This window comes from Streptomyces sp. NPDC002574 (assembly GCF_042889545.1).
GTDB lineage: Bacteria > Actinomycetota > Actinomycetes > Streptomycetales > Streptomycetaceae > Actinacidiphila.
The window spans coordinates 1-57,671 of record NZ_JBIARB010000004.1; the positions used below are offsets into that span (position 1 = coordinate 1).

Sequence of the window (57,671 nt, forward strand, 5' to 3'; positions counted from 1 at the left end):
GCCCGGTTACATTTCGAACCCGGAAGCTAAGCCTTTCAGCGCCGATGGTACTGCAGGGGGGACCCTGTGGGAGAGTAGGACGCCGCCGAACAATTCTTCAGCCGTGCCCCCGGACTTCTGTCCGGGGGCACGGCTATTTGTTTGGGCAACACCCGCTGTTCATGTTCAGCTCAGCAGCTACTCACCGGTCACGGCGATCCTGACGATGACGGGCAAGTGGAGGTGGGCCTGATGCAGCAGTTCCTGGAACAGGGTGCTGAAGTCGCGGCGTTGGAGGACGAGTTCTCCTCGGCGGTGGACGATCGCCATGCTGTCGCGGTCGATTCCGCGACCTCCGCTCTTCACCTCGCGCTGTTGTCGCTGGGTATCGGTGCCGGCGAGGAAGTGATCCTGCCGTCGTTCGCCCCGGTGGAGACCGCGGACGCGGTCCGGCTGGTCGGCGCGGTGCCGGTCTTCGCGGACATCGACCCGCTGACGTTCTGCCTGGACCCGGAGGCCGTCGCGGCGGCGATCACGCCGCTGACGGTGGCGATACTGCCGGTGCACCTCTTCGGGCACCCCGCCGCGGTCGACCAGCTCGCCGACCTGGCGGCGCGGCACGGTCTGGCGATCGTCGAGGACGCCACCCAGGCGCAGGCCGCGACCCTGGCCGGCCGCCGTGTCGGCACGTACGGCGCGCTGAGCGTCTTCGCGCTGGCGGACGGCGCCATGGTGACCACCGAGCACCCCGAACTGGCCGCCTGCGTCAGGCGTCTGAGGGACGGCGCCCACACGGCGGCCCGGCTGGCCGACAACAGGGCCGCCGGCGGACGTGCGGAGCTGCGCAAGCTGGAGGGTTCGGTCGCGCGCCAGCGGGCCCACTGCCGGTACCTGGACTCGGCCCTGACGGGCGTGCTGGTGCCGTACGTCGAGCCGGGCGCGCGCCACGTCTACCACCGCTACACGGTGCGCATACCGGGCAACGGCCGCCCCGACCGGGACGCGTTCGCGATGGCGCTGGCCTCCCGCGGCGTGCGGGCGGACGTGAGCATCCCGACGCCGCTGCACCGGCTGCCGAAGTACCGGTCGCGTTCCTTCCTGCCGCGGACCGAGGCGGCGTCCGGTGAGACGCTGTCCCTGCCGGTGCACCCCGGGCTCACGGAGAAGGAGTTGAAGCGGATGGCCGAGGCGTGCAACACCCTCGGCGGACTGCTCTGAGCGTACGTCGAGCGGATTTCCGAACCCGGCGCTTCATGGGTTAAGATCCTTCACGTCGACGCGCCCCAATAGCTCAGTCGGTAGAGCGTCTCCATGGTAAGGAGAAGGTCTACGGTTCGATTCCGTATTGGGGCTCTGAGAAAAGGCCCCCGCCAGTCGGCGGGGGCCTTTTTTGTGTGCGGATCGGGCTCCCGCTACGCGGGCAGCTCCGGGACGCGCATGGCCAGGATCGCCATGTCGTCGGAGGGCGCGTCGGAGGCGAATCGCTCCACGGCGCGCTGGATGCGGGCGGCGACGGCGCCGGCGGTGAGACCGGTGCAGGTGGCCAGGACGTCGGCGAGGCCGTCGTCACCGAGCATGCGGGTGCCCTCGCGGCGTTCGGTGACGCCGTCGGTGACGCAGAGCAGGACGTCTCCCGGGGCGAGGGTGACGTTCTGCTCGACGAGTTCGAGGTCCTCGATGACACCGAGCAGGGGCTGCGGCTCGGCGGCGGGCTCCACGACCCCGGTCTGGCGCAGGCGCAGCGGCAGGGGGTGGCCGGCGCAGACGACCTTCAGCTCGGCGCTCCCGTCGGCCTGGGGCCACAACTCGCCGTAGAGCAGGGTCAGGAAGCGGCTGCGGGCGCCCTCGTCGAGGATGGCCGCGTTGAGGCGTTCCAGGACGGACGGGCCGCTGAAGCCCTCGCGGGCGAGCAGGCGCAGCGCGTGCCGGGCGAGGCCGGTGACGGCCGCGGCCTCCGGGCCGGTGCCGCAGACGTCGCCGATGGCGAAGCCCCAGCAGCCGTCGCGGATCGGGAAGACGTCGTAGAAGTCGCCGCCGACCTCGTTGCCCTCGCCGGCGGCGCGGTAGACCACCTCGACCTCGACGCCGGGGATGACGGGCAGGCCGGGCGGCAGCAGGCTGCGCTGGAGGGACTGGCTGATGGCCGTGCGCTCGCTGTAGAGGCGGGCGTTGTCCAGGGCGAGGGCGGCCCGGCGGGACAGGTCCTCGGCGAGCTCCAGGATCTCCTGGCGGAAGCGCTCGTCGGCGGCCTTGCCGAGGGTCAGCATCCCGATGACACGGTTGCGGGCGACCAGGGGCAGCACGACGGTCTCGCCGCCGACCGCCGCGGCGGTGGCCAGTGCCGTTCCGGGGCCGGTGGCGGGGCGTCCCGCCTCGCCGAGGCCGAGGCTGCGCAGGGAGGCGCGCAGGGCCGTGGAGTGGGCGGCGTCCGCCGGCGCGGTCCAGATGCGGGCGCCGGGGGTGGGATCGGGCTGGGGCGGCGCGACGCGGGAGAGCAGGGCCTTGATGCCGTCGATGCGGTCCTCGTCCTCGTGCAGGACGAAGGCGAGTTCGGGCTCGGAGGACTGGTCTCCGATGGTGTAGACGGCGCACCAACTGGCCAGCGTGGGCACGGTCATCTGGGCCATGAGCGCCAGGGTCTGGTCGCGTTCCAGGGTGCCCGCCAGCAGGTCGGAGGCCTCGACGAGGAAGGACAGCGAGCCCCGGCGCAGGCGTTCCAGCTCGGTGAGCCGGGCGCTCTCCACGGCGAGGGCGATGCGGTCGGCGGCGAACTGGAGCCGCAGCGCCTCCTCGTTGCTGTAGCGGCCGGGGGTCTCGGCGGCGACGCCGAGGGACCCGGTGAGGCGTCCCTCGACCTTGAGGGGCACGGTGACGACGGACCGCATGCCGGTGCCGGCGAGGAGCGGGACGGCGCCGGGAACGGCCGTCAGGTCCTCGTGGACGGCCGGCATGCGGGCGCTGCCGTAGCGGCCGGTGCCGGCCTCGACGGGGACGCGGGCGAAGCGCTGGCGGGCCGAGGGGAGGCCGGTGGAGGCGCGGACCTCGAGTTCGGTCTCGTCGTCCGTGGCGAGCAGCAGGTAGGCGGCGTCGCCGTCGAGCATGTCACGGGCGCGTTCCACGGTGCGCTGGAGCAGCCCGTCGAGGTCGTCGGGCGCGGGGGAGCCGATGAAGGACTCGAAGGGGTCGGTGGCCTTGCCGCGGTCCATGCCGCCGTCGGCGGAGACCACGTTGCGTCCGGGGTTCTGCAGCACGGCGCGGGCGTCCTCGCGCACCAGCAGGCAGACGGTGGAGGGTTCGCCGGAGGTGTCGCGGACGCGCAAGTGGGTGCCGTACACCGGCATGATGCGGCCGTCGGCGCCGCGGACGCCGTAACTTCCCTCCCAGCGCGAGAGCCGCAGGGCCTCGGCGATGCCGTGGCCGGTGCCGGGGGTCTGCGGCCAGGCGGCCAGGTCGCCGAGCGGCTTGCCCACGATCTGTTCGTCGGGGTGGCCGAAGAGTTCGGCGGCGTCCCGGTTCCAGCGTGTGATGATGCCGCTGCGGTCGACCTGGACGACGGCGACGCGGACCTGCTCGTCGGCCAGCGGCAGCGAGGAGACGGGCAGGGCGGGTCCGGCGGAGCGGGTGCCCGCGGGGCGCTGGGGCAGGTCCAGGTGGAACCAGACGTGCTTGTTGGCCGGCGTGTACTCCACGCCCCAGCGGGTGGCCAGGGCGGAGCACAGGAGCAGCCCGCGGCCCCCCTCGTGGTCGGGGTGGATCTGCTTCTTGGCGTCGTGCAGCGGCAGCTCGCGCTCGGGGTAGCGGTCGGCGACCTCGATGCGCACGGCGGACTCGTAGCGCAGGCACTGGACGTCGGCGGCGGTTCCCGCGTGGACGACGGCGTTGGTGACCAGTTCGCTGGTGAGCACGACGGCGTCGTCGACGACCTCGGCGAAGCCCCAGCCCTGGAGCGTGTCCCGGACGAAAGCGCGTGCGGTGGCGACCGAGCGTCCCACCGGTTCGAAGGTGGCCGCTGCGCGCGCCGTGATCACAGATCTCCTTGTTTGTCCGGGGACGTCACCATTCGTCGTCCGCTGTACTGTCACCACCGGCCCCCACTTCGAGGTGTACGCCCGGCCCAAGGTGGGCAACCGCATGCCAGGTTACTTACCCCCGGCGACCACGTGTGTGCCGGTTGGGGGTGTTCCTGCCCCGATCGTGGCGACGGTCATATGCGATGCTGCCGAACTGTTATGGCCGGGTGCGGGCATGGTGAAACACTGGGCATGCCTGAACCAGGCACATGCAGTTCGGTCGACCCTCCGGGAGGGACACGGTGGAGTCTGGCGCATCGGCGCGAGGCGGCGCGGCACCCGCGGCGAAGCGGGGTGGTTCCGCGCGGGTGAAGCATGCGCGCTCGCGCACCAATGGGACCGTCGAGGTGGACTCGGCCGCGCTGCACAGATTGCTGTCCGCACTGGAGTCGATGCGGGACGGCAACTTCCGCAAGCGGCTCACGGTCACCGGCGACGGCGTCATGGCGGAGATCGCCGCCGTCTTCAACGAGGTCGCCGACCGCAACCAGCACCTCACCGGTGAGCTCGCCCGGGTCCGCCGGGTGGTCGGCCGGGAGGGCAAGCTCGCGGAGCGCCTGGAGACGGGGGCGTGCGAGGGGTCGTGGGCGGCAGCCATCGACGCCTCCAACGCGCTCGTGGACGATCTCGTGCGCCCCATGTCCGAGGTGGGCCGCGTGCTGTCGGCGGTCGCCGAGGGCGACCTGGAGCAGCGCATGGAACTGCGCTCGCAGGGTCCGGACGGTTCCGCGCACCCGCTGCGCGGCGAGTTCCTCAAGGTCGGCCGCACGGTCAACGGGCTGGTGGACCAGCTGTCCACGTTCACCGACGAGGTGACCCGGGTGGCCAGCGAGGTCGGCACCGAGGGCAAGCTCGGCGGTCAGGCCCGGGTGCGCGGCATGGCCGGCTCCTGGAAGGACCTCACCGACTCGGTCAACACCATGGCCTCCCGGCTGACGGCGCAGGTGCGCGACATCGCGCTGGTGACCACGGCGGTCGCCAAGGGCGACCTGTCGCGCAAGGTCACCGTCCACGTGGCCGGCGAGATGCTGGAGCTGAAGAACACCGTCAACACGATGGTGGACCAGCTGTCGTCCTTCGCGTCCGAGGTGACCCGGGTGGCCCGCGAGGTGGGCACCGAGGGCCAGCTGGGCGGCCAGGCCAAGGTGGCCGGCGTCGACGGCGTGTGGAAGGACCTGACCGACTCCGTCAACCTGATGGCCGGCAATCTGACGGCCCAGGTGCGCGACATCGCCCAGGTCACGACGGCGGTCGCCAACGGCGACCTGTCGCAGAAGATCACCATCGGCGCGCGCGGCGAGGTCGCGCAGCTCGCCGAGACCGTGAACGCGATGACCGAGACGCTGCGTACCTTCGCCGACGAGGTGACCCGCGTCGCCGGCGAGGTCGGCGCCCAGGGCCGGCTCGGCGGGCAGGCGCAGGTGCCGGGCGCCGCCGGCATCTGGAAGGACCTCACCGACTCGGTGAACATGGCCTTCCGCAACCTGACCGGCCAGGTCCGCGACATCGCGCAGGTGACCACGGCGGTCGCCAACGGCGACCTGTCGCAGAAGGTCACCGTGGTCGTCTCCGGCGAGATGCTGGAGCTGAAGAACACCGTCAACACCATGGTCGACCAGCTGTCGGCCTTCGGCGCCGAGGTGACCCGGGTGGCCCGGGAGGTCGGTGTCGAGGGTGAGCTGGGCGGGCAGGCGCAGGTGCCGGGCGCGGCGGGTCTGTGGAAGGACCTGACGGATTCGGTGAACACCGCTTTCCGCAACCTGACCGGCCAGGTCCGCAACATCGCGCAGGTGACCACGGCGGTCGCCAACGGCGACCTGTCGCAGAAGGTCACGGTGGACGTCTCCGGCGAGATGCTGGAGCTGAAGAACACCGTGAACCGGATGGTCGACCAGCTGTCCTCCTTCGCCAACCAGGTCACGCGCATGGCGCGCGACGTGGGCACCGAGGGCCGGCTCGGCGGTCAGGCCCGCGTCGACGGCGTCAGCGGCGTGTGGAAGGAGCTGACGGACTCCGTCAACTTCATGGCGGGCAACCTGACCTCCCAGGTCCGCCAGATCGCCCAGGTGACGACGGCCGTGGCGCGCGGTGACCTGTCGCAGAAGGTCGACGTCGACGCGCGCGGCGAGATCCTGGAGCTGAAGAACACCATCAACACGATGGTGGACCAGCTGTCGGCGTTCGCCGAGCAGGTGACCCGGGTGGCCCGCGAGGTGGGCACCGAGGGCCGGCTCGGCGGTCAGGCGCAGGTGCCCGGTGTGGCCGGCGTGTGGCGCGACCTGACGGACTCGGTGAACGGCATGGCCGGCAACCTCACCGCCCAGGTGCGCAACATCGCCCAGGTCGCCACCGCGGTGGCCCGCGGTGACCTGTCGCAGAAGATCGACGTCGACGCGCGCGGCGAGATCCTGGAGCTCAAGAACGTCCTCAACACGATGGTCGACCAGCTGTCGGCGTTCGCCGAGCAGGTGACCCGGGTGGCCCGCGAGGTGGGCACCGACGGCATCCTGGGCGGCCAGGCCGAGGTCAAGGGCGTGTCGGGTACCTGGAAGGACCTGACCCAGTCCGTCAACTTCATGGCGAACAACCTGACCATGCAGGTCCGCAACATCGCCGAGGTCACCACGGCGGTCGCGCAGGGCGACCTGTCGAAGAAGATCACCGTCGACGCCAAGGGCGAGATCCTCGCCCTGGTGACGACCGTCAACACCATGGTCGACACGCTGTCCGCCTTCGCCGACGAGGTGACCCGAGTGGCCCGCGAGGTGGGCACCGACGGCATCCTCGGCGGCCAGGCCCGGGTGAGGGATGTCTCGGGCATCTGGAAGGACCTCACCGACAACGTCAACCTGATGGCCAACAACCTGACCGGCCAGGTGCGTTCGATCTCCTCCGTCGCCACGGCGGTCGCCAACGGCGATCTGACCAAGAAGATCACCGTCGAGGCGCGCGGCGAGGTCGCCCAGCTCGCCGAGACGATCAACACGATGGTCGACACGCTGTCGGCCTTCGGTGACGAGGTCACCCGCGTCGCCCGTGAGGTGGGCACCGACGGCATCCTCGGCGGTCAGGCCCGCGTGCCGGGAGTCTCCGGCTCGTGGAAGGACCTCACCGAGTCCGTGAACAACATGGCGTCCAACCTGACCGGTCAGGTCCGCAACATCGCGATGGTCACCACCGCGGTGGCCCGCGGTGACCTGTCCAAGAAGATCGACGTCGACGCGCACGGCGAGATCCTGGAGCTCAAGACCACCATCAACACGATGGTCGACCAGCTCTCCGCCTTCGGTGACGAGGTCACCCGGGTGGCCCGCGAGGTGGGCACCGAGGGCCGCCTCGGCGGCCAGGCGCGCGTGCCGGGCGTCTCGGGCATCTGGAAGGACCTCACCGAGTCCGTCAACCTGATGGCCAACAACCTGACCCGTCAGGTGCGCAACATCGCCCAGGTGGCCACCGCGGTGACCCGCGGCGACCTCAACATCCGCACGGACGTGGACGCGGCGGGCGAGATCCTGGAGCTCCAGGACTACATCAACACCATGATCGTCCGGCTCCGCGAGACCACGCTCGCCAACAAGGAGCAGGACTGGCTCAAGGGCAACCTCGCCCGCATCTCCGGTCTGATGCAGGGGCGCCGCGACCTCAACGACGTCGGCGGCCTCATCATGAGCGAGCTGACGCCGGTCGTCTCGGCCCAGCACGGCGCGTTCTTCCTCGCGGAGGAGCCGTCCAGCGAGGACATGGTCGAGGAGTACGAGCTGCGCCTGATCGGCAGCTACGGCTTCTCCCCGCGCACCATGCCCACCGTGTTCCTGCCCGGCGAGGGCCTGATCGGCACGGCGGCGGTGGAGAAGCGCAGCATCCTGGTGGAGAACGTGCCGCCGGGCTACCTGCGGATCTCCTCCGGGCTCGGCGAGGCACCGCCGGCGCACGTCATCGTGCTGCCGGTGCTGTTCGAGGACCGGGTGCTCGGGGTGATCGAGCTGGCCTCGTTCCAGCCGTTCACGCAGATCCAGAAGGACTTCCTCGGCCAGATCACCGACATGATCGCGGTGAGCGTCAACACCATCAGCGTCAACACCAAGACCGAGTACCTGCTCAAGCAGTCCCAGGAGCTGACCGAACAGCTGCGGGAGCGCTCGGCGGAGCTGGAGAACCGGCAGAAGCAGCTGCAGATCTCCAACACCGAGCTGGAGGAGAAGGCCGAGCTGCTGGCCCGCCAGAACCGCGACATCGAGGTGAAGAACACCGAGATCGAGGACGCCCGCCAGGTGCTGGAGGAGCGCGCGGAGCAGCTCGCGGTCTCCATGCGCTACAAGTCCGAGTTCCTGGCCAACATGTCGCACGAGCTGCGCACCCCGCTCAACTCGCTGCTGATCCTGGCCAAGTTGCTCGCGGACAACGCCGAGGGCAATCTGTCGCCCAAGCAGGTCGAGTTCGCCGAGACGATCCACGGAGCCGGTTCCGACCTGCTCCAGCTGATCAACGACATCCTCGACCTGTCCAAGGTCGAGGCGGGCAAGATGGACGTCAGCCCGACCCGGATCGCGCTCGTGCAGCTCGTGGACTACGTCGAGGCGACCTTCCGGCCGCTGACCGCCGAGAAGGGCCTGGACTTCTCCGTCCGGGTCTCCCCGGAACTGCCCGCGACGCTGCACACCGACGAGCAGCGACTGCTCCAGGTGCTGCGCAACCTGCTGTCCAACGCGGTGAAGTTCACCGACAGCGGCTCGGTGGAGCTGGTGATCCGCCCGGCGGGCCCGGAGGCGCCGCAGGCGATCCGGGAGCAGCTCCTGGAGTCCGGTTCGCTGCGGGCTCCGGACGAGCCGCTGATCGCGTTCTCGGTGACCGACACCGGCATCGGCATCGCGGCCAGCAAGATGCGGGTCATCTTCGAGGCGTTCAAGCAGGCGGACGGCACCACCAGCCGCAAGTACGGCGGTACGGGCCTGGGCCTGTCCATCAGCCGGGAGATCGCTCGGCTGCTCGGCGGCGAGATCCACGCCGACAGTCAGCCCGGCCGCGGTTCGACCTTCACCCTCTACCTGCCGCTCAACAGCGGTGAACTGCCGCCGCACGGCTACGCGCAACTCCCGCCCGGCGAGGCCTTCGCCGAGCCGGACGGGTACGCGGAGCCGCTGCGCGGCACCGCCCCCACGCACACCGGCGGGCGCCGCGGCGGCGCGGGCAGCAGCCTGGCGCGGCTGCGCCGCCGCTCGGCCCTCACCGAGCGGCCCATGGCGGCCACGGGTCAGCCGGACCGGCAGCCGCCGCCGGCCGAGTCGTGGGTGGACGGGGCGCACAGCGACGCGTACACCGGTTTCGCGGGCGGCTTCAGCGGTGAGAAGGTGCTCATCGTCGACGACGACATCCGCAATGTCTTCGCCCTCACCAGCGTGCTGGAGCAGCACGGGCTCACGGTGCTGTACGCCGAGAACGGCCGGGAGGGCATCGAGGTGCTGGAGCAGCACGACGACGTCGCGGTCGTCCTGATGGACATCATGATGCCGGAGATGGACGGGTACGCGACGACCGCGGCGATCCGCAGGATGCCGCAGTTCGCGGGGCTGCCGATCATCGCCCTCACGGCGAAGGCGATGAAGGGCGACCGGGAGAAGAGCATCGAGTCCGGTGCGTCCGACTACGTCGCCAAGCCGGTGGACACCGACCACCTCCTCGCGGTGATGGAGCAGTGGATGCAAGCGCGGTGACGGGGCGTCGGACGACGGACGCGGTGACCGCCCCCATGGCGGTCACCGCGGCGGGGCGACCGGCCGGGGTCATGACACGGAGTGGTCGCGGAGGTGTGAGGGTGCGGGAAACAGGGAACCTTCTGGTCCCCGCTTGCGTTTCTGCTACGTGCACAGTGACATGGCGGTGACAGGGTGTGGCGGACAGCGGGGTGCGGCTACCATGACCGGCACAAGGACGGACGGCGCTCAGGAGTCGTCCATGGGGGCGGCACCCGGTGCAGTGCCGGGACGAGGAGGGCGGGCCATGGTACAGAAGGCCAAGATCCTCCTGGTCGATGACCGGCCGGAGAATCTGCTGGCGCTGGAGGCCATCCTCTCCGCGCTCGATCAGACACTGGTGCGGGCATCGTCCGGGGAGGAAGCGCTCAAGGCGCTGCTCACCGACGACTTCGCGGTGATCCTGCTCGATGTCCAGATGCCGGGCATGGACGGGTTCGAGACCGCGGCGCACATCAAGCGCCGGGAGCGCACGCGGGACATCCCGATCATCTTCCTCACGGCGATCAACCACGGTCCGCACCACACCTTCCGCGGCTACGCGGCCGGCGCGGTCGACTACATCTCCAAGCCCTTCGACCCGTGGGTGCTGCGGGCCAAGGTCTCGGTCTTCGTCGAGCTCTACATGAAGAACTGCCAGCTGCGCGAGCAGGCCGCCCTGCTGCGCCTGCAGCTGGAGCAGGGCTCGCGGCAGGGCGCCAACGGCGCCAAGGAGCCGGTGGGCCTGCTCGCCGAGCTGTCCGCGCGGCTGGCGGCGGTGGAGGAGCAGGCGGAGGCGCTCTCCAAGCAGTTGGACGAGTCGGCGGACGCGGCTGCGGTGGCGACCGCCGCCCATCTGGAGCGCAAGCTGACCGGACTGCGCCGGGCGCTGGACGCGCTGGAGCCGGGCACGGGCTCCGGTGACAAGAAGATCCCCTCGCAAGAGTGACCACTGTTGGCACCTTGACGCCTCGTCACCCTTGGTGCGTCCGGGGCGCGACACGAACGGGCGTATCTGTGGCCACGGGTGTCGCGCACGGGACGGAACGGTAACCTCGCACCATGGCCCCACGTACGTCCGGCACCGCGAAGAAGGCTGCCGCCAAACCTGCGGCCAAGCCCGCGGCGAAGAAGGCCGCCACCAAGCAGCCGGCGGCGAAGAAGGCACCCGCCAAGAAGGCCCCGGCCAAGAAGGCGGCAGCACCCGCCAAGCCCGCGCCCAAGCCGGCGCCCTCGCCGACCGGGGGCGTCTACCGGCTCACCCGGGCGCTGTGGCTCGGCCTGGCGCACACCGTCGGCGCGCTCTTCCGGGGCGTGGGCCGGGGTGCGCGCGGTCTCGACCCGGCGCACCGCAAGGACGGGCTGGCGCTGCTGCTGTTCGGCCTCGCCCTGGTCGTCGCCACCGGCACCTGGTCCGATCTGCACGGTCCGGTGGGCGACCTGGTCGAGATACTGATCACCGGGCTGTTCGGCCGGCTGGACCTGCTGGTGCCCGTCCTCCTCGGGGCCGTCGTGTGGCGCCTGATGCGCCACCCCCAGCAGTCGGACGCCAACGGGCGGATCGTGATCGGCCTGTCCACGCTCGCCGTGGGTGTGCTCGGCCTGGTGCACATCGGCTGCGGCTCCCCGGGCCGGGGCCAGGGCGCCGACGCCATCCGCGACGCGGGAGGGCTCATCGGATGGGCGGCCTCCGCGCCGCTGCGCTACACCGTGGGGTCCCCGCTGGCGGTCGCCCTGCTGGCGCTGCTGACCTTCTTCGGGCTGCTGGTCACCACCGCGACCCCGGTCAACGCGATCCCGCGCCGCCTGCGGGAGGCCGGAATGCGGCTCGGCCTGGTCGAGGTGCAGCCGGAGGAGGAGGTCGACGAGGACGCGGTCCCGCTGGGCGACCTGTTCGACGACGAGCCCGCCGCCGGCCCCGGCGAGAGCTCGCTGCGGCGGCGCGGCCGGCGCCGCCCGGAGCAACCGCCGCTGCCCGACCTGACGCCCGGCGGCCTCGGCACGGTCGATCTGGCCTACGGCGTCGCCGCGGACCTCGACGGCGCGCTGACCTACGGCGTCCCCGGCTCGTCGGTCGTGGCGGACCTGGTGCACCAGTCGGTGCCGCAGGCCCGGGACAACGAGACCACCGAGGACACGTCCGGGCCCTCCGTGCCGGACCTCACCAAGAAGGCGGCGCCGGGCGCCGGGCAGCCCCTGCCGCCGCGCGCCGAGCAGTTGCAGCTGTCCGGCGACATCACGTACTCGCTGCCCTCCCTGGACCTGATGGAGCGCGGCGGCCCCGGCCGCACCCGCAGCGCGGCCAATGACGCCGTGGTGGAGTCGCTGAAGAGCGTCTTCTCGCAGTTCAAGGTCGACGCTGCCGTCACCGGTTTCACCCGCGGCCCGACGGTCACCCGGTACGAGGTCGAACTCGGCCAGGCCGTCAAGGTCGAGCGGATCACCGCGCTCGCCAAGAACATCGCGTACGCCGTCGCCAGCCCCGACGTGCGGATCATCAGCCCGATCCCCGGCAAGTCCGCGGTCGGCATCGAGATCCCCAACAGCGACCGGGAGATGGTCAACCTCGGTGACGTGCTGCGGTCGGCGGACGCCGCCGGCGAGGAGCACCCGATGACGGTGGCCCTCGGCAAGGACGTCGAGGGCGGCTATGTGATGGCCAATCTGGCGAAGATGCCGCACATCCTCGTCGCGGGCGCCACCGGCTCCGGCAAGTCCTCCTGCATCAACTGCCTCATCACCTCGGTGCTGGCCCGGTCCACCCCGGACGAGGTGCGCATGGTGCTGGTCGACCCCAAGCGCGTGGAGCTCACCGCGTACGAGGGCGTCCCGCACCTCATCACGCCGATCATCACCAACCCCAAGCGGGCCGCAGAGGCCCTGCAGTGGGTGGTGCGCGAGATGGACCTGCGGTACGACGATCTGGCCGCCTACGGCTTCCGGCACATCGACGACTTCAACGCGGCGGTGCGCAGCGGCAAGGCGAAGCCGCCGGAGGGCAGCGAGCGCGAGCTGTCCCCGTACCCCTACCTGCTGGTGATCGTGGACGAGCTCGCGGACCTGATGATGGTCGCGCCGCGCGACGTGGAGGACGCGATCGTCCGCATCACGCAGCTCGCCCGCGCGGCCGGCATCCACCTCGTGCTGGCCACCCAGCGGCCGTCCGTCGACGTGGTGACCGGCCTCATCAAGGCCAACGTGCCCTCGCGGCTGGCGTTCGCGACGTCCTCGCTCGCCGACAGCCGGGTCATCCTGGACCAGGCCGGCGCCGAGAAACTCATCGGAAAGGGTGACGGGCTGTTCCTGCCGATGGGCGCGAACAAGCCGACCCGCATGCAGGGCGCGTTCGTCACCGAGCAGGAGATCCACGCCGTCGTCGAGCACTGCAAGGCGCAGTTGACGCCCTCTTACCGGCAGGACGTCGTGGTCGGTGCGGGCCCGAAGAAGGAGATCGACGAGGAGATCGGCGACGACCTCGACCTGCTCTGCCAGGCCGCGGAGCTCGTGGTCTCCACCCAGTTCGGCTCGACGTCGATGCTCCAGCGCAAACTGCGTGTCGGCTTCGCGAAAGCGGGCAGGCTCATGGACCTGATGGAATCCCGCGGGATCGTCGGTCCCAGCGAGGGGTCGAAGGCCCGCGACGTGCTGGTCAAACCGGACGAGATGGACGGGGTGCTCGCGGTCCTGCGTGGCGAGACCGGCGCGTAGCCCGTTCGTAGCCCATCCGTAGCTCACTCGTAAGTGGGCGCAGAGCAACCGTTTCTCCTGCCCGTACGTCAAGTTAGAGCAAGGGGAAGGCGTATGGCCGACTGTCATCGGTGCCGGTCACGACGGCAATCCTGATGGCGGACAAACAACGCCCGCCCGCTTGCCCGACCTTTTGCAACCCCCCCTAGACTGAGTCTCCAGCAGGTGGCTACACGCTCGAAAGGCGCACCCGTGTCCATCGGCAACCCGCCCCCCGACGACCGTCCCTCGGTCGGTCGTGCCCTCGCCCGAGCCCGTATCGACGCCGGGCTCACCGTCGACGAGGTCAGTTCCACCACCCGTGTGCGGCCGCCCATTGTCCATGCGATCGAACAGGACGACTTCTCCCGCTGCGGCGGTGACGTCTATGCCCGCGGCCACATCCGCGCGCTGGCGCGCGCCGTGGGCCTCGATCCCGAGTCCCTGGTGGAGCAGTTCTCCGCCGAGCACGGCAGTTCCCCGTCCCCCACCCCCGTGGCACCGCTGTACGAGGCGGAGCGGATGCGGCCCGAGCCGCGCCGCCCCAACTGGACCGCCGCCATGGTGGCGGCCATCGTCGCGGTCGTGGGTTTCGTCGGCTTCACTCTGTTCAACGGCGGCGACGACAGCGGCAAGCAGCCCGTCGCCGGCAAGCCGTCCGCGCAGAGCCCCGCCGCCAAGCCCTCCGCGAGCCACAAGACCAGCCCCACCCCGGAGGCGACCGACAGCGCCATCGCCGCCGCCCCCGGTGACAAGGTCACGGTCAAGCTCACCGCCGACAACGGCAAGAGCTGGATCCAGGCCGTCGACAGCAACGGCAAGCAGCTGTACCAGGGAAGCCTGGAGCAGGGCGACGCCAAGACCTTCACCGACAAGAAGAAGGTCAACCTCATCATCGGCAACGCCGGTGCCGTCGACCTCTTCGTCAACGGCAAGGACCTGGGCCCCGCGGGGGACCCCGGTCAGGTCCAGCGGCTGACCTTCACCCCCGGCGACCCGGAAGCCGGGTGACGTCCGCCACCACGGGCGCGCGAGCACACTGCGGCGCCCGGCCCGGGGCACCTGACCCCGGGCCGGGCGCCGCAGCGCGTCAGAGCCCCGTCAGGGACAAAGTAGGCTGAGCCTATGTCCGAACCCCGTACCGTCGCCCTTGTCACGCTCGGCTGCGCCCGCAACGAGGTGGATTCCGAGGAACTCGCCGGCCGGCTGGCGGCGGACGGCTGGCAGCTCGTCGAGGACGCCGCCGAAGCCGATGTCGCCGTAGTGAACACCTGCGGCTTCGTCGAGGCCGCCAAGAAGGACTCCGTCGACGCCCTGCTGGAGGCGAACGACCTCAAGGCCCACGGCCGCACGCAGGCCGTCGTCGCGGTCGGCTGCATGGCCGAGCGGTACGGCAAGGAGCTCGCCGACGCGCTGCCCGAGGCCGACGGCGTGCTGGGCTTCGACGACTACAGCAACATCTCCGACCGGCTGCAGACCATCCTCTCCGGCGGTGTGCACGCCTCGCACACCCCCCGGGACCGGCGCAAGCTGCTCCCGATCAGCCCGGCCGAACGGCAGGCGGTCACCACCGTCGCGCTGCCCGGGCACTCCCAGGCCGCGGAGGACGCCGAGGCGGCCGCCTCCGCCCCCGCGGACCTCCCCGACGGCCTGGCGCCCGCCTCCGGGCCGCGCGCCCCGCTGCGCCGCCGTCTGGACACCAGCCCGGTCGCCTCCGTCAAACTGGCCTCGGGCTGCGACCGGCGCTGCTCGTTCTGCGCGATCCCGTCCTTCCGCGGCTCCTTCGTCTCGCGCCGCCCCTCGGACGTGCTGGGCGAGACGCGGTGGCTGGCCGGGCAGGGCGTCAAGGAGATCATGCTCGTCAGCGAGAACAACACCTCCTACGGCAAGGACCTCGGCGACATCCGGCTGCTGGAGACGCTGCTGCCCGAGCTGGCGGACGTCGAGGGCATCGAGCGGGTCCGGGTCAGCTACCTGCAGCCCGCCGAGATGCGCCCCGGCCTGATCGACGTGCTCACCTCCACGCCCAAGGTGGCGCCCTACTTCGACCTGTCCTTCCAGCACTCGGCGCCCACGGTGCTGCGGGCCATGCGCCGCTTCGGCGACACCGACCGCTTCCTGGAGCTGCTGGACACCATCCGCTCCAAGGCGCCCGAAGCCGGTGTCCGCTCGAACTTCATCGTCGGCTTCCCGGGCGAGACCGAGGCGGACCTGGAGGAGCTGGAGCGCTTCCTGAGCGGCGCGCGGCTCGATGCCATCGGCGTGTTCGGCTACTCCGACGAGGAGGGCACCGAGGCGGCCGGGTACGAGGACAAGCTGCCGGAGGACGTCGTCGCCGAGCGGCTGGCGCGGGTCTCCCGGCTCGCCGAGGAGCTGACGGCGCAGCGCGCCGAGGAACGCCTGGGCTCGACCGTGAACGTGCTGGTCGAGTCCGTCGACGACGAGGACGGCGCCGTGGGCCGCGCCGCGCACCAGGCGCCCGAGACCGACGGCCAGATCATCCTGACCTCGTCGCAGGGCCTGGTGGCCGGTTCGTTCGTCGCGGCGAAGGTGGTGGACACCGAAGGCGTCGACCTGGTCGCCGAGCCGCTGTGCACGGAGGAGACGGGCAGATGACCGGAGTACCGGCGTCCGCCGCCGGAAACCACCGTCCCGCGGCGCCGGCTCCGGCGCCTGCGGCCGCCGTCGTGGCCAAGCCCAGCGTGTGGAACATCGCCAACGTCCTGACGATGGTGCGGCTGGTGCTGGTGCCCGGCTTCGTCGTGCTGCTCCTGCACGGCGACGGGCACGACCCGGCCTGGCGCTCCTTCGCGTGGGCCGCGTTCGCCATCGCGATGATCACCGACCTCTTCGACGGCGAGCTGGCCCGCCGCTACGGCCTGGTCACCGACTTCGGCAAGATCGCCGACCCTATCGCCGACAAGGCGATCATGGGCGCCGCGCTGGTCGGGCTGTCGGCGCTGGGGGACCTGCCGTGGTGGGTCACGGTGGTGATCCTCTTCCGCGAGCTCGGCATCACGCTCATGCGCTTCTGGGTCATCCGCTGGGGCGTCATCCCGGCCAGCCGCGGCGGCAAGCTCAAGACGCTCACCCAGGGCGTCGCCGTGGGCATGTACATCCTGGTGCTGACCGGGCCGCTGGCCACGATCCGGGCGGTGCTCATGGGCGCCGCGGTGTTCCTCACCGTCGTCACCGGCCTCGACTACGTGCGGCAGGCCGTGGTGATGCGCAGGGCCGGACTGGCGGCGCGGCGGGCGGCGGTCGCCAGGGCCGCCGTGGAGGCCGTGACGGTCCGGGAGCCCGGGCCGACCGGGTCCGCGGGGGAGCCGGGGCAGGACGCGTGAACGCCGCCGCCGAGGTCCTGGAGCTGCTCGTGCGCCGCTCCGCGACCCTGGCGGTCGCCGAATCGCTCACCGGCGGGCTGGTCGCCGCCGAGCTGACCTCGGTGCCGGGCGCCTCCCGGGCCTTCCGGGGCTCGGTCACCGCGTACGCCACGGAACTCAAGCGGGACGTGCTGGACGTGGACGGGGCGCTGCTGGCCGAACGCGGCGCGGTCGACGCGGGGGTCGCGCGAGGCATGGCGGAGGGCGTGCGGCGCGTGCTGCGCGCCGACTGGGGGGTGGCGACGACCGGGGTCGCCGGCCCCGATCCGCAGGACGGTCAACCGGTCGGCACGGTGTACGTGGCGGTCGCCGGGCCCGGGGGGACGATCAGCGAGAAACTGCAGCTGAACGGGGACCGCACCGCCATCCGTATCTCCACCGTGGACGCCGTGCTCACCTTGTTGCACCAGAGCCTGGTGACGATCGGGAGAACACCTGACGAATCCGCGGCGGCCAAGGGTAGGGAAGAGAGTGGGGGGAAGGGATGTTTGCAGCCCTGAGTGAACACGTCATCGCTCCCCGCACGGCCGACGCCGGAGGCGGTACGGTGGGGCAAGAAGGTTGCGAATTCGCGGTCCGAGGAGGGAGCCACCGATGATTCTGCTCCGTCGCCTGCTCGGTGACGTGCTGCGTCGGCAGCGCCAGCGCCAGGGCCGCACCCTGCGTGAGGTCTCCTCATCCGCCCGGGTCTCCCTGGGCTACCTGTCGGAGGTCGAGAGGGGGCAGAAGGAGGCTTCCTCCGAACTGCTCTCCGCGATCTGTGACGCCTTGGACGTCCCGATGTCCGAGGTGATGCGGGAGGTCAGCGACGATTTGGCACTTGCCGAGCTCTCCGAGTCGGCTGCTGTCGGATCGGCAGCCGCGCCTATGCGGCCGCTGCTGGGCGCGGTTCCGTCCGTTCCGTCCGGTCGCCCGGACGAGCGGGTCACCATCAAGGCGCCGAAGGCGCCCGCCGAGGCCGTGGACGTCGTCGCGGCCTGAGGAGCGACACAAGCAGTTCCGGGACGAGGCCCCGGCCGGTGGATCACCGGCCGGGGCCTCGCTCTTGCGCCCGCCCTGCCCGTACCCGGGGTGGACTGCCGTTCCCCCCGCGGGTGTTGGCGTCCGCCGACGTATGTCCCCATGGTCGCTCGTGGGGCGCGTGTGCCCGCGGGGCGGGGGAAGGCGTACGGGAGTCGCCGTCGAGGCGATCTTCCGTGCCCGACCCGACCGACCTTGGAGAACGGATGACGAGCGTCGTTGTGAAGAGCACCCTGTCCGAGGAAGCCCGCACGACCGTGGGCGAAGCACTGCAGCACACCGTGGCGGATCTGATCGACCTGTCGCTGGTCGCGAAGCAGGTGCACTGGAACGTCCACGGCCCCCGCTTCCGCTCCGTCCACCTCCAGCTCGACGACGTGGTCACCACCGCCCGGACCTACGCGGACACCGTGGCGGAGCGGTCCGCCGCGATCGGCGTGCCGCCGGACGGCCGGGCCGGAACGGTGGCCGAGACCAGCGTCGTCCACGAAGTGCACGACGGCTGGATCAAGGACGGCGAGGTCGTGGACGTCATGATCGCGGCTCTGGGGTCGGTGATCCGGCGGGTCCGGGCCGGCATCGAGTCGACCGGGGAGGCCGACCCCGTCAGCCAGGACATTCTGATCGGCCTGGCCGCCGAGCTGGAGAAGCACCACTGGATGTTCCAGGCCGAGAACGCCTGACGCTCGCGCTCGGTGACGGTCGCCCGCAGTTGACCTGGGCCCCGGGATCGTTGCAGGCAGTAGCCGTGCGTGTACGCCAGTGGAGTGAACGTCGTGCGAGGTGGGACGGCGGAGGTCTAGGGATCTTGACGGACGGGGATCGCACTTCTGTACGGGGAAAGCCCGGGCGTTCGGCCCTGGTGATTCCCGCCGCAACCTCGGGGCTCCGAAGGAGGCGGCCATGTGCGTCATTCGGCTGTTTCAGGAGCTGTGGGCCCGGCGGCCCGTCCGCTGGGTCATCGCTTTCGTCGCGGGCGCCTTGTGGTGGTGGGCCATGGTCCGGCTCACCGTCCAGCCCGCCCAGGCAGGTCCCTTCGAAGGTCTCGTCGCAGCCGGCGGCTGGGGCCTGAGCATCATCCCGATGCATTCGGCCAGGTGGTCACGGGGACCGGACGGCGCGGTGGCGCCCGTTCGTGAGGACGGCGCCCCCATGGGCAGATGGCCATGGGGGAGAGTGCCGGGGCCGCGCAGCCACTCCCTGCCAGGGCACGACGACTCCGCCGTCAGGCGAGTGAATCTCGCCCGCCGTGAGGGCTGAGCCGTCACAGGCAGGGGAACCGGGAAAAGCCGGGAGGAGCACAGTGTGCGTCACGTCCCCCGGGTCGCCCAGGCGGCCCGGGGGCGCGGCGCGCTCCGGCGTCCGCCGCACCGTGTGACCCCGGCGCAACGGGAACTGACACTGTGTCAGTACGCGCGGGAGCCGGAACGGACAGCTGCCTGGGGGGCCGGACCGACCTGGCAGCGAGGGCACCAGTAGGTCACCCGGGCCTGGCCGCGCGGGCCTTGGTCGGCGACGCGGATGATGGTGCCGCAGCGCAGGCAGGGTTGATGGGCCCGGCCGTAGACCCAGTGGGTGCGGCCGCGGCGGGTGTCCCCGGTGGTGATGTGGCCGTGCCGGGTCCTGTTGGCCTCCAGCAGCCGCTGTGCCAGGTCGACGACCCGCTCGGGCGCCGGGACGTCACGGACCGGCGTCCACGGTGTGACACCGCGCAGGAAGCACAACTCGCATTTGTAGACATTGCCGATGCCCGCGAGGTTGCGCTGGTCCAGCAGCGCCTCGCCGACCGGGCGGTCCGGGTTCGCCCCCAGCCGGTAGGCGGCCTCGACGGGATCCCAGTCCGGGCCGAGCAGATCGGGGCCGAGGTGGCCGACCGCCCTGTCCTCCTCGGCGGTCCGCAGCAACTCCAGCACCGGCAACCGGTAGCCCACCACCACCTGTTCGGCGTTGGCCAGCACGGCACGGACCTGGTGGTCGGGGCCGCCCCGCCAGCGTTCGCCCGGCCCGTACACCTGCCAGGAACCCTCCATGCGCAGGTGCGAGTGGAGGGTCAGGCCGCCCTCGACCCGGGCGAGCAGATGCTTGCCGCGCGCGACCACCTCCTCGACCCGCCGGCCCGACAGATCGGCGGTCGCCAACCGCGGCACCCGCAGGTCGCTGCGGAGCAGCACCCTCCCGGCCAGCGCGCCGTTCAGGCGGTGCGCGGCGAGCCATATCGTGTCTCCCTCGGGCACGACGCCGCCTCCTCGTCAGGCCCGCAGCCGCAGGCCGCGGGGCGTGGCGTGGAATCCCGCCGCCTCCAAGGCGCTGCCGAGCGTGGACGTGAGGGCCGGCTCGCCGTTGGTGCGCTCCACCGTCAGACGGCCCAGCGCCCCGTCCCGTACCGCGAGTGCCAGGGCGTCGGCGGCCGCCTGGAGGCGTTCCTCGTCCTCGGCCCAGGCCAGCAGCGTCTTCCCGCCGCGCTCCACATAGAGCACGAGTTCGCCGTCGACCAGCACGACGAGTGCGCCCGCCTTGCGGCCCGGCCGGTGGGTCACCCCGGTGGGCTGCTCGGGCCACGGCAGGGCGGCGCCATAGGCGTTGGCGGGGTCGGCGGCGGCGAGGACGACCGTACGGGCCTTCTCGCGGCGGCCCTCCTCGCGGTCGCGGGCGTTGCTGATGGCGCGCAGCCGGTCCACGGCGCCGTCCATGGCGAACTGGGCGGCGCCCAGGCCCTCCACGACGTAACCGCGGCGGGCCTGCCCGGTCTCCTCGAAGGCCGCCAGCACCCGGTAGGCGGCCGAGAATCCGCCCTCGACGCCCTCGGCGGCCACCGCGCCGCGGGTGACGACGCCGTGCCGGTCCAGCAGGGTGTGGGTCAGGGCGTGCGCCCGGTGGGTGGGGTCGGTCTCCAGGGCCGGTACGAGGGACCAGCGGCCGGCCGTGGTCGGCGGGCCGCCGCGGGACGCCGTGGCGCGCGGCACTCCGCCGGTACGCCCGGTGAGGCCCCCGTAACGGCCGCGCGGGACGGCGCGGGGTGCCCGGTGGGCGGTCGAGCCCGCCGTGCGGCCCGAGCCCAGCAGCGCGCGCAACGGCGAGAGGGTGTCGTTGGTGAGCCGGCCCGACCAGGCCAGATCCCAGACCACTTCGGCCAGTTCGGGGTCGCTCGGTTCGTGCCCGGCCGCCCGCACCTGTTCGGCGATCTGCCGGAAGAACAGACCGTAGCCGGCCGACAGCGCGTCCAGGACGGCGTGATGGAGCGGGGAGAGCTCCAGGGGCTGCGGTTCGGGCAGCAACAGGGGCGCGGTCTCCGCGAGATACAGCGACACCCACCCGTCCTTGCCCGGCAGGGCGCCGGCCCCCGACCACACCACCTCGCCGGCCGAGGTCAGTTCGTCCAGCATCGCCGGGGTGTAGCCGGTGACCCGGGCCGGGAGCACCAGCTTCTCCAGGGCCGACGCGGGCACGGCCGCGCCCTGGAGCTGTTCCACCGCCCGGACCAGCCCGTCCAGGCCGCGCAGGCCGTGGGTGCCCACGTGCTGCCACTGCGGCAGGAAGGACGCCAGGGTGGCCGGTGGCACCGGCTCCAGCTCGTGCCGCAGCGCGGCCAGGGACCGGCGGCGCAGCCGGCGCAGCACGCCCGCGTCGCACCACTCGTGCCCGGCGCCCCCGGGGCGGAACTCGCCCTGGACCACGCGCCCGGACGCGGCCAGACGGTGCAGGGTGCCGTCCGCGACAGCCGTGCCCAGGCCGAAGCGGTACGCCGCCTCCGCGGAGGTGAAGGGGCCGTGGGTACGGGCGTGACGGGCCAGCAGATCCGCCAGCGGGTCCTTGACGGGCTCGGTGAAGGCCTCCGGCACGCCGACCGGGAGCGCGGTCCCCAGCGCGTCCCTCAGGCGCCCGGCGTCCTCCACGGCCGCCCAGCGGTCGGCGCCCGCGATGCGCACGCGGATGGCGCGGCGCGCGGTCTCCAGGTCGCCCGCCCAGCCCGGGTCGGCGCCGCGGGCCGCCAGCTCGGCGTCGTCGAGCGGCCCGAGCACCCGCAGGAGGTCGGCGACGCCCTCGGCGTCCTTGATCCGGCGCTCCTCGGTCAGCCACTGCAACTCCCGCTCCAGCTCCGCCATCACGTCGGCGTCGAGCAGTTCGCGCAGCTCGGCCTGGCCCAGCAGCTCCGCCAGCAGATGGGAGTCCAGGGACAGTGCCGCGGCGCGCCGCTCGGCGAGCGGGGAGTCGCCCTCGTACAGGAACTGCGCGACGTAGCCGAAGAGCAGCGACTTGGCGAACGGCGACGGCTCAGGGGTGGTGACCTCGACCAGCCTGACCTTGCGCGACTCTATGTCGCCCATCAGCTCGACCAGACCGGGGACGTCGAAGACGTCCTGCAGGCACTCGCGGACCGCCTCCAGGACGATCGGGAAGGAGCCGAACTCCGAGGCGACCTGGAGCAGTTGCGCGGCGCGCTGCCGCTGCTGCCACAGGGGGGTGCGTTTGCCCGGGTCGCGGCGCGGCAGGAGCAGGGCGCGGGCCGCGCACTCGCGGAAGCGGGAGGCGAACAGCGCGGAACCGCCCACCTGATCGGTCACGAGCTGCTCGACCTCGCCCTTGTCGAAGGCCACGTCGGCGGCGCCCACCGGGGACTGCTCGGTGTCGAACTCGGCACCCTGGCGGGCCGGGTCCACGTCCAGCAGGTCGAGGCCCATCAGGTCGGCGTCGGGCAGGCGCAGCACGATGCCGTCGTCGGCGTGCATCACCTGCGCGTCGAAGCCGTACCGCTCGCCCAGGCGGGCGCCCAGGGCCAGTGCCCACGGCGCGTGCACCTGGGCGCCGAACGGCGAGTGGATCACCACGCGCCAGTCGCCGAGCTCGTCGCGGAAGCGCTCGACCACGATCGTGCGGTCGTCCGGCACATGGCCGCAGGCGCGGCGCTGCTCGTCCAGATAGGCCAGCACATTGTCGACGGCAAACGGGTCCAGGCCCGCCGCGGACAGCCGTTCGCGTCCCTTGGCGGGGTCGAGCCGGCCGACCTCGCGCAGGAACGCGCCCACCGCCCGGCCCAGTTCCAGCGGACGGCCGAGCTGGTCGCCCTTCCAGAACGGCAGCCGTCCGGGCACGCCGGGCGCGGGGGAGACCAGCACCCGGTCACGGGTGATGTCCTCGATGCGCCAGGAGGTCGTGCCCAGGGTGAAGACGTCCCCGACCCGGGACTCGTAGACCATCTCCTCATCGAGCTCCCCGACCCGGCCGCCGCCCTTCTTCGGGTCGGCGCCCGCGAGGAACACCCCGAACAGGCCGCGGTCCGGGATCGTGCCGCCCGAGGTCACCGCCAGGCGCTGCGTGCCGGGGCGGCCGGTGACCGTGTTCGCCACCCGGTCCCAGACCAGGCGCGGCCGCAGCTCGGCGAAGGCGTCCGAAGGGTAGCGGCCGGCCAGCATGTCCAGCACGGCGGTGTACGCGGAGTGCGGCAGCGCCGCGAAGGGCGCGGCCCGGCGCACCACCGCCAGCAGCTCGTCCACGTCCCATGTGTCCAGCGCCGTCATCGCGACCAGCTGCTGCGCCAGGACGTCCAGTGGATTGGCCGGGACGCGCAGCGCCTCGATAGCGCCCTCCCGCATGCGCTCGGTGACGACGGCCGACTGCACCAGGTCACCGCGGTACTTGGGGAACACCACTCCCGTGGAGACCGCCCCCACCTGGTGCCCGGCGCGGCCGACGCGCTGCAGCCCGGAGGCCACCGAGGGCGGCGACTCCACCTGGACGACCAGGTCGACCGCGCCCATGTCGATGCCCAGTTCCAGACTGGACGTCGCCACGACGGCCGGGAGCCGGCCCGCCTTGAGGTCCTCCTCGACCAGGGCGCGCTGCTCCTTGGAGACCGAGCCGTGGTGTGCCCGTGCCAGCACCGGCGGCGCGCCGTGGGCGGCGCCGGACTGCGCCATGATCTCCGCCGGTGGCGCGCCCTCGGGCAGCGGCTCGCCCGTGGCGCGCTCGTAGGCGATCTCGTTCAGCCGGTTGCACAGACGCTCCGCCAGGCGCCGGGAGTTGGCGAAGACGATGGTGGACCGGTGGCTCTGCACCAGGTCGGCGATCCGCTCCTCCACGTGCGGCCAGATCGACGGGCGCGGGTCGTCGGTCTCCGAGGCGGGGGAACCGCCCAGCTCGCCCAGGTCCTCGACCGGGACGACCACGGACAGGTCGAACTCCTTCTGCGAGGGCGGCTGCACGACCGTCACCTTGCGCTGCGGGGACAGGAAGCGCGCCACCTCGTCCACCGGGCGCACGGTCGCGGACAGGCCGATGCGCCGGGCGGGGCGCTCCAGCAGTTCGTCCAGGCGCTCCAGGGACAACGCCAGATGCGCGCCGCGCTTGGTGCCCGCCACGGCGTGCACCTCGTCGAGGATCACGGTCTCCACGCCCCGCAGCGCGTCCCGCGTCGAGGAGGTCACCATCAAGAACAGCGATTCGGGCGTCGTGATCAGGATGTCCGGCGGCCGCGTCGCCAGCGCCCGCCGCTCGGCGGCCGGGGTGTCGCCCGACCGGATGCCGACCCGCACCTCGGGCTCCGGCAGCCCCAGGCGGACCGCCTCGTGCCGCAGGCCCGTCAGCGGGCTGCGCAGATTGCGCTCGACGTCGACGGCGAGGGCCTTCAGCGGTGAGACGTACAGCACGCGGCAACGGCGCTTGGGTTCGGCGGGCGGCGGTGTCGACGCCAGGCCGTCGAGGGCGGCGAGGAACGCCGCGAGGGTCTTCCCGGAGCCCGTCGGGGCCACCACGAGGACGTCGGAGCCCCCGGCGATGGCCTTCCACGCCCCTGCCTGCGCGGCTGTGGGCGCGTGGAAGGCACCCGTGAACCACGCCCGCGTGGCCGGTGAGAATCCGTCGAGCGCCCCGGCCGTGTCCGCCTCCTCCGGTGCGCCCCCGTTGTTCCGTCGCGACATGCCTTCCATCCTGCCTCGGACCACTGACAACGCGCCCTCGTCCGCCCGAACCGGTGGCCAGACGGCCTGTGGCGGCTGGGGTGGATGCGATGTGTGCGGCGCACGTGACTGCTGCTGCGGTCGCCCGCAGGATCCGGGGCCGGGGCGGCGCAGAATGGGGACATGGCAGGGGAGGAACGGGCGCGGCACTGGCGGCATCCGGGGTTACCGGACGTCGATCTGCTGCGGGCGCGGTACGTGCGCAAGACGTTCGTGCGGCACACGCACGAGTCGTTCGTGATCGCGGGCATCACCAAGGGCGTCGAGGCCTTCCAGCACCACGGCACGGTCGAGCGGGCCGGGCCGGGGGCGCTGGCGCTGGTCAATCCGGACGTGGTGCACACCGGCTACGCCGGAGTGCCGGAGGGGTGGGCGTACAGCGTGATCTACCCCGGGGTGGACGTGGTCGCCGACGTGGCCGCGGAGACGACGGTGATCCGCGGGACGCCGCGCTTCGCGACAGCGGTGGCCGAGGACCCGGAGGCGGTGCGCCTGGTCACGGAGGTGCTGCGGGCGGCCGAGGCGCACAACGCCCTCGCCGCCGACACCATGATGCGGCTGGTCATCGCGCGCCTGCTGCGGGACCACGGCGGCACGATGGCGGCGCGGACGCCGCTGACGGCCGGGGCGCGCAATGCGCAGCGCGCCCGGGAGCTGCTGGAGGACCGGCTGGCCGATCCGCCGCCCCTGGCGGAGCTCGCGGCGGCCCTGGACACGAGCCCCTTCTCGCTGCTGCGTGCCTTCCGCGACCTGTACGGGATGCCGCCGCACGCCTGGCTGACCGACGCGCGGGTGCGCCGGGCACGCCGTCTCCTGGACGCCGGAACGGCGCCGGCCGCGGCGGCCGTGGCCGTCGGCTTCACCGACCAGCCGCACCTGAACCGGCACTTCACGCGCATCGTCGGTGTACCGCCCGGCGCCTACCGGCGGGAGCGCAATAACGTACAAGACGGCTCCCAGGGCGCCGCCTAACGTCGTCCGGGTGACCGCAGCACCCATGGACGCAGAGAACACCGAGACCGGGAACGCCGGGAACACCAAAAACGCAGACAACACAGACAACGCAGATAACACAGACAACGCCCCCGAGGACGCGCGCTCCGGCCGGCCGCGTCCGGCCGTGGTCCGCGACGCCCTGGGAGTGGGCGTCGCGGTGGGGCTCTCCGGATTCGCCTTCGGCGTGACCTCGGCCGGAGCCGGGCTGAGCCTGCTGCAGACCTGCGCGCTCAGCCTGCTGGTCTTCACCGGCGCCTCGCAGTTCGCGCTCGTCGGCGCACTGGGAGCGGGCAGCGGGGCCTACGCGGCCGCGGCGGGGGCCTTCTTCCTCGGCATACGCAACGCCTTCTACGGGCTCCGCCTGTCCGGACTGCTCGGGCTGCCGCGCGCCCTGCGCCCGTTGGCGGCGCAGTGGGTGATCGACGAGACCTCGGCCGTGGCGCTCGCCCAGCCCGACCGGGCGAGCGCCCGCCTCGGATTCACCGTCACCGGCGCCTGCCTCTACGCGTTGTGGAACCTGACGACGCTCGGCGGCGCCCTGGGCGCCGCCGCACTCGGCGACCCGGCCGACTGGGGCCTGGACGCGGCCGGCCCCGCGGTGTTCCTGGCGCTGCTCGCGCCCATGCTGCGGGGCCGCCGCGAACGGGCCACGGCGGCCGTCGCGGTTCTCCTCGCGCTGGTCGGCCTGCCGTTGCTGCCGGCCGGTGTGCCGATCCTGGTCGCGGCGCTCGCCGCGCCCCTCGTCCTGGTCACCACCCGCCGCAAGGAGAACGTGCGTTGAGCACCTGGATCGCCATCGCGGCCACCGCGTTCGGCTGCTACGCCGTGAAACTGCTCGGTCTCTCCGTTCCGGCCGGCTTCCTGGAACGCCCCCTGGTGCGGCGGCTGGCCGCACTGCTGCCCATCGCGCTGCTGGCGGCGCTGACGGCACTGCAGACCTTCGGTGAGGGCCGCACCTTGGTGCTGGACGCGCGCGGTGCCGGACTGGCGGCGGCCGCGGTGGCGTTGGTGCTCCGCGCGCCTTTCCTCGTGGTCGTCGCGGTGGCGGTCGTGGTGACGGGATCGCTGCGGGCCGTCACGGGGTGACCCGTTAGGGTGACCCGTCACAACCGTTGCGGAAGTGGGGGTGGGGACGATGGGGGCCGACGCCCTGCCGGTCCTCTCCGACGCGGCCCGTGCTCTCGCCGCGCGCTGCGAGTCCAAGGCGGGCGATCTCGCCCGGATCACCGACGCCGCCCTGACCGGCCCCCCGGTGCTCGCGGACCTCGCACCGGAGGTGAAGGACCCCCGCATCGCGGCGGCCGCGCGGCACGGGCTGCGCTGGCTGATCCGGCGCGCCGTACGCGGCGACCGCGGCGACACGCGCCTGTTGCGGGAACGCGCCGCCCAGCACGCCGACGACGGGCTGCCGTTGCACCTCCTGCTCCGCGGCCAGTTGCAGGGCACGCACGCCCTGTGGCGGTCGCTGCGCGCCGCCGCGCGGCCCGGCGAGGAGGACGCGCTGATCGAGCTGGCGGGGTTCCTGCTCGCCGCCCAGGAGTACCTGGTGGGCGCGGTGTCCGAGACGTACGTCGACGAACGGGCCGCCCTGGCGGCCGAGGAGCGCGAACGCGACCGCTCCCTGGTGCGGGCGCTGCTCGACGGCTCGCTCCCCGCCGACCACTTCCCGGCGGCCCGGCTCGGCCTGGCGGACGGCGCCCTGGTGCTGGCCTTGCGCCTGCCGCCCGGCGACGGCCCGGTGCGCGCTCCCCTGGCGGTGCGGCGGGAACTGCGCCGCGTGCAGGCGGCGCTCGACCGGACGTACGGGACGGACGTGCCTGCCGTGCTGGACACCGGTGGCGGTCACGCGGTCGTGCCCGGCCACGCCGTGTCGCACGGCACCGACGAGGACCTGCTGGCGCGGCTGCGGCACGCCTGCTCGCCGGAGATACGGGTGGCCGTCGTGCCCGCCGCGGATCCGGGCGCGATCGCCGGGGCGGCCCGCACGGCCTCGGAGATCCTTCGGGTGGCCCGGGCCGGGGGACTCGCGGCGGGACTGCACCGGCTCGACGACGTCCTGCTCGAGTACCACCTCGCGCACCGCGACGGCAGCGGGGAACGGATCGCGGCGCTGCTCGACCCGATCACCGGGCGGCCGGACCTGGTGGAGACCCTGCGCACGTACCTGGGCAGCAGGCAGGAGCGCCGGAGCACGGCCCGGCAGCTGGGCCTGCACCCCAACACCGTCGACAACCGGCTGGCCCGTATCACCGAACTCACCGGCCTCGACCTCGCCACGCCCCACGGCACGGCCCTGGCGCTGGCCGCGCTCCTGCTGCGCGACGCCGCCGCGGCGGGCTGAGGGGGCCGGGGACCCTTCAGCCGTCCAGGGACCGGCCGTAGGCCCGCAGCGTGCGCAGCGCGTCGACGGTGACGACCGGCCGCCACTCGAGCGCGGTCCCGGGAGCCCACGCGTGCCACCGGATCGGCCAGCCGCCGTCCTCCTGCTGCTGCGCCGCGAGGAAGTCCAGTGCCGCGTCCGTCTCGGCGTCCGAGAACCACTGGCGGGCCAGCGAGTCCGGGCCGGTCGCGTAGTCGTACGCGAAGTGGTGCTCGCCGGGCGCGTAGCCGGACGGGACGGGCTCGTCCCCCGCGCGCCGCGGGTCCAGCGCGACGAGGCGCTGCTCGCGCACCAGGCGCCCCAGCCGCGCGGCCGCCTCCCGGGCCCGCATCCGGTCCGGCGCGTGGTCGAGGAAGGCCAGGGCCGCGACGACCTCGTAGGGATGGGTCTTGTCCAGCGCGTCGATCGCCTCCCAGCAGAAGTCCGTCGCCCGGAACAGCCAGGCGTGCCACACCCCGTTGCGGTGCAGCGTCCCGACCACCGGCGCGGTGGTCAGCAGGTCGCCCGGCGGGTCGTCCACCACCGGCAGCCAGGGGGCGACGGGGTAGCCGCGCACGGAGGGGTGCACCGCCGGCAGTGCGCCCTCCGGGGTGGAGACGGCGGTCAGGTAGCGGCAGATCCGCTCGGCGCGCTGGCTGCCGCACCTGCCGATCTCGTCGAGCACGCGCAGGGCGCGGGCGACGTGCAGCGGCTGGCTGACCGGGCCGCGCAGGTCCGGCTCCAGCGCGTGGCCGAATCCCTCGTCGTCGTTGCGGTACGCGGTCAGCGCGGACTCCACCGCGTCCGCCGGCCCGTTCCTGAAGTGGTACGCGAACCTGCGCTGGTCGAGCACGCGTGCGGTCAGCCACACGAAGTACTCGGCGCGCTCTAGCGGGGTTGCTGGCATGTGCGCACAGTAGGCCTCCGTGCGCTCTCTGCATACGGCTGCGCCCTTGGTGCACCCTGCCGTGCGACCACGCGCCCCCCGGCGCGGGACACCCGGTGCCGGAGGTTGACGTTCCGTACGAACCGCGCTGTCGAAGTGCCCCGGAAACCATGGAGTGGGGGAGGGACGACGGCGGATCCACCGCTGTGGAGAACGGGTGCGGAGGATCCGACGGCCCGGCGCGGGGGCGTGCAACGGCCGCTCTGCGCTCCCCGGTCGTCCACGACCGTTGCGCTTCCCCGGGCACCGCCGACCTCGCCGCGCTGCGCCCGGTGGCACCCGGGGGTTTGAATGGGAGGGAAGTCCAGGAAAGCGGGCGCATGGGTGAGCACGCACCACACCGACCTCCGCAATCTCGAGACGCCGCACGACAGCGGCGCCGTGCTCGTGGTCGACGGGCACGGCAGCGTCGTCATGTGCAGCGACGCGGTGCGCGAACTCACCGGTCTGAGGCCCGAGGACCTCTGCGGCCACCCGGTCGCCGACCTGCTCGCCGACCCCGGTCTGTGGCCCCTGGCGGGGTCGCACGGCGATCTGGAGCTGCGCCGCGGGGACGGAACGACCGTCATGGTGTGCATGGAGTCGCGGCGCATGCTGGCGCCCGGCGGCGAGGGACTCGTCGTGAACATCACGCCCCTGTCGCTCGCCGTCCGCCGCCAGGAGGACCAGGCACTGGTCAGGGCCCTGTTCCGGCAGCAGCGGGTGGGACTCGCGATCCACGGCATGGATCTGACCACGACCCGCCTCAACCTCGCCCCGCACACCCTGGGCCATGTGCCGGTGGCCGACAACACGGCGGAGGCGTTCATCCGCGGTGTCGAGGACGAATTGATCCCCCCGGACGCCGAGGCGGTGCGCGCGCAACTGCGGCGGGTCGCGGAGACGGGGGAGCCGATGGTCGACTGGGTGCACAGCGCTCGGCTGCGGAGCGCGCCGGAGCAGGAGCGGGCGCTGTCGTTCTCCGCCTTCCGGTTGAACGCGTCCACCGGCCGCCCCATCGGTGTCGCGGTCGTCTTCACCGATGTCACGCAGGAACACGCGGCGCGTGAGCGCATGTCACTGCTGCAGGCCGCCGCCGAACGGATCGGCCGCAGCCTGGCCGTCCCCACCGTCGCCCGGGAGCTCGCGGACGTCCTGATCTCGAGGGGCTTCGCCAGCCTGGCGGCCGTGGACCTCACCCAGGGTGTGCTGATCGGACAGGAACCCGGCGAGGCGGGACCTGGGGCCGGCTTCCAGCGGGTCGCGGTGGCCTCCTCCGACGGGCGCTGGCCGCCCGACATCCACCCGCTCGGTGCCACGTTCGAGGTGCCGGGCGTGGCGGCGGAGCACGTCCGCCGGGGCACGGCCGGACTCCTGCCGCACCTGGACCAGTGGCGGGCCGGCCCGGGTCTCCGCTCGGAAGAGGCCCAAGTACTGCTGCCGGAGGCCGCCGATTCGTTCCTCGTGGTGCCGCTGAGCGCCCGCGGCCTGGTGCTGGGCACCTTGATGCTGTGGCGCACCCGCGACGTCGCCCCGTTCGGCCAAGGGGACGCGGCCCTCGCCGAGGAGATCGCCTCGCGGACCGCCCTCGGCCTGGACAACGCCCGCCGCTACACCCGTGAGCACCGCACCGTGGAGGCACTGCAGCGCAGCCTGCTGCCGCCGGCCGTCACCGAGACCCGCGCGGCGCGGACCGCCGGCAGCTACGTCCCGGCCGGCAGCACGGAGGGCGTCGGCGGCGCCTGGTTCGACGTCATCCCGTTGTCCTCCTCGCGGCTGGCGTTCGTCATCGGCGACGTGACCGGCCATGGCCTCAACGCAGCGGCCACCATGGGCCGGCTCCGCACCGCCGTGCAGACGCTGGGCGACCTCGACCTGTCGCCGGGCGAACTCCTCGCCCATCTGGACGACCTGGTGGTCCGGCTCGGCGACCTGGACCTGCCGCCGGAGGACGGACCCGGGGACGCACCGCCGCCGGCGACCGGGGCGACCTGCCTGTACTGCGTGTACGACCCCGTGGCGGGCCGCTGCGACATGGCCAGCGCCGGGCATCCGCCGCCGGTCTTCGCCGCTCCCGGCGCCCCCGCCGAGGTCGTCGACGTCAAGCCCGGGCCACCGCTCGGGGTGGACAGCCTGCCCTTCGAGCCCGTGGGGTTCGACATCCCGCCGGGCAGCATGCTCGCCTTCTACAACCTGCCGCTGCTGTCGCAGCCCGACGGCACCCCGGCGGAGCGGCTGGCCCGCATGCGCGCCGTGCTCTCCACCGACGCCGCGGAGAGCGCCACGCCCACCCGCACCGGCCGCACGCTCCTGGACGAACTGCTCCCCGAGCCGCCCGACGACGACGTGACCCTGCTCGTCGCGCGCATGCGGCCGCTGCCCCCCGACGCCGTGGCCACCTGGCGGTTCCCCGCCGACCCCGCGGTGGTCGCCGAGGCCCGCACGGCGGTGGAGGCGCAGCTGGAGCACTGGAACCTGACGCACCTGGCGTTCCCCACCGAGCTGATCACCAGCGAACTCGTCACCAACGCCATCCGCTACGGCGGCGCCCCCGTGGGCCTGCGCCTGATCCGCGACGAGAACCTGGTCTGCGAGGTGTCCGACGCCAGCCAGACCCAGCCGCGGCTGCGCCGGGCGCGCCTGTCCGACGAAGGAGGGCGCGGCCTGTTCCTGATCGCGCAGCTCTCCAGCCGCTGGGGGAGCCGCTACACGGACACCGGCAAGACGATCTGGGCGGAGCAGGCCCTGGGGGACGCCGGGCGGTGACCGCGGCGTTCACCATTGCGGGTGAAACGCGCGGACCCGCGCCCCGGGCGGCCCGGGTTTCGCGGGGTCGGGAGGTTCCCTCGTAGGAGGAACTCAAGGGGGTCCCCATGCGGCCTGACGCCTGCACCCGCCGCCCCACGCGGCGCGGCATGTGGTGCGCGGCGGTCCTGGTCGCCCTGTTCGCGCTCCTGCACGCGGCCCTCACGCCCGCCGGCGCGCACGCGGCCTCCCCCGGGACCGGCCGGTGCGCCGCGCCCGCGTGCGCTCCCCTCCGGGCACTGGCCGTCCCGGCCGACAGCGGGCACCACGGGGGCGGCCCCGGCTCCTGCCGTGTGGGCGCCCCGCACTCCCGGTACGGGCACGCCGTACGCGACTTCGCGACGGCCGTGACGCACGACGACCGTGCCCGGGCGGCCGCGCCGGACGGCGGTGCGTGCCGTGCCGCCACTGCCGCCGCCCAACCGCCGAACGCTCCCTCGGCGCCGCCCGTTCCGCGCTGCTGACAGGGCAGGGGCCGCTCGCCCCCGCGCAGGGGACGTGGCCCGTCCCCGGTCCGCCCGGCCCTCGTGGGCCGGGCGCCCCCTGTCCGCGATCCGCAACGAAGGTGCACGCCATGCCTCCTGCCGTCCAGTCCGTCACCCGCGTCCTGCGCACCGACCTCACCGCCTCGCTCGTCGTCTTCCTCGTCGCCCTGCCGCTGTGCGTGGGCGTCGCCGTCGCCTCCGGCGTCCCCGCAGAACTGGGCCTGGTCACCGGCATCGTGGGCGGCCTGGTGACCGGCCTGCTGCCGGGCAGCAGCCTCCAGGTCAGCGGGCCGGCCGCGGGCCTCACCGTGCTCGTGTACGAGGCCGTGCGGGAGCACGGTGTGGCGGCGCTCGGCGTCGTCGTCCTCGCCACCGGCGTGCTGCAACTCGTCCTGGGCGCGGCCGGCCTGGGCCGGTGGTTCCGGGCCATCTCGGTGTCGGTGGTCGAGGGGATGCTCGGCGGCATCGGCCTGATCATCATCGTCGGGCAGCTGTACGCGATGGCCGACCACGAGGCACCCGCCTCCGGCCCCGGCAAACTGACGGGTCTGCCCGGCCTGGTCGTCGATGTGGCGACCGAACCGCGGGCGCTGTCGGCCCTGGCCGTCGGGGTGGGGACGATCGCGGTCATCGTGCTGTGGCAGAGGCTGCCCGCCAGGGCCCGGGTGGTGCCGGGGGCGCTCGTGGCGGTCGCCTGCGCCACGGCGGCCGGGGCGCTGCTCCACCTGCCGCTGAAGTCCGTCCAGGTGCGGGGAGTGCTGGACGCGCTGCGGCTGCCCGGCGCCGATACGCTCGGCGGCCTCGCCTCGCTCGAAGTGCTCGGCACCGTGGTGGCGTTCACACTGATCGCCTCCGCGGAGAGCCTGTTCAGCGCGGCTGCGGTGGACCGGCTGCACGACGGCCCGCGCACCCGCTACAACAAGGAACTGATGGCCCAGGGCGCGGGCAACACCGTGTGCGGTCTGCTGGGGGCGCTCCCCATGACGGCCGTCATCGTGCGCAGCTCGGCCAATGTGCACGCCGGGGCCCGCACGAAGGCCTCCCGTGTGCTGCACGGCGTGTGGTTGCTGCTGTTCGCCGCGCTGCTGCCGGCCGTCCTGGGGTACATCCCGCTCGCCGCCCTGGCCGGTGTCCTGGTGCACGCTGGCGTCAAACTGCTGCCGGTCGCCCAGTTGCGGGCGCTGTGGCCCGCGCACCGGGGCGAGGCCGTCGTACTGGCGGTGACCGTCACGGCCATCGTGACGGTCAACATGTTCGAGGGCGTCCTCATCGGGTTGGGGCTCGCCGTCGCCAAGACCGCGTGGGAGATGTCGCAGGTGCACGTGGCCGTCACCGACCGCGGCCAGGGCGCCATCACCGTGCGGCTCAGCGGGAACGCCACCTTCCTGCGCCTGCCGAAGATGCTCGACGTCCTGGAGGCCCTGCCCGCGCACCGTCCGGTCGAACTGGACCTGACGGGGCTGCGGCACCGCGACCACGCCAGCAGCGTCGCCCTGCGCTCCTGGGTGGAGACCCGCACCGCCCCCGGGACCGCCGCCGTGCGGCCGGCACCGGCCGTCTGACCGGCGCCCGGCGGGTCAGGCGAACGGCCGTGGTGCGGTTGACGCGGCCGGCGCACCGGCGGAGCGTTGCGGTACTCCCCGTGACGCCTGCCGGTGCCCGCCGGGGGACGGGGAGCGGGAAGGGAAGGGTGGCCGCGATGGCCGACACGAGTGCCCGGCGCATTGCGGAGTTCATCGAGCCGCTGCGCGTGAAGCCGGGGTCGAAGGTGGACCTGGCCGAGGACTTCGACCCGCGCTACAAGGCCCACCTGACCAAACCGGAGGGCGTGGAACTGCTCAAGGCCGGTGTGGCGCTGCTCGCCGAGTACCAGGCGCGGCTGGCCGCCCAGGACACCTACGGAGTCCTGCTGTGCCTCCAGGCGCTGGACGCCGGCGGCAAGGACGGGACGATCCGCCACGTCATGAGCGGCGTCAATCCGCAGGGGGTGAAGGTCAGCAGCTTCAAAGTGCCCTCCGCCGAGGAACTGGACCACGACTACCTGTGGCGCTATGCCCGCAGGCTGCCCGCCCGCGGGGACATCGCGATCTTCAACCGGTCGCACTACGAGGAGGTCCTCGTCGTCCGCGTGCACCCGCAGGTCCTCGACCGGCAGCGGCTGCCCGGCGCCCCGCACGGCAAGGCGCTGTGGAAGCGCCGCTACCGGGAGATCAACGACTGGGAGCGCTACCTCACGGACAACGGCTTCAAGGTGGTCAAGGTCTTCCTGAACCTCTCCAAGGAGGAGCAGCGCGCCCGTTTCCTGAAGCGGATCGACCTGCCGGAGAAGAACTGGAAGTTCTCCGCCGCCGACGTCCGGGAGCGGCGGCACTGGGACGACTACCAGAAGGCCTTCTCCGAGATGCTGTCGGCCACCAGCACCACCTGGGCGCCCTGGTACGTCGTGCCCGCGGACCGCAAGTGGTTCGCGCGGATCTGCGCGGCGGCCGTGCTCGCGCACACGCTGATGGAGATCGACCCCCAGTACCCGACGGTCGGCGCCGAGGTCCGCGAGGAACTGCTGGCCGCCAGGCGGGAACTGGAGCGGGAAGCCCCGGAGGGCGCCCCGGCCGACCCGTACGAGGCGGACCACCCGGGGACCGGTCCCGGACGCTCCCCTCAGTAGTGACGGAGGGTCTTGGCGCGCTCCAGAGCGGTGTGCACCGCGGCCGACAGCGTCTCGATGTCGTACGCGCCGTAGTGCCGGCGGCCGTTGATGAAGAACGTCGGCGTCCCCGAGACGTTGCTGAGGTCGGCGGACTCGGCGTCCTCCGCCACTCGCAGCGCGACGGGGCGGGCGTCCAGGTCGCGGCGGAAGCGCTCCATGTCGAGTTCGATCGCGCCGGCGAGCCGGACCAGGCCCTGGCCGTCCAGGGACTGGGGGTGGGCGAAGAGCTGGTCGTGCATCTCCCAGAAGCGCTCCTGGACCGCGGCGGCCTCCGCGGCGCGGGCGGCGAGCACGGCGTTGGGGTGCACGTCGGAGAGCGGCAGATGGCGCCAGACGTACCGGACGTCGCCGAAGTCCGCGAGCAGGTCGCGGATGACCGGCTCCGCCTCCCCGCAGTAGGGGCATTCAAAGTCCCCGTACTCGACGACGGTGACCATGGCGTCATGGGGACCGCGGATGTGGTCGCGCTCGGGGTCCACGGGCTCGGCCAGGTCCTCCAACTGCTCCGCCTTGCCGAGCAGCGCCCGTCGCCGCCGGGCCCGGGGCAGCCGGGCCAGTACGAGGGTCACGAGCCAGGTCAGGACGAAGGAGAGGAGAACGGCGCAGAGGATGCCGATCTTGGCCTCGGCGAGCTGCCGGCCTTCGAACGCCCGGTTGGCGATGAGCAGGGCGATGGTGAAGCCGATGCCGGAGATGGCCCCGCCGACCGTCACAGCGCCCCAGCCGACCGGGGGGCGCAGCCGTCCCCGGCTCAGCCACGTCGTCAGCGCGGAGCCGCCCACCATGCCGAGCGGTTTGCCGATCACATAGGCGGCGACGATGCCCAGGGTGATGGCGGAGGTGAAGGCCGCGGACAGCTGGGAGGAGTTCACGGTGATGCCCGCGTTGGCCAGGGCGAACACGGGGACGATCACATAGCTGGTCCAGGGGTGGAAGAGCTGCTGCAGCCGTGCGTTGAGTGACACCGACCTCGCCAGACCGCGGCGCGCCGAGCGTTCCAGGCCCGGCGTCGGCTGCTCCCGGAAGCGCAGGTAGAGCAGGCTTGCCCGGCGCAGGTCCTCGCCGCGGGCCGGGTAGTCGCACGCCATGAGGCCCAGCGCCAGGCCGGTCACGACCGGGTCCACACCCGACTCCAGCATCGCGAACCAGACGGCGACGCCGGTCAGCGCGTACGCGACGCCGCGCCACTCGCCGCAGAGGCGCACCACGTAGTTGCCGATCAGGGTGCCCGCGACGAAGAGGCCGATCGCGGCGAACAGCGCCGGCCAGGACACGCCGCTGGTGTAGGCGATCGCGATGACCGCGAGCGCGACGAAGTCGTCGACCACTGAGGTGGTCAGCACGAAGGCCCGGGTCGCGACCGGCAGCCGCCGTCCCACCAGGGCGTACATCCCCAGCGCGAAAGCGGTGTCCGTGGAGATCACGGTGCCCCAGCCGCTCGCGCCGTGCCTGCCGTGCGTGACCGCGAGGTAGATGGCGAGCGGCAGCAGCATCCCGGCCAGCCCCGCGGCCGTCGGCAGGGTGATCCGCATGCGTTCGCGGAACTCGCCGAGGTCGAACTCGCGCCGGGCCTCCAGGCCCACGATGAAGAAGAACAGCGTCATCAGGCCGCTGTTGACCCACTCCCGCAGGTCCAGGGACACCCCGTGGGACCCCAGGGTCAGCGACAGATGGGTGTGCCAGACCGAGGCGTAGTTGCCGGGCGCCGCGTTCGCCCACACCAGGGCGAGGATCGTGGCGGCGAGCAGATAGGCCGCGCTGGCCGTCTCGGTCCGCAGGAACCGCAGCAGCGGGGCGGACGTGCCCGGACTGCGCGGCGTCTGCCCCGATGCCCGCAGGGACGAGAAGGCACTCACGCGGTCATCCTGGCACGTGCCGGGGGCCGCGGCCCGTCCTTCCGGCCAGGACGTTTCGGTCTCCCGCCCGGCACGGTCCCGGGGAGCGGCTCCACGGTCGTCCGTGGCCGGTGTGCCATGCGGCCGCCCGTCCGCGTCCGCGCGCTCACCGGTGGTGACGCGGCCGGCCGCGCGGGCTCAGCGGGACGCGAGGCGCAGGAGCTCCCCGATCGCGTCGAGCACGGCGTCCGGGCGCTCCTCGTGGAGCCATCCGTGCCCCGCGTCGTCGACGACACGATGGGTGCCGCGCGGCACCGACGCGGCGAGCCCCGCGTGCAGGCCGAGCTTGGCGGCGTTCATGTCCCGCACCGTCCGCTCCGTCCACAGGGCTGCCTGCGTCGGGTCGACGCCCATGGCCGAGAGGACGGTCAGCGGCACGTCCGGGAGATCGCGCGCCCGCCGGAGCTCGTCGGCGACCACGGTGTGCAGATTCCCGTCCTCCACCCACCCGGTCCGCCACGCGGTGAGGTGGTACTCGGCGAGGGCTTCCCGTACGCCCGGCGGCCAGGCGGCGAAGTGCTCGGCCAGCACCTCGCGGGAGCGGTCGATCTGCTCCTGCGTCGCCTCCGGCAGCTCCGCCTCCTTCATCCGTTCCAGCTTCTCGCGGACCTCCCGCGGCGCCTGGGCGTACATGTCCTCGTGGAACGGGTCCAGCAGGAGCAGGCCCGCCGTCTCGCCGGGGAACCGGTGCGCGAAATGGCGTGCGTACGCGGCCCCGAGGGAGTGGCCGACCAGCAGGTAGGGGCCCGGTACGCCCGCCGTGCGCAGCAGGTCGTGCAGTTCGCCGGAGACCTCGGACGCCGTGCGCGGCAGGGGGACCGACGCGCTCCATCCGGTGCCCGCGCGGTCGTAGAGGACGCAGGTGGTCGAGCCGGTGACGCGGTCGTGGAGGTTGAGGTAGTCCAGTCCGACCATGCCGGCGCCGGCCAGCAGCACCACGGCCGGACCCCCGCTGCCGGAGCGGTGCAGCAGGAGCCGGCGTCCGGCGACCTCGTGGAACCGTCCCAGCGGCGGCTGCCGGACCACGGCGGGCCCAGGACCGGCCGCGTCCTCCGGACCGGCCGCTGTCCCGTGCGCTCGTTGTGTCATGCGGGCTGTCTCCCTCCCCATCATTCTCAACTTTGAGAAAGGTATCGGACGTGAGATCGTGTGTCCATGGAACCGGTCGATCTGCTCCTGCACCCGGTGCGGCTCCGCATCGTGCACGCCCTGTCGGGCGGCCGGACGCTCACCACGACACAGTTGTGCGGCCTGCTCCCGGACGTCTCCAAGGCCACCGTCTACCGGCACGTCGGCCTCCTGGCCGACGGCGGCCTGCTGGAGGTCGAGGGCGAGCAGCGGGTGCGCGGGGCCGTCGAGCGCCGCTACCGGCTGCACCGCGCCCGCGCAGTGGTGGACGCGAAGACGGCCGCGTCCGTCGGCCGCGACGACCACCGACGGATCTTCGCGGTGGCCATGGCGACCCTGCTCGCCGAGTTCAACGCCTACCTCGACCGGGACGGCGCCGACCCGGCCGCCGACGCCGTCGGGTACCGCCAGCACGCCGTCTGGCTCAGCGAGGACGAACGCGCCGAGATGATCGAGGAGATGCGTGCCGTCCTCCTCCCGCGTCTGGGACACGGCCCGGCCCCGGACCGGACCCGGCACCTGATCAGCCCGGTCCTGTTCCCCGCCGAGGAACCGCCCGGACGTCAGGACGGCTGAACGACGCGCGGCCCTCGGCCAGGGCCTCGGCGGCCGGCGCGGCCGCGGGGGCGGGCAGGTCGTCGCCGTACTGGACGGCGATCAGCGCGATGTCGTCGTCGAGCTCCATGGGGCCGCCGCCGACGTGGCGGGAGAGGCCGTCCAGTACGTGCCGCAGCAGGTCCTCCGGCTGGGAGCGCGGCCAGGCGGCGACGTGCGCCCCGAGGTCGTAGAACTGGCCGTCGGAGTTGCGGGCCTCGATCGCACCGTCGGTGTAGAGCAGCAGCGTCGCCCGGCGGGAGAAGGGGAACACGTCCACCGGGTAGTCGCCGGGGCTCAGGCTGCCCAGGCCCAGTGGGGGAGACGGCGCCGTGGGCGCCAGCAGCAGGGTGTCCGCCCCGAGGGCCAGGTACGGCGGCGGATGGCCGCAGTTGACCACATGGACCGTGTCGCCCTCGTCCGGCACCTCCATGAGCAGGGCCGTGATGAAACGCTCCACCGCGTCGGCGTCCGACAGGCCCGCCTCCTCGAAGTGGCTGCGCACGCTGAACTCCAGCTCGGCCATCAACTCCTGCAGCGACCGGATCCTGCGGGCACCGGTACGGAAGGCGCCCAGCAGCGCCCCCGCGTCCTCGACCGCCGGCAGGCCCTTGCCCCTGACGTCGCCGATCAGGATGCGCACCCCGGCCGCGCACTTGGACACCGCGTAGAGGTCGCCGCCGATCTGCGCGTGCGGGTGCGAGGCGTGGTACGTGGCCCGGATCCGAAGATGCCCCAGGTGCGCGGGCAGCGGTCGCAGCAGCACGCGCTGGATGGTGTCGGAGACGATCCGTACCTCGGTCAGCTCCCGCACGCTGCGGTCACGGATACTCCGCGAGGCGATGACGAACGCGGAGATCAGCGCGATCTCCGCCAGGTGGACGGCGGGGATCGAGGTGTGCAGGAGGTCGTCGTGGGCGTCCAGCGCGAAGGCGGCGACACAGGACAGAGCGGCGATCACCGTGGTCAGCCGCGGTCCCGCCAGAGCCGCCGTCGTCGCGGGGACGACGGCCATCAGGGACGCGAGGTGCTGCGTGGTCGGGATGACGAAACCGGCAATGAGGATGCCCGCGATCATCACCACTGCCACCATGAGCGGCCCGGGGCCGTGTGCCAGCGTCATCAGCCAGGACCTCGCGGTCGGCGGGCCCGGTGGGGCGGTCCCCTGCGGCGGGTGCCACCGGATACGGCGCCAGAAGGTGCTGCTCATCGCGGTCCCATGGCGTCAGAGGACCCGGAGCCCCGCTTCTCGGGCCGGCAGCCGCGCGCCGGCGGTTGGCTGTCGCATATGTCGAATGTACGCCCGAACGCTCCCCGGTCGCCGGAACGATCACGCGCGGGGCGCGTTCGAGGTCGAACGCCTGCGGCGCGGCGAGCGGACCGCTGTCGGCCAGGATCCGTTCCTCGGGCAGGCTCTCGGGCGCGGGCAGCGCGGCGGCGCACTCGCCCAGCGGGGCGGCGAGGCTCGCACCTGGCGGCCGCCGCCTCCCGGGCGCGGGAGGGCCGGGCGAGCAGCGCCGCGTCGTCGACGGTCAGGTCGGCGGGGTGGTCGGAGCCCAGGGCGCCGAGCAGCCGCGCGGCGGCGGCGCGGTCGGCGTCGCCGATCCAGCCGCCCGCGTCGGCCAGGTCGGTGGCCCGCAGGACGATCTCGCCGATGGCCCGGCTCAGCGGGCGCGGCCGCTGGGCCAGGGTCTCGCCGGCCCAGGCGCCGTCGGCGTAGGCGGCGAGCGAGTCGACCCGGGCGAAGTCGATGCCGATGCGTTCGCAGGCCCGCGACGCCTCGCCGAGCAGTTCGACGGGGTGGCACAGGTGCCGGCTGAGGAACTTCCACAACGTCCTGGTGACGACGGCGGTCGGAGCTCCTAGCCGCGGCCCAGCATCCTGCGGAGGCGGCCCGGACGGCGCGGGGGACGGGGCGGGACGACCACCACGTTGCCGCCCACGATGCGGCCGGTGACCACGATCCGGTGCACGACCGGGGCGTCCCGGTCCCGGTCGCCCGTGCGGCGGTGCACGACGGAGCCGCCGCGGATCTCGACCCCGGCGGCGTCCACCTCGTGGCCCGCCGGGACGATCAGCCGCAGATTGCCGCCGCGCAGCGTCACGTCGACCTCGGTGACCGGTTCGGTGACCGTGGCGGAGGTGAAGTCGAGGACCACATTGCCGCCGCGCACCTCCGCCTCCAGCCTCTTCGGCACCAGCCAGGCCCCCTCGCAGCGGAGGTTCCCGCCCACCCGCCTGGTCTGCACGACGTCCTTCGGCCGGGGCTGCCGCGGCGGCTGCCGCACCAGGTCCTGGCCGGGGAGGTCGGCGACCAGCGGGGCGAGGTCGGCGTAGGTGCGGGCCGCGTAGCAGGCCTCCAGCCGCTCCTCCAGTTCCTCAAGGCTCAGCCGGCCGTCCCCGGCGGCGACCCGCAGGACGTCGGATATCCGGTCGCGGTCCTCGTGCGAGGCCCGCTGCTCCAAGGGGTTCTTGGGTTCCCACGGGGTCGGATGGCTCATGACCGGCACCTTATGGCAGGACGCCCGGGAGGTGGGCGCGGGCCCGTCGCCTCCGGGCCGGACCCGGGGGTCAGCGCCAGGAGGACGGTCGGCCCGGCACCGGCTGCCCCTCCCCCTGGTCCGATGAGCGGACGAGATTGCCCTCCTGCGCGCGGTGCTCGTGCACGAGGCGGATCGCCATCGCCCCCTCGCCGGCCGCGGCGGCCACCCTCTTGACCGAGCCGCTGCGGACGTCCCCGGCGGCGAACACGCCGGGCAGGGTCGTCTCCAGCAGCATCGGGCCGCGCCCGAGCGGTGCCCAGACGTCCGCGTCGGCCGCCGCCTCGGCGGCGGGGCCGGTGAGGACGAAGCCGCCCTCGTCGAGTCCGACCACGCCGCGCAGCCACCGCGTGCGCGGGCGGGCGCCGATGAGCACGAACAGCGCCCTCGCGGTGGCCTCGTGGCACGCGCCGGTGACGGTGTTCTCCACCGTCACCGTTTCCAGCGCGTCCGTGCCGGCGACCGCGCGGATCTCGCTGTCGAGCAGCACCTCGATCCGTGGGTGGCGCCGCACCTGGTCCACCAGGTAGCGCGACATGTGCCGGTCGAGGTCGTCGCCGCGGACCACGAGGCGCACCAGGGGCGAGTGCCCGGCGAGGAGGAGCGCCGCCTGTCCCGCGCAGTCCCCGCCGCCGACGACGGCGACCGGGTGCGGTCCGTACCGGCCCGCCTCATGGACGGTGGCGGCGTAGAAGACGCTGCCGCCCTCGAAGCGCCCGATGCCCGGGACGTCGAGCCTGCGGTAGTGCACGCCCGGCGCCAGGACGACGGCACGGGCCCGGCTGTGCGAGCCGTCGGCGAAGGTGACCGTGCAGTGGTCGTCACCGGCCTCCAGCGCGGTCGCCTCGGCGGGCACGGTGAGCCGCGCGCCGAACCCGTGCGCCTGGAGCACGCAGCGCTCGGCGAGTTCGCGCCCGGAGATGCCGGAGGGGAAGCCGAGGTGGTCCTCGACGCGTGAGGACAAGGCGGCCTGGCCGCCGGTGGCCACCGCGTCGGCGGTGACGGTCGTGAGCCCGTCGGACGCCCCGTGCACCGAGGCCGCGAGACCCGCGGGGCCCGCGCCGATCACGACGAGGTCGTGGACGGCCGGCCGGCGGCCGGGTGCCGGCAGCCCGACGAGACGGGCGAGTTCGGCGGGGGTGGGGTTGCGGAGCACCTGCTGCCCCCTCCAGATGACCACCGGGGTCTGCTCGGGGCGGATGCCGAACCGGCGAAGCAGCGCCTCGGCCTCCTTGTCCCTCTCCAGGTCGATCCACCGGTGGGGCAGCCGGTTGCGCGCCGCGAACTCGCGCAGCCGCAAGGTCCGCGGCGAGTGGCGCGAGCCGAGGACGCGCAGGCCCACGCCGAGCCCGATGAGCAGGGAGCGGCGCCCGAGGTGGGCCCGCAGCACCAGGTCGCCCAGGACCGGGTCGCGGGCGACCAGTTCGCGCTGGCGCGCCACCGGCACGGCGAGGATCTCCCCGGACTCGCGGACCACGGCCGTCTCGAACGCCGTCCGCCCTTCGAGCAGGCCGAGTTCGCCGAGGAACCGGCCGGGGCCGTGGACGGCGACCGCTCGTTCGTCCGGCCCCCCGTAGCCGTGGAGGATCTCCACGGTGCCGCCGAGGAGGGCGAGGAACTCCTGGAAGGGCTCGCCCTCGCGGAACAGCACCTCGCCGTCGTGCGTACGGCGGCGCTCGCCGTGCGCCGAGAGTTCGCCGAGCTGTGCCTGCGTCAGCCGCGGGAAGGCGCCGTAGCGGTCGGGAGTCTCGCGCGCGACACGGCGCGCGGGGGTGGCCGAGGCGTCCATCAGACCGTGCGCCCGGCCGTGCGGACCACGGCCGCCGGGCACGGGCCCGGTTGCCTCACCATGACAGTGCTCCTTCCGCCGGCCGGGCGGCGTCAGCCGCGGTCCGCGATGCTCTCCTCCACCCATCGGCGCAGTTCGTGGTCGGGCGCCGCGCCCGCCCGCCGGGCGATCTCCTCGCCCCGGCCGAGCAGGACCAGGGTCGGCACCGCCATCACCTGGAAGCGCTGTGCGATCGCCGGCGCGCGGTCGATGTCGACCTTGACGAGCTTGAGCCTCCCGGCGAGCTGCCGGGCGACCCGTTCCAGCGCGGGGCTCACCAGACGGCAGGGACCGCACCAGGTGGCCCACAGGTCCACCAGCACGACCGGGGCCGTCTCCCCGGTGGTCCCGGCGATCCCGTCGAAGTCGTCGTCGCCCGCGTCGACGATCCACGGCAGCGCGGCGCCGCAGTTGCCGCAGCGGGGCCGCCCCTGCGCCGCCACCGGCACGCGGTTCGTGCGCCCGCAGGTGCCGCAGGCGACGGTGGTGCTCCGGTTCACGGACGTCACGGACATGATCGCTCCCGCCTCCCTCTCACGAGGCCAGCCGGCCCTGGGCGGTCGTCCGCGGCCGGTCGCCGTAGGTCACCACCAGTTCGCCGTCCCGGGCGTCGACCCCGATCGCCGTGCCGTCCCGCACGTCGCCGCGGATCAGAGCCCGGCCCACCAGCGTCTCCACCTCGTGGGAGATGTACCGGCGCAGCGGCCGGGCGCCGTAGACGGGGTCGAAGCCCTGCTCGGCGATCAGCTCGCGGGCGGCGTCGCTGAGTTCGACGGTGATCCGCCGCTCCGCCAGCCGCCGGCGCAGGTCGTCGATCTGCAGCTCGACGATGCGCTCGATCTGCTTCAGGCCGAGCGGCTTGAACAGCACGATGTCGTCGACGCGGTTGAGGAACTCGGGCCGGAAGTGGCTCTGCAGCTCGCCCATCACCAGCGCCCGGGCATCGGGCTTGACCTCGCCGTCGGGGGTGACGCCGTCGAGCAGGTGGGCCGAGCCGATGTTGGAGGTCATGATGACGATGGTGTTGCGGAAGTCGACGGTGCGGCCCTGCGCGTCGGTGATCCGGCCGTCGTCGAGCACCTGGAGCAGGGTGTTGAACACGTCGGGGTGGGCCTTCTCGATCTCGTCGAAGAGCACCACCGAGTACGGCTTGCGGCGCACGGCCTCGGTGAGCTGGCCGCCCTCCTCGTAGCCGACGTACCCCGGAGGGGCGCCGACCAGCCGGCTGACGGTGTGCCGTTCCTGGTACTCGCTCATGTCGAGCCGGACGATGTTCTCCTCGGTGTCGAAGAGCGTCGCGGCCAGCGCCTTGGCCAGCTCGGTCTTCCCGACGCCCGTGGGGCCGAGGAAGATGAACGAGCCGATGGGGCGCCGCGGGTCGCGGATGCCGGACCGGGCCCGGATGATGGCGTCGGTGACCAGCCGGACGGCCTCGTCCTGACCGATCACGCGCTCCGTGAGGATCTCGTCCAGGCGCAGCAGCTTCTCCCGCTCGCCCTCCTGGAGCCGGGCCACCGGGATGCCGGTCCAGGCGGCGACGATCTCGGCGATCTCGTCCTCGGTGACGACCTCGCGCAGCAGCCGGTTGTCGCCCTGCTTGGCGGCGAGGGCCTCCTCCTCGGCGGCCAGCCGCCGTTCGAGATCGGTGAGCCTGCCGTAGCGCAGTTCCGCCGCGCGGTTGAGGTCGTAGGCGCGTTCGGCCTTCTCGGCCTCCTGGCGTACCTGCTCCAGCTCCTGGCGCAGTTGCTGCACCCGCCGGATGGCCTGGCGCTCGGCCTCCCACTGGGCCTGCATCGCGTCCGCCCGGGCGCGCAGGTCGGACAGTTCGCGGCGCAGCTCCTCCAGGCGCGTGGCGCTGGCCGGGTCCGTCTCCTTGACCAGGGCCGCGTCCTCGATCTCCAGGCGGGTCACCCGCCGTGTGATCTCGTCCAGTTCGGCCGGCATGGAGTCGATCTCGGTCCGCAGCCGGGCGCACGCCTCGTCCACCAGGTCGATGGCCTTGTCCGGCAGGAAGCGGTCGGAGATGTAGCGGTGGCTCAGCGTCGCCGCCGCGACCAGCGCGGTGTCCTGGATCTTCACGCCGTGGAAGACCTCCAGGCGCTCGCGCAGCCCGCGCAGGATGGACACGGTGTCCTCCACGCTCGGCTCGTCCACCAGCACCTGCTGGAAGCGGCGTTCCAGGGCCGCGTCGGACTCGACGTACTTGCGGTACTCCTCCAGTGTGGTGGCGCCGATCATGTGCAGTTCGCCGCGTGCCAGCATCGGCTTGAGCATGTTCCCGGCGTCCATGGCGCCCTCGGACCCGCCGCCCGCGCCCACCACTGTGTGCAGTTCGTCGACGAAGAGCAGGATGCGGCCCTCGCCGCCCTTGACCTCGCTCAGCACGGCCTGCAGCCGCTCCTCGAACTCGCCGCGGTACTTGGCGCCCGCCACCAGCAGGCTCATGTCGAGGGAGAAGATCGTCTTGTCGCGCAGGCCGTCGGGGACGTCACCGCGGACGATCCGCTGCGCCAGCCCCTCCACGATGGCCGTCTTGCCGACACCGGGATCGCCGATCAGCACGGGGTTGTTCTTCGTCTTGCGGCTGAGGATCTGGATGACCCTGCGGATCTCCGCGTCCCTGCCGATGACCGGGTCCATACTGCCGCCGCGCGCCTCGGCGACCAGATCGCGGCCGTACTTCTCCAGCGCCTCGTAGGAGGCCTCGGGGGTGGCCGAGGTGACCCGCTGGTTGCCGCGGATCCGGGTCAGCGCCGTGAGGAACCCGTCCTTGGTGACGCCGTTCTCCTTGAGCAGCCGGCCCGAGGCGGTGCGCGAGCCCTCGTCGGCCAGCGCCAGCACCAGGTGCTCCACGGACACGTACTCGTCCTTGAGCCGCCTGGCCTCCTGCTCCGCGGTGTCCAGCAGCCCGGCCAGCCGCTGGGTGATGTACACCTGGCCCGGAGTGGCGCCGGGTCCGGTCACCTTGGGACGGCGCGCCAGTTCCTCGGACAGCTCCTTGCGCAGCGCCCCGACCTGCGCACCGCTCCGCTCGAACAGCCGGGGTACGAGGCCGTCCGGCTGGTCGAGGAGGGCGAGCAGCAGGTGCTCGCCGTCGACCTCGGTCTGGTGCAGCCGGCCGGCGATCGTCTGCGCCTCCTGCAGCGCCTCCTGGGACTTCTGGGTGAGCCGGTTCATATCCACGATTCATCACTCCTGGAGCCGGCGTTCGCCCTCCTCAGGGCGGCCTCGAGTTCGGCGATCCGGTCGAGCAGATCGAGCACGACGCCCAACGAGGCGTAGTTCAGTGACAGTCCGGCCCGCAGCCGCTGGACGCGGGCCAGCTTCGCCGGGACGGTCGGCGCGAACCACAGCCGGCCTTCGGCGTCCCGGTCCGCGTCGACCAGGCCGAGGGCGACGAACCTGCGCACGAGGTCGGGGTGGAGGCCCGAACGCCGCGCGACGAGCTCCAGGTCGAGCCGGCGGACCGGCACCATGGCCGTTCCGCGCACGACGACGTTCAGGCCCGGCCGGTGCGCGGGGGCGGCCTTCCGGACGTCAGGAGCCGGCTGCCGGACGGCGGCTCGGGGCCGCGGATCGCTGGTCATCCTTGCTTCCTCGGGTCGAAGGACGAGACGTCGGCCAGCTCCTCGTAGAGCCGGCGCTCCCGGTCGGTGACATCGGTCGGCACCATGACCCGGACCTCCGCGTACAGATCGCCCGCGGAGCCGCGGGGGTCGGGCATGCCCTCGCCGCGCAGACGGAGCCTGCGCCCGCTGGACGAGCCGCCCGGGACGGTCACCTTGGCGGTGCCCCCGGGCGTGGGGACCGGCACCGTAGCGCCGAGCGCCGCCTCCCAGGGCGTGACCGGCAGGACGACGTGGATGTCCCGGCCCTCCAGGCGGAACCGCGGATCGGGCTGGATCCGCACGCGCAGGTACAGATCGCCCGGCGGTGCGTCGCCGCTGCCGCGACCGCCCTGGCCGGCCAGCCGTATGCGCTGGCCGTCGGTCACCCCGCGGGGGATCGTGACGTCGTAGGCGCGCTGCCCGGCCGGTCCGCCGAGGGTGATGCCGCGCTTCCCGCCGTGGTAGGCGTCCTCCACACTCAGCCGGATCTCGGCCTCCTGGTCGGCGCCGGGCACCGGACCGCGGGTGCCGCCGCGGCCGAACATCCCGCCGAACAGGTCCTCGAAGTCGACGCCTTCGAACCCCTCGGCGCCGTCCGAGACGAAGCGGACCCGGCTGCCGTCGCCCCCACCTCCGCCTCCGCCGGGCCATCCGGACCAGCCACCGCCCGTGCGGGCCCTCCCCCCGGCCCCGACGCCCGCGCCCACGCGTTCGTCGTAGTCCTCGGGAACGCGGCGGAAATCCTCGCCGAAGCGGTCGTAGCGCCGCCGCGTGGCGGGGTCGGACAGCGCGCCGTACGCGTCGTTGAGCTCCTTGAAGCGCTCCTCCGCCCCCGGGTCCTTGTTGATGTCGGGGTGGAACTTGCGGGCCTGGGAGCGGAACGCCTGCTGGATCTCCTCGGAGGTCGCGTCACGCGCCACCCCGAGCACCTGGTAGTAGTCCCGTGCCATCGGTCGTCACTCCTGACGCTTGGCGACCACGACGGAGGCCGGGCGCAACTGCGACCCGTCCTCGCCGTAGCCGGGACGCACCACCTGGACCACGGAGTTCGGCTCCGCCGCCGGGTCGTCGACCACCCCGACGACCTCGTGGCGGGCCGGGTCGAAGGGCACCCCGGTCTCCTCGTGGCGGGAGTACCCGAGACCGCGCAGCACGTCCACGGCCTGGTCGCGCACCGCCTTGACGCCCTCCAGCACGGCGGAGGAGTCCGACCTGGCGTGGACGATGGCCAGTTCGAGGTTGTCGACCACGGGCAGCCAGGCGGCCGCCGTGCGGGTGCGTTCGGTGAGCCGTTCACGCTCCAGCTCCCTGGCCTGCCGCTTGCGGACGTTGTCCAGGTCGGCGAGGGCGCGACGCCAGCGGTCCTGCAACTCCTCCAGCGCGGCGGCCTGTTCGTCCGGCCCGGGGGCGGCACCGGCGGCGGCCGCCCCCGTCACCTCCTGCGGGGCCTGCCCGGGGACCTCGGCCGGGACGTCGACGGGCTCGGGCCGGGGCGTCGTCGGTTCCTGTTCGGTGGACATGGGCGCCCATCAGCCCTTGTCGAACTCGGCGTCGATCACGTCGTCGTCGGCGCCCGCGCCGCCGACGCGGCTCTCCTGCCCCGCGCCTGCTCCGGCGGCCGGTTCCTGCGCCCCGGGACCCGCGGAGGGCCGGGCCGCGGTCAGTGAGGCGTGGACCTGCTGGAGGTCCGAGGACAGCGACCGGACGCGGTCCAGCGCCGCCTCCTGCTTGACGGCCTCCCTGGCGTCGGCCACGAGCATCTCCGCCCGTGCCTTCTCGTGCGCCGGGGCGGCGTCGCCCAGCTCGTCGAGCCGGCGCTCCACCTGGTAGGCGACCGCGTCCAGCTCATTGCGGGCGTCCACGCCCTCGCGCAGCGCCTTGTCCTCGCCGCGGTGCTGCTCGGCCTCCCGGACCATCCGCTCGATCTCGCCCTGTTCGAGGTTGGACCCCTCGCTGATGGTGATGCCCTGCTCGGCGCCGGTGTCCTTGTCGCGCGCGGTGACGTTCAGGATGCCGTTGGCGTCGACGTCGAAGGTGACCTCGACCTGCGGTTCCCCGCGGGGTGCGGGCCGGATGTCCTTGAGCTGGAAGCGGCCGAGCACGCGGTTGTCGGCCGCGGACTCGCGCTCGCCCTGCAGCACCACCACGTCCACCGCCGGCTGGTTGTCCTCCGCGGTCGAGAACGTCTCGGCGCGGCGCACCGGGACGGTGGTGTTCCGGTCGATGATCTTGGTCATCACGCCGCCGCGGGTCTCCACGCCGAGCGACAGCGGGGTCACGTCCAGCAGCAGGACGTCCTTGACCTCGCCCTTGAGCACGCCGGCCTGGATGGCGGCACCCAGGGCCACGACCTCGTCCGGGTTGACGCTCATGTTGGGTTCCTTGCCGCCGGTCAGCCGGCGGACCAGCTGCTGGACGGCGGGGATGCGCGTGGAGCCGCCGACGAGGATGACCTCGTCGATGTCGTTCTCGCCGATCTTGGCGTCGGACATCGCCTGCTTGACCGGCCCCATGGTGCGTTCGACCAGGTCCGCGGTGATCTGCTCGAAGGTGGAGCGCATGACCGTCTCGGTCAGGTGCTTCGGGCCGGACGCGTCGGCGGTGATGAACGGCAGGCTCACCTGCGTCTGCGTCACCGAGCTCAGCTCCGTCTTGGCCTTCTCCGCGGCCTCGAAGAGGCGCTGCAGCGCCTGCGGGTCCTTGCGCAGGTCGATGCCGTTCTCCTTCTGGAACCGGTCCGCGAGGTAGTCCACCAGGCGGCGGTCGAAGTCGTCGCCGCCCAGGTGGCTGTCGCCCGCCGTGGACCGCACCTCGACCACGCCGTCCCCGACGTCGAGCAGGCTCACGTCGAAGGTGCCGCCGCCCAGGTCGAAGACGAGCACCGTCTCGTGCTCCTTCTTGTCCAGGCCGTAGGCGAGCGCGGCCGCGGTCGGCTCGTTGATGATGCGGAGGACCTCCAGGCCCGCGATGCGGCCGGCGTCCTTGGTGGCGGTGCGCTGGGCGTCGTTGAAGTAGGCGGGCACCGTGATGACCGCCTCCGTCACGCGCTCTCCGAGCTGCTTCCCGGCGTCGTCGGCGAGCTTGCGCAGCACCAGGGCGCTGATCTCCTCCGGCGCGTAGAGCTTGTCGCGGATCTTGAAGCGCGCGTTGCCGTGCTCGTCGGGCACGACGTCGAAGCCGACGGCCTTCGCCTCCTCCGGGATCTCGTCGTACCGGCGGCCGATGAAGCGCTTGGCCGAGTAGATGGTGCCCTTCGGGTTGAGGATCGCCTGCCGCCGGGCGAGCTGGCCGACCAGGCGCTCGCCGGTGTCGGTGAACGCGACCACCGACGGGGTCGTGCGGTTGCCCTCGGAGTTGGGGATCACCGTCGCCTCCCCGCCCTCCCAGGCGGCGATCACCGAGTTGGTGGTCCCGAGGTCGATCCCGACTGCCTTGGCCATGGGGTGCTCCTTCACATCGAGGGCTTCCCGCCCGTCCGCGCGCTGTGCTGCGGACCGGCACCGGGGGCCGGCGGCCGCCCTGCAGGAGACCTGTGGGCACAAGGCGGCGCAATGGAGGGCCCCCGGCGCCGGCATCGCCTCCAGCGTCCCGGCCGGAACCGGGCGGCTGCCTGCGCCTGCCAGTACCAAATCCGCGGTGTTTCTCGTCCTGGCAGCACAAGGTGTCGATTAGGTACAAAAATGAGCAAATCGTGCATGACTCGGCCAGGAGCGGTGATGGGGCGTGCAGGAGTGGTTCGTCGAAGAGGAGCCGGCTCACCATGAGCGCTTCCATGAGCGAGGCCGACCGGGTCCGCATGGTCCGCACGGCCTGTACGGCCCGCACCAGGAACTGGGACCAGGAACACCTGGCGAATCTCTACAGCCTCTTCGTCCTCTCGATGATCATGAACGACGGCCGGGACGAGGCCGACATCATGCGGCTGGCCCTGACGTCCGTCGCGGCGCTCGGCCCCTGCCGGGCGGAGGCCTGCCACCTCACCGCCGACGGGTCCGGTGCCGACGTCCCCTCGGCCGGACGGCGCGCCGTGCCAGGACTCGGCGACCGCCTGCGGCAGCTGGACGGCAGGGAAGGCCCCGTCCTCGTGCGCGGGCGCGCCTGGGGCTGGGCCTTCGCCCTGCACACCCGCGGCGGCGGCATCGGGCACCTGGTGGTCAGCGCGCCCACGACGCCCACAGACGACGAGCGCTTCCTGATCCACGTGCTCGCCCAGCAGACCTCGGCCGCCCTGGCGAACGCCACGGCCCGGTGCCGCGAACGCGAGCACGCCGAGGAACTGCGGCGGCTCAACGAGGAACGGGAGAGCGTGAACGCACAGCTCGCCGCGTCCGTCGCCGAGCTCACCTACCAGCGGACCGTCCACGAGGTGCTCAGCGAGGCGACGGCGAGCGGCAGCGGCGTGGCGGGCATCGCCGCCGCCGTCCACCGGCTCACCGGCTGCCCCGTGGCCATCGAGGACCGCTTCGGCAACCTGCGGGCCTGGGCCGGTCCCGGCCGCCCCGATCCGTACCCCAAGTCCGACGCCGACCGGCGCGAACTGCTGCTGCAGGAGGCCGCCCGCCGGCTGCGGCCGCTGCGCGTCGGCGACCGCCTCATCGCCGTGGTCCAGCACCGCGGCGAGGTCCTGGGGGCCATGGCGCTGGTCGCCGCGCCGGACCGCCGTGACGAACAGGACGAGTTCACCCTCGACCACGCGTGCACCGCGCTCTCCCTGGAACTGGCCCACCTGCACAGCCTCGCCGAGGTGGAACTGCGGCTGCGCCGCGAGCTCGTGGACGACCTGGTCGCGGGGACCGACGACGAGAGCGCGTACGCCCGCGCCGCCGCGATCGGGCACGACCTGCACGGCCCCCACTACCCGGCCGCCGTCCAGTGGGAGGGCCGGGCGGCCGACGACGCCTTCGTCCAGGCGGTCGGCCGCGCCGCCGCGGGACTGCGGCTGCGGTGCCTGCCGGCGCGGCGGTCGGGCATGGCCGTGCTCGTCTTCCAGGGGCGGCCCCCCGCGGACGCGCTCCACCAGGCGGTCTCCCGCGAACTGGGCACCGCCAGGGGCGCGATCGGTGTGGGAGGCCGCTGCGACGCCCCGAGCGACCTTCCGCGCTCCTTCCAACAGGCGCTCAGGGCCCTGGAGGTGCGCTGCCGCTCCCAGTCCCCCAACGGTGCCACGACCTTCGACGACCTGGGCTTCTACCGCATCCTCGGACTGGGCGACGGCGACTACCAGGAGGTCAGGCACTTCGTCCGGGAATGGCTCGGCCCGCTCCTGGACTACGACGCCGCGCACCACTGCGACCTGGCCCGCACCCTTGCGCAGTACTTCGAGTGCGGGGGCAACTACGACGCGACGGCCGCCGCTCTGGGCATCCACCGCAGCACGCTGCGCTACCGGCTGCAGCGCATCCGCGACATCGGCGGGAACGACCTCACGGACGTCGACAGCCGGCTCAACCTGCACGTTGCGACGCGGGTGTGGAGGGTCCTGGACGGCGGCGGTCCGTGACGAGGAGCACTCCATGGAGCAGCATGTCGCCGCCGGGGCGGCCTCCCTGACCGTCGCCACCGCGGGCGGCGTGCCCCTGCGCCGGGGCGACCACCTCTGCGCCTTCTACCGGGGACGCGCGGAACGCGACCGGCTCGTCACCCCCTTCCTCGCGGACGGGCTCCGCAAGGGGCACGTCTGCGCGCTGCTGGCCGCGGACGAGGGCCGGGTGTACCGCGAGGCGCTGGCCGCCGAGGTGCCGTCCCTCGGCCGGGCGGCCGACCGTCTCCTGATCAGGGACCCGCGGGACGTCTACCTGCGGAACGGGGCTTTCGACGGGGCCCTCGACGGGGCCCTCGACGGGGCCTTCGGCGGGGACGGGGTCGGCGAGGGGAGCGGGAACGGCCGTCCCGGGCTGCTGCGGATCGCCGTGGACATGAGCTGGGCGTACCCCCTGGTGCGGCCGGACTTCGTCCGCGAGCTGGTGGAGCACGAGACGCGCGCCGCTTCCCGGCCGAGGGCCTGTCCGCAGGTGGGCGTCCGCATGTACGACCTCGAACTCTTCGGCGGGGACCTGATCATCCCCATGGTCAAGGCGCACCCCAGGGTGTGGCTCAGCGGCATGGTCGTGGAGAACCCTTACTACCTCGGCCAGGATCTCGATCCGGGACCCGGCTCCGGCCCTGCGGGAGCCGTGGTGAACTGACGCCCGCGGCCGTCACTCGGCCCGTCCGTGGTCCGTCCGCGCGACACGCGATACTGGGCGGCATGAAGCTGACGGTGTTCTGGGAGCGGATGCACGCGCACTTCGGCGATGCCTACGCCGACTCGTTCGCGCGTGACCATGTCATGTCCGAGCTGGGCGGCCGGACCGTGTACCAGGCGCTGGAGGCGGGCTGGGCGGCGAAGGACGTCTGGCGCGCGGTGTGCGCCGCCATGGACGTACCGGCCTCACGGCGCTGACCACTGCGCGAGACTGTGCCCGTGGCAGGAAGCGACGAGACGACGAGCCGTATACCCTCCGGGCCGCCCGGGGGCCCGGAGGAGGGCGCCGGGGACGGCGCCGGGATGCCGAGGATGCCCCGGTGGCTGCCGCGGGCCATGGTGCTGGCGGTGGCGCTGCTGGCCGCGCTCCAACTGGCGGAGTGGGCCTTCCACCAGGTCATCGGGCTGCTGGTGAACATCCTGCTGGCCTTCTTCGCCGCCCTGGCGATGGAGCCGGCGGTGGACTGGATGGCCGCCCGCGGCATGCGCCGGGGGCTGGCGACGGGGCTGGTCTTCCTCGCGGTCCTGGTCCTGGGCGGGGTCTTCGTGGTGCTGCTGGGGTCGCTGCTGGTGGACCAGATCACCTCGATCGGCCGGAATCTGCCGGAGTACGTCGACGACGTGGTGCTGTGGGTCAACCACACCTTCGGCACCGACCTGTCCGTCGGCAAGCTGCAGCAGAACGTCCTGCACTCCGACTGGCTGCGCAATTACGTGCAGAAGCAGGCGGGCAATGTCTGGGGGCTGTCGGCGACCGTCCTGGGCGGGGTCTTCCAGGTGCTGACGATCACCCTGTTCACTTTCTACTTCGCCGCCGACGGCCCCCGGCTGCGGCGGGCGGTGTGCTCGGTGCTGCCGCCGGCCCGGCAGGCGGAGGTGCTGCGCGCCTGGGAGATAGCCGTCGCCAAGACGGGCGGCTACCTCTACTCGCGGGCGCTGATGGCGCTGATCTCCGCGGTCGCCCACTACGTGCTCTTCCAGGTCCTCGGCATCCCGTACGCCCCGGCGCTGGCGGTGTGGGTCGGCGTGGTCTCGCAGTTCGTGCCGACGGTCGGCACCTACCTGGCCGGGGCGCTCCCGATGCTCATCGCGTTCACGCAGGACCCGTGGGACGCGGTGTGGGTGCTCGGGTTCGTCGTGGTCTACCAGCAGTTCGAGAACTACCTGGTGCAGCCGCGGATCACCGCGCGCACCGTGGACATCCACCCGGCGGTGGCCTTCGGCTCGGTCATCGTGGGCACCGCGCTGCTCGGCGCGGTCGGGGCGCTGGTGGCGATCCCGGCGACGGCGACCCTGCAGGGTTTCCTCGGGGCGTACGTGAAGCGGTACGCGGTGACCGACCCGCGGGCCCACGAGCCGCAGCCGCGGCGGATCCGGTGGCCGCGGATGCCGTGGAGGCCGACGGACGGCGATGGTGGGTCCGGTGGGTCCAGTGATTCCGGTGGTTCCGGTGGTTCCGGCGGGTCCGGGGGTTCGGGCCACGACGGGGGCGACCGGGACGGTGGCGGCGGTGGCGCCTGAGCCGTGCGTGTCGCTTGACACGCAAATCGAACATCCATTCTCATGAGTGTGGCGGGCCGATTTCCACGGAGTTATCCACAGGCCCGAGCGACGCCGGGACGCATTGTCAGTGGCAGGCAGTAGCGTCTTGGACGTGAAGCGAACGACTCAGACACCCAGGGTGGAACCCATGGCAGGAACCGATCGCGAGAAGGCGCTCGACGCCGCGCTCGCACAGATTGAACGGCAGTTCGGCAAGGGTGCCGTCATGCGCCTCGGCGACCGGCCGAACGAGCCCATCGAGGTCATCCCGACGGGATCCACTGCCCTGGACGTCGCGCTCGGCGTCGGCGGCCTGCCGCGCGGCCGCGTGGTCGAGGTCTACGGCCCGGAGTCCTCCGGCAAGACGACTCTGACGCTGCACGCGGTGGCCAACGCCCAGCGCGCCGGCGGCAAGGTCGCCTTCGTGGACGCCGAGCACGCCCTCGACCCCGACTACGCCAAGCGCCTCGGCGTGGACGTGGACTCGCTGCTGCTCTCCCAGCCGGACAACGGCGAGCAGGCGCTCGAGATCACCGACATGCTGATCCGCTCCGGCGCGCTGGACCTCATCGTGATCGACTCCGTGGCGGCCCTCGTGCCGCGGGCCGAGATCGAGGGCGAGATGGGTGACTCGCACGTGGGTCTCCAGGCCCGTCTGATGAGCCAGGCGCTGCGCAAGATCACCGGTGCGCTCCACCAGTCCAAGACCACCGCGATCTTCATCAACCAGCTCCGCGAGAAGGTCGGCGTCATGTTCGGCTCGCCGGAGACCACCACCGGTGGCCGCGCGCTGAAGTTCTACGCCTCCGTGCGCCTGGACATCCGCCGCATCGAGACCCTGAAGGACGGTACCGACGCGGTCGGCAACCGCACCCGCGTCAAGGTCGTCAAGAACAAGGTCGCGCCGCCCTTCAAGCAGGCCGAGTTCGACATCCTCTACGGCCACGGCATCAGCCGCGAGGGCGGCCTGATCGACATGGGTGTGGACCACGGCTTCATCCGCAAGTCCGGCGCCTGGTACACCTACGAGGGCGACCAGCTCGGCCAGGGCAAGGAGAACGCGCGCAACTTCCTGCGCGACAACCCCGACCTCGCCGACGAGATCGAGAAGAAGATCAAGGAGAAGCTCGGCGTCGGCGTCCGGCCCGAGGCTCCGGGCGAGCAGCCCGGCGCCGACGCCGCCGGTCCTGCCGCGCCGGCCGAGGCTGACGCTCCCGCTCCGGCGACCGCGGCCGCAGCCGCGACGGCCCCGGCGGCCAAGGCCGTCAAGGCGACCAAGGCCACTGCGGCGGCAGCCAAGGCCTGACGGTGGCATCCGGGCACAAGGATCGTGGTGGCTCTTTCTCGTCGAGGGCCGAGCAAGAGCCGCCACTCGACCCCGTGGAGCAGGCGCGGGCGCTCTGCCTGCGCCTGCTCACGGGGACCCCGCGCACGCGCAAGCAACTCGCGGACGCCATGCGCCGCCGGGACATCCCGGAGGAGGCGGCCGAGGAGGTGCTGGAGCGGTTCGAGGACGTGGGGCTCATCGACGACCAGGCCTTCGCCCACGCATGGGTGGAGTCCCGGCACCGCGGCCGGGGTCTTGCGCGGCGCGCCCTCGCCCAGGAGCTGCGCACCCGGGGTGTCGACGCGGAGGCGATCGGCCATGCCGTCGAGCAACTCGACGCCGAGCAGGAGGAGTCCACGGCCCGCGCCCTCGTCGACCGCAAGCTGCGGGCCACCCGCGGTCTGGACCGGGACAAGCGCATCCGCCGGCTCGCCGGCATGCTCGCCCGCAAGGGGTACGCGGAGGGTCTCGCCCTGAGGGTGGTGCGCCGCGCCCTGGAGGAGGAGGGTGACGACCCGGAGGCGCTGGAGTACTACCTGCCGGACTGAACCATCGTTGAGGTTCCTTGACCGTGCCTCTGAGTCGACTTAGCCTCACAACTGGTGAGGTGAGGGATCGTGGCCTCGCAGACACGGGAGTTGGTGCCATGGGCATCGCGCTGGGGACCGGATCCGTACTCACTGTCGTGGCCGTCTCCGTCACGGTCGTCGTCGTTTCCGCTGTGATCTCGTTCGCGCTGCTGTTGCGGCTGCGTGCGGAACGTGAGCGGCTCCGCGCGGCCGCCGAGCGCGAGGCCCGGGAGATCCGGGCCACCGCCAAGGAGGAAGTCCGCGAGATCCGGGCCGAGTTGGAGCGTCGTGAGCAGCGGCTCATCGACCGTGAGGCCCGTATCGACGCCGAGTCCGAGCAACTTCACCGGCGCCGCCGCGAATTGGCGGACGAGCGCGACGAGCTGGACCGCCGCCGCGCCGAGGTGAACCGGCTGGAGGACGAGCGGCGTGCGGTGCTGGAGCGGGTGGCCCTCTACACCGCGACCGAGGCCCGCGGCGACCTGATCCGCTCCGTCGAGCAGCAGGCCAAACGCGAAGCCGCCCTGACCGTGCGGGACATCGAGCGCGCCGCCCGCGACCGCGGGGAGGAGCGGGCCCGGCGCATCGTGGCCGCCGCGATCCAGCGGGTGGCGACGGAGCAGACCGCCGAGTCCGTGGTCTCGGTGCTGCAGCTGCCCGGGGACGACATGAAGGGCCGCATCATCGGCCGCGAGGGGCGCAACATCCGGGCCTTCGAGGCCATCACCGGCGTCAATCTGATCATCGACGACACGCCCGAGGCGGTGCTGCTCTCCTGCTTCGACCCGGTGCGCCGCGAGGTCGCCCGCCTCGCGCTGGATGCGCTGGTCACCGACGGCCGCATCCACCCGCACCGCATCGAGGAGGTCTACGAGCGCAAGGTCGCCGAGGTCGAGCAGTTGTGCGTCCGGCACGGGGAGGACGCGCTGACCGAGGTCGGCATCACCGACATGCACCCGGAGCTGGTGACCCTGCTCGGGCGGCTGCGGTACCGGACCTCGTACGGGCAGAACGTGCTCGGCCACCTCCTGGAGTCCGCGCACATCGCCGGCATGATGGCCGCCGAACTCGGCGTCGAGCCCGCCCCGGTCAAGCGCGGCTCCCTGCTGCACGACATCGGCAAGGCCCTCACGCACGAGGTCGAGGGCAGCCACGCCCTCATCGGCGCGGACCTCGCGCGCCGGCACGGCGAGTCCGAGGACGTCGTCCACGCCATCGAGGCCCACCACAACGAGGTCGACCCGCGCACCGTCGAAGCC

41 protein-coding genes, 1 tRNA gene, 1 rRNA gene and 1 pseudogene (1 of these 44 running past the window's edge) are annotated in these 57,671 nt (G+C 72.8%); 28 read left to right on the top strand and 16 right to left on the bottom strand.

The window, feature by feature from the left end; translation table 11 throughout:
• From rrf to ACFYXS_RS09950, 3 genes are all read left to right on the top strand, one after another.
• A 5S ribosomal RNA gene (rrf, locus tag ACFYXS_RS09940) occupies positions 1 to 91 on the top strand; the annotation flags it as partial.
• Between the two features lie 131 nt (positions 92 to 222).
• Positions 223 to 1,197: a DegT/DnrJ/EryC1/StrS family aminotransferase gene (locus tag ACFYXS_RS09945; RefSeq protein ID WP_389246862.1), complete on the top strand. Its 975-nt coding sequence runs from the start codon at positions 223 to 225 to the stop codon at positions 1,195 to 1,197.
• Between the two features lie 62 nt (positions 1,198 to 1,259).
• A tRNA-Thr gene (locus ACFYXS_RS09950) sits at positions 1,260 to 1,332 on the top strand.
• A 59-nt stretch (positions 1,333 to 1,391) separates the two neighbouring features.
• Here the strand turns inward: ACFYXS_RS09950 and ACFYXS_RS09955 are convergent.
• Positions 1,392 to 4,007 (bottom strand): SpoIIE family protein phosphatase, encoded by a 2,616-nt coding sequence (locus tag ACFYXS_RS09955; protein ID WP_389245860.1) that lies wholly within the window; start codon positions 4,005 to 4,007, stop codon positions 1,392 to 1,394.
• A 284-nt stretch (positions 4,008 to 4,291) separates the two neighbouring features.
• Between ACFYXS_RS09955 and ACFYXS_RS09960 the strand changes: the two genes are divergently transcribed.
• From ACFYXS_RS09960 to ACFYXS_RS10000, 9 genes are all read left to right on the top strand, one after another.
• On the top strand, positions 4,292 to 9,760 hold the full coding sequence (locus ACFYXS_RS09960; RefSeq protein ID WP_389245863.1) for a HAMP domain-containing protein: 5,469 nt from the start codon (positions 4,292 to 4,294) through the stop codon (positions 9,758 to 9,760).
• Between the two features lie 286 nt (positions 9,761 to 10,046).
• Complete coding sequence (locus tag ACFYXS_RS09965) at positions 10,047 to 10,727, top strand: two-component system response regulator (RefSeq protein WP_389245865.1); 681 nt, start codon at positions 10,047 to 10,049, stop codon at positions 10,725 to 10,727.
• A gap of 113 nt (positions 10,728 to 10,840) precedes the next feature.
• Complete coding sequence (locus ACFYXS_RS09970; protein ID WP_389245867.1) at positions 10,841 to 13,486, top strand: DNA translocase FtsK; 2,646 nt, start codon at positions 10,841 to 10,843, stop codon at positions 13,484 to 13,486.
• Between the two features lie 231 nt (positions 13,487 to 13,717).
• Positions 13,718 to 14,515 carry a helix-turn-helix domain-containing protein gene (locus tag ACFYXS_RS09975; protein WP_389245869.1) on the top strand — a complete coding sequence of 266 codons (798 nt, stop codon included), beginning with the start codon at positions 13,718 to 13,720 and terminating at the stop codon, positions 14,513 to 14,515.
• A gap of 114 nt (positions 14,516 to 14,629) precedes the next feature.
• Positions 14,630 to 16,120, top strand: coding sequence for a 30S ribosomal protein S12 methylthiotransferase RimO (gene rimO / locus ACFYXS_RS09980; protein ID WP_389245871.1), 1,491 nt, complete (start codon positions 14,630 to 14,632; stop codon positions 16,118 to 16,120).
• Positions 16,117 to 16,848, top strand: a complete 732-nt coding sequence (gene pgsA / locus ACFYXS_RS09985) for a CDP-diacylglycerol--glycerol-3-phosphate 3-phosphatidyltransferase (protein WP_389245873.1) — start codon at positions 16,117 to 16,119, stop codon at positions 16,846 to 16,848. Before rimO ends, pgsA begins: the two co-directional genes overlap by 4 nt.
• Entirely contained in the window at positions 16,845 to 17,387 is a 543-nt protein-coding gene (locus ACFYXS_RS09990) for a CinA family protein (RefSeq protein WP_389245875.1), read from the top strand. The genes pgsA and ACFYXS_RS09990 overlap by 4 nt, the downstream gene beginning before the upstream one ends.
• A gap of 94 nt (positions 17,388 to 17,481) precedes the next feature.
• A complete protein-coding gene (locus ACFYXS_RS09995) occupies positions 17,482 to 17,868 on the top strand; it encodes a helix-turn-helix domain-containing protein (RefSeq protein ID WP_389245877.1) in 387 nt (128 codons plus the stop codon).
• A 245-nt stretch (positions 17,869 to 18,113) separates the two neighbouring features.
• Complete coding sequence (locus ACFYXS_RS10000; protein WP_389245879.1) at positions 18,114 to 18,590, top strand: Dps family protein; 477 nt, start codon at positions 18,114 to 18,116, stop codon at positions 18,588 to 18,590.
• Positions 18,591 to 19,313: 723 nt separating this feature from the next.
• Here the strand turns inward: ACFYXS_RS10000 and ACFYXS_RS10005 are convergent.
• Together ACFYXS_RS10005 and ACFYXS_RS10010 are read right to left on the bottom strand one after the other, a co-directional pair.
• A complete protein-coding gene (locus ACFYXS_RS10005) occupies positions 19,314 to 20,141 on the bottom strand; it encodes an Fpg/Nei family DNA glycosylase (RefSeq protein ID WP_389245881.1) in 828 nt (275 codons plus the stop codon).
• A gap of 15 nt (positions 20,142 to 20,156) precedes the next feature.
• Entirely contained in the window at positions 20,157 to 24,821 is a 4,665-nt protein-coding gene (locus tag ACFYXS_RS10010; protein WP_389245883.1) for an ATP-dependent helicase, read from the bottom strand.
• Positions 24,822 to 24,983: 162 nt separating this feature from the next.
• On the opposite strand from ACFYXS_RS10010, the gene ACFYXS_RS10015 reads away from it, so the two are divergent.
• The 4 genes from ACFYXS_RS10015 to ACFYXS_RS10030 are packed head-to-tail and all read left to right on the top strand — an operon-like array spanning position 24,984 to position 28,197.
• Positions 24,984 to 25,832: an AraC family transcriptional regulator gene (locus ACFYXS_RS10015; RefSeq protein WP_389245885.1), complete on the top strand. Its 849-nt coding sequence runs from the start codon at positions 24,984 to 24,986 to the stop codon at positions 25,830 to 25,832.
• Between the two features lie 10 nt (positions 25,833 to 25,842).
• Positions 25,843 to 26,637, top strand: a complete 795-nt coding sequence (locus ACFYXS_RS10020) for an AzlC family ABC transporter permease (RefSeq protein WP_389245887.1) — start codon at positions 25,843 to 25,845, stop codon at positions 26,635 to 26,637.
• Positions 26,634 to 26,942: an AzlD domain-containing protein gene (locus ACFYXS_RS10025; RefSeq protein ID WP_319659220.1), complete on the top strand. Its 309-nt coding sequence runs from the start codon at positions 26,634 to 26,636 to the stop codon at positions 26,940 to 26,942. Before ACFYXS_RS10020 ends, ACFYXS_RS10025 begins: the two co-directional genes overlap by 4 nt.
• A gap of 49 nt (positions 26,943 to 26,991) precedes the next feature.
• Complete coding sequence (locus ACFYXS_RS10030; RefSeq protein ID WP_389245889.1) at positions 26,992 to 28,197, top strand: PucR family transcriptional regulator; 1,206 nt, start codon at positions 26,992 to 26,994, stop codon at positions 28,195 to 28,197.
• A 16-nt stretch (positions 28,198 to 28,213) separates the two neighbouring features.
• Here ACFYXS_RS10030 and ACFYXS_RS10035 read toward each other — a convergent pair whose 3' ends face one another.
• Complete coding sequence (locus ACFYXS_RS10035) at positions 28,214 to 29,122, bottom strand: hypothetical protein (RefSeq protein ID WP_389245891.1); 909 nt, start codon at positions 29,120 to 29,122, stop codon at positions 28,214 to 28,216.
• A 363-nt stretch (positions 29,123 to 29,485) separates the two neighbouring features.
• Here ACFYXS_RS10035 and ACFYXS_RS10040 point away from each other — a divergent pair, with 363 nt between their 5' ends.
• From ACFYXS_RS10040 to ACFYXS_RS10055, 4 genes are all read left to right on the top strand, one after another.
• Positions 29,486 to 31,906, top strand: a complete 2,421-nt coding sequence (locus ACFYXS_RS10040) for a SpoIIE family protein phosphatase (protein WP_389245893.1) — start codon at positions 29,486 to 29,488, stop codon at positions 31,904 to 31,906.
• 107 nt (positions 31,907 to 32,013) lie between these two features.
• Positions 32,014 to 32,409 (top strand): hypothetical protein, encoded by a 396-nt coding sequence (locus tag ACFYXS_RS10045; RefSeq protein ID WP_389245895.1) that lies wholly within the window; start codon positions 32,014 to 32,016, stop codon positions 32,407 to 32,409.
• Between the two features lie 110 nt (positions 32,410 to 32,519).
• On the top strand, positions 32,520 to 33,992 hold the full coding sequence (locus tag ACFYXS_RS10050) for a SulP family inorganic anion transporter (protein ID WP_389245897.1): 1,473 nt from the start codon (positions 32,520 to 32,522) through the stop codon (positions 33,990 to 33,992).
• A 137-nt stretch (positions 33,993 to 34,129) separates the two neighbouring features.
• Positions 34,130 to 35,095, top strand: coding sequence for a polyphosphate kinase 2 family protein (locus ACFYXS_RS10055; protein WP_389245899.1), 966 nt, complete (start codon positions 34,130 to 34,132; stop codon positions 35,093 to 35,095).
• On the opposite strand, the gene ACFYXS_RS10060 is transcribed toward ACFYXS_RS10055, so the two are convergent.
• Together ACFYXS_RS10060 and ACFYXS_RS10065 are read right to left on the bottom strand one after the other, a co-directional pair.
• Positions 35,089 to 36,993: a Na+/H+ antiporter NhaA gene (locus ACFYXS_RS10060; protein WP_389245901.1), complete on the bottom strand. Its 1,905-nt coding sequence runs from the start codon at positions 36,991 to 36,993 to the stop codon at positions 35,089 to 35,091. The genes ACFYXS_RS10055 and ACFYXS_RS10060 overlap by 7 nt on opposite strands.
• A gap of 177 nt (positions 36,994 to 37,170) precedes the next feature.
• Positions 37,171 to 38,121, bottom strand: coding sequence for an alpha/beta fold hydrolase (locus ACFYXS_RS10065; RefSeq protein ID WP_389245904.1), 951 nt, complete (start codon positions 38,119 to 38,121; stop codon positions 37,171 to 37,173).
• 66 nt (positions 38,122 to 38,187) lie between these two features.
• Here ACFYXS_RS10065 and ACFYXS_RS10070 point away from each other — a divergent pair, with 66 nt between their 5' ends.
• Positions 38,188 to 38,736: a helix-turn-helix domain-containing protein gene (locus ACFYXS_RS10070; RefSeq protein ID WP_389245906.1), complete on the top strand. Its 549-nt coding sequence runs from the start codon at positions 38,188 to 38,190 to the stop codon at positions 38,734 to 38,736.
• Here the strand turns inward: ACFYXS_RS10070 and ACFYXS_RS10075 are convergent.
• From ACFYXS_RS10075 to dnaK, 10 genes are all read right to left on the bottom strand, one after another.
• Entirely contained in the window at positions 38,684 to 39,877 is a 1,194-nt protein-coding gene (locus ACFYXS_RS10075) for a PP2C family protein-serine/threonine phosphatase (RefSeq protein ID WP_389245908.1), read from the bottom strand. The two genes, ACFYXS_RS10070 and ACFYXS_RS10075, sit on opposite strands and share 53 nt — an antisense overlap.
• 83 nt (positions 39,878 to 39,960) lie before the next feature.
• On the bottom strand, positions 39,961 to 40,587 hold the full coding sequence (locus ACFYXS_RS10080) for a hypothetical protein (RefSeq protein WP_389245910.1): 627 nt from the start codon (positions 40,585 to 40,587) through the stop codon (positions 39,961 to 39,963).
• Between the two features lie 29 nt (positions 40,588 to 40,616).
• Positions 40,617 to 41,255, bottom strand: coding sequence for a DUF1707 domain-containing protein (locus ACFYXS_RS10085; protein ID WP_389245912.1), 639 nt, complete (start codon positions 41,253 to 41,255; stop codon positions 40,617 to 40,619).
• 70 nt (positions 41,256 to 41,325) lie between these two features.
• Positions 41,326 to 43,083, bottom strand: a complete 1,758-nt coding sequence (locus ACFYXS_RS10090) for an FAD-dependent oxidoreductase (RefSeq protein ID WP_389246864.1) — start codon at positions 43,081 to 43,083, stop codon at positions 41,326 to 41,328.
• Between the two features lie 92 nt (positions 43,084 to 43,175).
• Positions 43,176 to 43,637, bottom strand: a complete 462-nt coding sequence (locus ACFYXS_RS10095; RefSeq protein WP_389245914.1) for a thioredoxin family protein — start codon at positions 43,635 to 43,637, stop codon at positions 43,176 to 43,178.
• 19 nt (positions 43,638 to 43,656) lie between these two features.
• Positions 43,657 to 46,305 carry an ATP-dependent chaperone ClpB gene (gene clpB, locus ACFYXS_RS10100; RefSeq protein WP_389245916.1) on the bottom strand — a complete coding sequence of 883 codons (2,649 nt, stop codon included), beginning with the start codon at positions 46,303 to 46,305 and terminating at the stop codon, positions 43,657 to 43,659.
• Positions 46,296 to 46,709 (bottom strand): chaperone modulator CbpM, encoded by a 414-nt coding sequence (locus ACFYXS_RS10105; protein WP_389245918.1) that lies wholly within the window; start codon positions 46,707 to 46,709, stop codon positions 46,296 to 46,298. Before ACFYXS_RS10105 ends, clpB begins: the two co-directional genes overlap by 10 nt.
• Positions 46,706 to 47,680: a DnaJ C-terminal domain-containing protein gene (locus ACFYXS_RS10110; RefSeq protein WP_389245920.1), complete on the bottom strand. Its 975-nt coding sequence runs from the start codon at positions 47,678 to 47,680 to the stop codon at positions 46,706 to 46,708. The genes ACFYXS_RS10105 and ACFYXS_RS10110 overlap by 4 nt, the downstream gene beginning before the upstream one ends.
• 6 nt (positions 47,681 to 47,686) lie before the next feature.
• Positions 47,687 to 48,250 (bottom strand): nucleotide exchange factor GrpE, encoded by a 564-nt coding sequence (locus ACFYXS_RS10115; RefSeq protein WP_389245922.1) that lies wholly within the window; start codon positions 48,248 to 48,250, stop codon positions 47,687 to 47,689.
• Between the two features lie 9 nt (positions 48,251 to 48,259).
• Complete coding sequence (gene dnaK, locus ACFYXS_RS10120; RefSeq protein ID WP_389245924.1) at positions 48,260 to 50,170, bottom strand: molecular chaperone DnaK; 1,911 nt, start codon at positions 50,168 to 50,170, stop codon at positions 48,260 to 48,262.
• Positions 50,171 to 50,490: 320 nt separating this feature from the next.
• On the opposite strand from dnaK, the gene ACFYXS_RS10125 reads away from it, so the two are divergent.
• The 7 genes and pseudogenes from ACFYXS_RS10125 to rny all read left to right on the top strand — a co-directional run.
• Complete coding sequence (locus ACFYXS_RS10125) at positions 50,491 to 52,230, top strand: PucR family transcriptional regulator (RefSeq protein WP_389245926.1); 1,740 nt, start codon at positions 50,491 to 50,493, stop codon at positions 52,228 to 52,230.
• Between the two features lie 13 nt (positions 52,231 to 52,243).
• Complete coding sequence (locus tag ACFYXS_RS10130) at positions 52,244 to 52,915, top strand: MEDS domain-containing protein (RefSeq protein WP_389245928.1); 672 nt, start codon at positions 52,244 to 52,246, stop codon at positions 52,913 to 52,915.
• A gap of 62 nt (positions 52,916 to 52,977) precedes the next feature.
• A complete protein-coding gene (locus ACFYXS_RS10135; protein WP_389245930.1) occupies positions 52,978 to 53,172 on the top strand; it encodes a DUF3046 domain-containing protein in 195 nt (64 codons plus the stop codon).
• Positions 53,173 to 53,286: 114 nt separating this feature from the next.
• Complete coding sequence (locus ACFYXS_RS10140) at positions 53,287 to 54,495, top strand: AI-2E family transporter (RefSeq protein WP_389245932.1); 1,209 nt, start codon at positions 53,287 to 53,289, stop codon at positions 54,493 to 54,495.
• Positions 54,496 to 54,664: 169 nt separating this feature from the next.
• Complete coding sequence (gene recA / locus ACFYXS_RS10145) at positions 54,665 to 55,822, top strand: recombinase RecA (RefSeq protein ID WP_389245934.1); 1,158 nt, start codon at positions 54,665 to 54,667, stop codon at positions 55,820 to 55,822.
• Positions 55,759 to 56,391: pseudogene (gene recX / locus ACFYXS_RS10150) on the top strand (recombination regulator RecX); the annotation flags it as partial. The gene recA and the pseudogene recX, both read left to right, overlap by 64 nt.
• 98 nt (positions 56,392 to 56,489) lie before the next feature.
• A protein-coding gene (gene rny, locus ACFYXS_RS10155) for a ribonuclease Y (protein WP_389245936.1) crosses the window boundary here: on the top strand, positions 56,490 to 57,671 show its 5' portion. The gene runs 312 nt beyond the window's last position; the window shows 1,182 of its 1,494 coding nt (coding positions 1–1,182); the start codon lies at positions 56,490 to 56,492; its stop codon lies off the right edge, out of view.

Excerpts from the sequence above, each read along its gene's own strand:
- ACFYXS_RS09965 (WP_389245865.1), top strand. The coding sequence starts at position 10,047 with ATGGTACAGAAGGCCAAGATCCTCCTGGTCGATGACCGGCCGGAGAAT.
- ACFYXS_RS09970 (WP_389245867.1), top strand. The coding sequence starts at position 10,841 with ATGGCCCCACGTACGTCCGGCACCGCGAAGAAGGCTGCCGCCAAACCT.
- rimO (WP_389245871.1), top strand. The coding sequence starts at position 14,630 with ATGTCCGAACCCCGTACCGTCGCCCTTGTCACGCTCGGCTGCGCCCGC.
- pgsA (WP_389245873.1), top strand. The coding sequence starts at position 16,117 with ATGACCGGAGTACCGGCGTCCGCCGCCGGAAACCACCGTCCCGCGGCG.
- ACFYXS_RS09995 (WP_389245877.1), top strand. The coding sequence starts at position 17,482 with ATGATTCTGCTCCGTCGCCTGCTCGGTGACGTGCTGCGTCGGCAGCGC.
- ACFYXS_RS10000 (WP_389245879.1), top strand. The coding sequence starts at position 18,114 with ATGACGAGCGTCGTTGTGAAGAGCACCCTGTCCGAGGAAGCCCGCACG.
- ACFYXS_RS10010 (WP_389245883.1), bottom strand. The coding sequence starts at position 24,821 with ATGTCGCGACGGAACAACGGGGGCGCACCGGAGGAGGCGGACACGGCC.
- ACFYXS_RS10015 (WP_389245885.1), top strand. The coding sequence starts at position 24,984 with ATGGCAGGGGAGGAACGGGCGCGGCACTGGCGGCATCCGGGGTTACCG.
- ACFYXS_RS10030 (WP_389245889.1), top strand. The coding sequence starts at position 26,992 with ATGGGGGCCGACGCCCTGCCGGTCCTCTCCGACGCGGCCCGTGCTCTC.
- ACFYXS_RS10035 (WP_389245891.1), bottom strand. The coding sequence starts at position 29,122 with ATGCCAGCAACCCCGCTAGAGCGCGCCGAGTACTTCGTGTGGCTGACC.
- ACFYXS_RS10045 (WP_389245895.1), top strand. The coding sequence starts at position 32,014 with ATGCGGCCTGACGCCTGCACCCGCCGCCCCACGCGGCGCGGCATGTGG.
- ACFYXS_RS10050 (WP_389245897.1), top strand. The coding sequence starts at position 32,520 with ATGCCTCCTGCCGTCCAGTCCGTCACCCGCGTCCTGCGCACCGACCTC.
- ACFYXS_RS10055 (WP_389245899.1), top strand. The coding sequence starts at position 34,130 with ATGGCCGACACGAGTGCCCGGCGCATTGCGGAGTTCATCGAGCCGCTG.
- ACFYXS_RS10065 (WP_389245904.1), bottom strand. The coding sequence starts at position 38,121 with ATGACACAACGAGCGCACGGGACAGCGGCCGGTCCGGAGGACGCGGCC.
- ACFYXS_RS10070 (WP_389245906.1), top strand. The coding sequence starts at position 38,188 with ATGGAACCGGTCGATCTGCTCCTGCACCCGGTGCGGCTCCGCATCGTG.
- ACFYXS_RS10075 (WP_389245908.1), bottom strand. The coding sequence starts at position 39,877 with ATGACGCTGGCACACGGCCCCGGGCCGCTCATGGTGGCAGTGGTGATG.
- ACFYXS_RS10085 (WP_389245912.1), bottom strand. The coding sequence starts at position 41,255 with ATGAGCCATCCGACCCCGTGGGAACCCAAGAACCCCTTGGAGCAGCGG.
- ACFYXS_RS10090 (WP_389246864.1), bottom strand. The coding sequence starts at position 43,083 with ATGGACGCCTCGGCCACCCCCGCGCGCCGTGTCGCGCGCGAGACTCCC.
- ACFYXS_RS10095 (WP_389245914.1), bottom strand. The coding sequence starts at position 43,637 with ATGTCCGTGACGTCCGTGAACCGGAGCACCACCGTCGCCTGCGGCACC.
- ACFYXS_RS10105 (WP_389245918.1), bottom strand. The coding sequence starts at position 46,709 with ATGACCAGCGATCCGCGGCCCCGAGCCGCCGTCCGGCAGCCGGCTCCT.
- ACFYXS_RS10110 (WP_389245920.1), bottom strand. The coding sequence starts at position 47,680 with ATGGCACGGGACTACTACCAGGTGCTCGGGGTGGCGCGTGACGCGACC.
- ACFYXS_RS10115 (WP_389245922.1), bottom strand. The coding sequence starts at position 48,250 with ATGTCCACCGAACAGGAACCGACGACGCCCCGGCCCGAGCCCGTCGAC.
- dnaK (WP_389245924.1), bottom strand. The coding sequence starts at position 50,170 with ATGGCCAAGGCAGTCGGGATCGACCTCGGGACCACCAACTCGGTGATC.
- ACFYXS_RS10125 (WP_389245926.1), top strand. The coding sequence starts at position 50,491 with ATGAGCGCTTCCATGAGCGAGGCCGACCGGGTCCGCATGGTCCGCACG.
- ACFYXS_RS10130 (WP_389245928.1), top strand. The coding sequence starts at position 52,244 with ATGGAGCAGCATGTCGCCGCCGGGGCGGCCTCCCTGACCGTCGCCACC.
- ACFYXS_RS10135 (WP_389245930.1), top strand. The coding sequence starts at position 52,978 with ATGAAGCTGACGGTGTTCTGGGAGCGGATGCACGCGCACTTCGGCGAT.
- ACFYXS_RS10140 (WP_389245932.1), top strand. The coding sequence starts at position 53,287 with ATGCCCCGGTGGCTGCCGCGGGCCATGGTGCTGGCGGTGGCGCTGCTG.
- recA (WP_389245934.1), top strand. The coding sequence starts at position 54,665 with ATGGCAGGAACCGATCGCGAGAAGGCGCTCGACGCCGCGCTCGCACAG.